The organism is Cellulomonas humilata (genome assembly GCF_013359775.1).
In the GTDB taxonomy this organism is placed as follows: Bacteria; Actinomycetota; Actinomycetes; order Actinomycetales; family Cellulomonadaceae; genus Cellulomonas; species Cellulomonas humilata.
Genome location: NZ_JABMCI010000034.1, coordinates 1 through 49856, shown reverse-complemented (window position 1 = coordinate 49856; position 49856 = coordinate 1). Strand labels below are relative to the sequence as shown.

At 72.6% G+C, this 49856-nt stretch carries 39 protein-coding genes, 1 tRNA gene and 2 pseudogenes; 26 read left to right on the top strand and 16 right to left on the bottom strand.

Translation table 11 applies throughout. From position 1 onward, the window contains the following. The 8 genes and pseudogenes from HP550_RS00830 to HP550_RS00795 form a co-directional block, all read left to right on the top strand. Positions 1-1606 (top strand): annotated as a pseudogene (locus HP550_RS00830) (hypothetical protein); the annotation flags it as partial. Between the two features lie 22 nt (positions 1607-1628). Further along, complete coding sequence (locus HP550_RS00825; protein ID WP_175345703.1) at positions 1629-2081, top strand: phage tail protein; 453 nt, start codon at positions 1629-1631, stop codon at positions 2079-2081. A gap of 6 nt (positions 2082-2087) precedes the next feature. Further along, a complete protein-coding gene (locus HP550_RS00820; protein WP_175345702.1) occupies positions 2088-2948 on the top strand; it encodes a CIS tube protein in 861 nt (286 codons plus the stop codon). Continuing rightward, complete coding sequence (locus tag HP550_RS00815) at positions 2935-4770, top strand: VgrG-related protein (RefSeq protein WP_175345701.1); 1836 nt, start codon at positions 2935-2937, stop codon at positions 4768-4770. The genes HP550_RS00820 and HP550_RS00815 overlap by 14 nt, the downstream gene beginning before the upstream one ends. Positions 4771-4794: 24 nt before the next feature. Beyond that, complete coding sequence (locus HP550_RS00810; RefSeq protein ID WP_175345700.1) at positions 4795-5214, top strand: GPW/gp25 family protein; 420 nt, start codon at positions 4795-4797, stop codon at positions 5212-5214. A 1-nt stretch (position 5215) separates the two neighbouring features. After that, a complete protein-coding gene (locus HP550_RS00805; RefSeq protein WP_175345699.1) occupies positions 5216-7159 on the top strand; it encodes a putative baseplate assembly protein in 1944 nt (647 codons plus the stop codon). 10 nt (positions 7160-7169) lie between these two features. After that, on the top strand, positions 7170-7700 hold the full coding sequence (locus HP550_RS00800) for a phage tail protein (protein ID WP_210767490.1): 531 nt from the start codon (positions 7170-7172) through the stop codon (positions 7698-7700). After that, positions 7697-8797 carry a zinc ribbon domain-containing protein gene (locus HP550_RS00795; RefSeq protein WP_175345697.1) on the top strand — a complete coding sequence of 367 codons (1101 nt, stop codon included), beginning with the start codon at positions 7697-7699 and terminating at the stop codon, positions 8795-8797. Before HP550_RS00800 ends, HP550_RS00795 begins: the two co-directional genes overlap by 4 nt. Here the strand turns inward: HP550_RS00795 and HP550_RS00790 are convergent. The 3 genes from HP550_RS00790 to HP550_RS00780 form a co-directional block, all read right to left on the bottom strand. Further along, positions 8724-11522, bottom strand: coding sequence for an AfsR/SARP family transcriptional regulator (locus HP550_RS00790; protein WP_175345696.1), 2799 nt, complete (start codon positions 11520-11522; stop codon positions 8724-8726). The genes HP550_RS00795 and HP550_RS00790 overlap by 74 nt on opposite strands. A 137-nt stretch (positions 11523-11659) precedes the next feature. Next, complete coding sequence (locus tag HP550_RS00785; protein WP_175345695.1) at positions 11660-13900, bottom strand: DUF4214 domain-containing protein; 2241 nt, start codon at positions 13898-13900, stop codon at positions 11660-11662. A 206-nt stretch (positions 13901-14106) separates the two neighbouring features. Beyond that, positions 14107-15096: a substrate-binding domain-containing protein gene (locus tag HP550_RS00780; RefSeq protein ID WP_175345694.1), complete on the bottom strand. Its 990-nt coding sequence runs from the start codon at positions 15094-15096 to the stop codon at positions 14107-14109. Between the two features lie 76 nt (positions 15097-15172). Between HP550_RS00780 and HP550_RS00775 the strand changes: the two genes are divergently transcribed. Genes HP550_RS00775 through HP550_RS00715 form a run of 13 tightly spaced genes read left to right on the top strand, consistent with a single transcriptional unit; the run spans position 15173 to position 28186 of the window. Then, on the top strand, positions 15173-15754 hold the full coding sequence (locus HP550_RS00775; protein ID WP_175345693.1) for a TRAP transporter small permease subunit: 582 nt from the start codon (positions 15173-15175) through the stop codon (positions 15752-15754). Beyond that, positions 15751-17025 carry a TRAP transporter large permease gene (locus HP550_RS00770; protein WP_175345692.1) on the top strand — a complete coding sequence of 425 codons (1275 nt, stop codon included), beginning with the start codon at positions 15751-15753 and terminating at the stop codon, positions 17023-17025. The genes HP550_RS00775 and HP550_RS00770 overlap by 4 nt, the downstream gene beginning before the upstream one ends. Continuing rightward, positions 17022-17945, top strand: a complete 924-nt coding sequence (locus HP550_RS00765; RefSeq protein WP_175345691.1) for a shikimate dehydrogenase — start codon at positions 17022-17024, stop codon at positions 17943-17945. The genes HP550_RS00770 and HP550_RS00765 overlap by 4 nt, the downstream gene beginning before the upstream one ends. 13 nt (positions 17946-17958) lie before the next feature. Then, positions 17959-18993: a DctP family TRAP transporter solute-binding subunit gene (locus HP550_RS00760; protein ID WP_175345690.1), complete on the top strand. Its 1035-nt coding sequence runs from the start codon at positions 17959-17961 to the stop codon at positions 18991-18993. Further along, positions 18990-20018, top strand: coding sequence for a phosphotriesterase family protein (locus tag HP550_RS00755; RefSeq protein ID WP_175345689.1), 1029 nt, complete (start codon positions 18990-18992; stop codon positions 20016-20018). Before HP550_RS00760 ends, HP550_RS00755 begins: the two co-directional genes overlap by 4 nt. Then, the gene (locus HP550_RS00750; protein ID WP_425484404.1) at positions 20018-21832 is read left to right on the top strand and encodes a sugar phosphate isomerase/epimerase and 4-hydroxyphenylpyruvate domain-containing protein; all 1815 of its coding nucleotides are present in this window, start codon (positions 20018-20020) and stop codon (positions 21830-21832) included. Before HP550_RS00755 ends, HP550_RS00750 begins: the two co-directional genes overlap by 1 nt. Positions 21833-21837: 5 nt before the next feature. After that, positions 21838-22596, top strand: a complete 759-nt coding sequence (gene pcaH / locus HP550_RS00745) for a protocatechuate 3,4-dioxygenase subunit beta (RefSeq protein WP_175345688.1) — start codon at positions 21838-21840, stop codon at positions 22594-22596. Further along, positions 22589-23176, top strand: a complete 588-nt coding sequence (gene pcaG / locus HP550_RS00740; protein ID WP_175345687.1) for a protocatechuate 3,4-dioxygenase subunit alpha — start codon at positions 22589-22591, stop codon at positions 23174-23176. The genes pcaH and pcaG overlap by 8 nt, the downstream gene beginning before the upstream one ends. Then, the gene (locus tag HP550_RS00735) at positions 23173-24366 is read left to right on the top strand and encodes a lyase family protein (RefSeq protein WP_175345686.1); all 1194 of its coding nucleotides are present in this window, start codon (positions 23173-23175) and stop codon (positions 24364-24366) included. The genes pcaG and HP550_RS00735 overlap by 4 nt, the downstream gene beginning before the upstream one ends. Beyond that, positions 24366-25571, top strand: coding sequence for a bifunctional 3-oxoadipate enol-lactonase/4-carboxymuconolactone decarboxylase PcaDC (pcaDC, locus tag HP550_RS22035; protein ID WP_175345685.1), 1206 nt, complete (start codon positions 24366-24368; stop codon positions 25569-25571). The genes HP550_RS00735 and pcaDC overlap by 1 nt, the downstream gene beginning before the upstream one ends. Then, positions 25546-26328, top strand: coding sequence for a CoA transferase subunit A (locus HP550_RS00725; RefSeq protein ID WP_175345684.1), 783 nt, complete (start codon positions 25546-25548; stop codon positions 26326-26328). Before pcaDC ends, HP550_RS00725 begins: the two co-directional genes overlap by 26 nt. After that, positions 26328-26975, top strand: coding sequence for a 3-oxoacid CoA-transferase subunit B (locus HP550_RS00720; protein WP_175345683.1), 648 nt, complete (start codon positions 26328-26330; stop codon positions 26973-26975). The genes HP550_RS00725 and HP550_RS00720 overlap by 1 nt, the downstream gene beginning before the upstream one ends. After that, positions 26972-28186: an acetyl-CoA C-acetyltransferase gene (locus HP550_RS00715; protein WP_175345682.1), complete on the top strand. Its 1215-nt coding sequence runs from the start codon at positions 26972-26974 to the stop codon at positions 28184-28186. Before HP550_RS00720 ends, HP550_RS00715 begins: the two co-directional genes overlap by 4 nt. A gap of 99 nt (positions 28187-28285) precedes the next feature. Here the strand turns inward: HP550_RS00715 and HP550_RS00710 are convergent, their stop codons facing one another. The 4 genes from HP550_RS00710 to HP550_RS00695 all read right to left on the bottom strand — a co-directional run bounded on the left by HP550_RS00710 (position 28286) and on the right by HP550_RS00695 (position 33656). Then, the gene (locus tag HP550_RS00710) at positions 28286-29554 is read right to left on the bottom strand and encodes a M15 family metallopeptidase (RefSeq protein ID WP_175345681.1); all 1269 of its coding nucleotides are present in this window, start codon (positions 29552-29554) and stop codon (positions 28286-28288) included. 285 nt (positions 29555-29839) lie between these two features. After that, positions 29840-30358: a peptide-methionine (S)-S-oxide reductase MsrA gene (msrA, locus tag HP550_RS00705; RefSeq protein ID WP_175345680.1), complete on the bottom strand. Its 519-nt coding sequence runs from the start codon at positions 30356-30358 to the stop codon at positions 29840-29842. A 167-nt stretch (positions 30359-30525) separates the two neighbouring features. After that, positions 30526-32448: a glycosyl hydrolase 53 family protein gene (locus tag HP550_RS00700; RefSeq protein ID WP_175345679.1), complete on the bottom strand. Its 1923-nt coding sequence runs from the start codon at positions 32446-32448 to the stop codon at positions 30526-30528. 167 nt (positions 32449-32615) lie between these two features. Next, positions 32616-33656, bottom strand: coding sequence for a LacI family DNA-binding transcriptional regulator (locus tag HP550_RS00695; protein ID WP_175345678.1), 1041 nt, complete (start codon positions 33654-33656; stop codon positions 32616-32618). A 189-nt stretch (positions 33657-33845) separates the two neighbouring features. Between HP550_RS00695 and HP550_RS00690 the strand changes: the two genes are divergently transcribed. Beyond that, positions 33846-35918 (top strand): beta-galactosidase, encoded by a 2073-nt coding sequence (locus HP550_RS00690; RefSeq protein WP_343047883.1) that lies wholly within the window; start codon positions 33846-33848, stop codon positions 35916-35918. Positions 35919-35958: 40 nt separating this feature from the next. On the opposite strand, the gene lacZ is transcribed toward HP550_RS00690, so the two are convergent. The 4 genes from lacZ to HP550_RS00670 all read right to left on the bottom strand — a co-directional run bounded on the left by lacZ (position 35959) and on the right by HP550_RS00670 (position 42147). Further along, the gene (gene lacZ, locus HP550_RS00685) at positions 35959-38964 is read right to left on the bottom strand and encodes a beta-galactosidase, LacZ type (RefSeq protein WP_175345677.1); all 3006 of its coding nucleotides are present in this window, start codon (positions 38962-38964) and stop codon (positions 35959-35961) included. Then, positions 38961-39773, bottom strand: coding sequence for a carbohydrate ABC transporter permease (locus HP550_RS00680; RefSeq protein WP_343047881.1), 813 nt, complete (start codon positions 39771-39773; stop codon positions 38961-38963). The genes lacZ and HP550_RS00680 overlap by 4 nt, the downstream gene beginning before the upstream one ends. After that, positions 39766-40740, bottom strand: a complete 975-nt coding sequence (locus HP550_RS00675; protein WP_343047880.1) for a carbohydrate ABC transporter permease — start codon at positions 40738-40740, stop codon at positions 39766-39768. Before HP550_RS00675 ends, HP550_RS00680 begins: the two co-directional genes overlap by 8 nt. Positions 40741-40827: 87 nt before the next feature. Next, a complete protein-coding gene (locus HP550_RS00670; protein WP_175345676.1) occupies positions 40828-42147 on the bottom strand; it encodes an ABC transporter substrate-binding protein in 1320 nt (439 codons plus the stop codon). A 351-nt stretch (positions 42148-42498) separates the two neighbouring features. Between HP550_RS00670 and HP550_RS00665 the strand changes: the two genes are divergently transcribed. Genes HP550_RS00665 through HP550_RS00655 form a run of 3 tightly spaced genes read left to right on the top strand, consistent with a single transcriptional unit; the run spans position 42499 to position 45987 of the window. Then, on the top strand, positions 42499-43530 hold the full coding sequence (locus HP550_RS00665; protein ID WP_175345675.1) for a LacI family DNA-binding transcriptional regulator: 1032 nt from the start codon (positions 42499-42501) through the stop codon (positions 43528-43530). A 52-nt stretch (positions 43531-43582) separates the two neighbouring features. After that, a complete protein-coding gene (locus tag HP550_RS00660) occupies positions 43583-44569 on the top strand; it encodes a phosphotransferase family protein (protein WP_175345674.1) in 987 nt (328 codons plus the stop codon). Then, entirely contained in the window at positions 44566-45987 is a 1422-nt protein-coding gene (locus tag HP550_RS00655) for an MATE family efflux transporter (RefSeq protein WP_175345673.1), read from the top strand. The genes HP550_RS00660 and HP550_RS00655 overlap by 4 nt, the downstream gene beginning before the upstream one ends. Here the strand turns inward: HP550_RS00655 and HP550_RS00650 are convergent. After that, on the bottom strand, positions 45910-46746 hold the full coding sequence (locus tag HP550_RS00650) for a glycosyltransferase family 2 protein (protein ID WP_343047879.1): 837 nt from the start codon (positions 46744-46746) through the stop codon (positions 45910-45912). The genes HP550_RS00655 and HP550_RS00650 overlap by 78 nt on opposite strands. A 404-nt stretch (positions 46747-47150) precedes the next feature. Between HP550_RS00650 and HP550_RS00645 the strand changes: the two genes are divergently transcribed. Beyond that, on the top strand, positions 47151-47684 hold the full coding sequence (locus tag HP550_RS00645; RefSeq protein WP_175345671.1) for a hypothetical protein: 534 nt from the start codon (positions 47151-47153) through the stop codon (positions 47682-47684). A 560-nt stretch (positions 47685-48244) separates the two neighbouring features. Here HP550_RS00645 and HP550_RS00640 read toward each other — a convergent pair. The 4 genes and pseudogenes from HP550_RS00640 to HP550_RS00625 form a co-directional block, all read right to left on the bottom strand. Then, positions 48245-48317, bottom strand: a tRNA-Ala gene (locus tag HP550_RS00640). Positions 48318-48388: 71 nt separating this feature from the next. Next, entirely contained in the window at positions 48389-49087 is a 699-nt protein-coding gene (locus HP550_RS00635) for a histidine phosphatase family protein (RefSeq protein ID WP_175345670.1), read from the bottom strand. Continuing rightward, the gene (rsfS, locus tag HP550_RS00630; protein WP_175345669.1) at positions 49084-49473 is read right to left on the bottom strand and encodes a ribosome silencing factor; all 390 of its coding nucleotides are present in this window, start codon (positions 49471-49473) and stop codon (positions 49084-49086) included. Before rsfS ends, HP550_RS00635 begins: the two co-directional genes overlap by 4 nt. Before the next feature lie 19 nt (positions 49474-49492). Beyond that, positions 49493-49856 (bottom strand): annotated as a pseudogene (locus HP550_RS00625) (hypothetical protein); the annotation flags it as partial.

The following is a 49856-nucleotide window of genomic DNA, read 5'->3' as shown; positions in this document are numbered from 1 at the left end:
CCCACCCGCGACGGTCCAGCGCCGCATCGGGCTCGGCGCACCGCTGCGGGCGAGCGAGGCGGCGAGCGTCGCTCCGCCCGCCACGGTGTCGCCCGCCCGCGAGCGCCCGGCGCAGGGTGCGCCCGAGCCGGCTGTCGCACCGCGGCTCGAGGTCGGGGTCGACCTGCCTCTCGTGCAGCGCTCGGCCGACCCGTCCGGCACCGCACCGACCGAGCCGTCGCCGCCCGCTGCCGAGCCCCCGGTCCAGCCGGCCGAGCCGCTCGACCAGCCCGCCGCCGCGACGGCGCCACACGCGCCGGACCCGACGCCGACCCCGACCACCGGCCCGCTCGGCGACCTGCTGACGGCGCTCCCGGTCACCGGCGAGCCGCGGCCCACCGGTGACGCTCCCGCCACGATCCCCTCCCCCGCGTTCGAGCCGCCGGTCGTCGCCCGACAGATCGCTCACCGCACGGGAGAGGACCTGGCCGGCGAGCCACCGGCGACGACAGGTGCACCGGTCCGGCCCGCTGCGGACCCGCACCCGGGCGGCCCCGGCGCGAGCCCCACGGCCGCTCCATTGGTGCAGCGCGCGAGCATCGACCCACCCACGGTCGGCGGAACGATCCCGACCGTCGCGCCACCGGTCCGAGGTGGCGGCGCACCGGTCCGCGCGACGAGCCCGACGACGGGGCTTCCCGTCCGGCCCGTGAGCAGCCCGCCGCCGCCCGCCGGCGCTGCCGCCCCGGAGACCGCGCCACTGCTCCAACGCTCGAGCGTGCCGCCGACGATCAGCCCGCCGAGCCCGACGACCGGGCCTGCCGTCGAGCGCTCCGGCGCTCCGACACCCGAGCTGCCAGACGCCCCCGGGCCGGGGCTGCCGGTCGTCGCTCGCGCGGTCGCCGACGGTGCCCCCGACCTCGACGAGGCACCGACCGGGCTCCTCGACGTGCTGCCTCTGCCCAGCGATCCGGCCCCCACGACGAGCGGCCCGTCGCGCCCGGGCACGCCGGTCGTCCAGCGCGCCCCCCTGCTCTCGGTCGCCCGCGCTCCGCTGCTCGCCACCTCACCGCGGCCGCCCTCGACGCTCGCTCCCCACGCCGGTCGCCCGGCGCCGGTCTCGCCATCCCGGTCCGCGGTCGTCCAGCGCGCCGACGTCGCACCCGTGCCCGCACCCGTGTCGCTGCATGCGCTCGCCACGCCGGCCCCGTCCTCCGCCGCGATGCCACGCACCCCGGACAGCCGGCTGGCCGTGACGCCCCCGGCGAGTCCCGCGGCCGCCGGACCGATGCCGGTACAGCCCCTGCCCGTACAGCGCGTCGACGCCGTCGTCGCGATGCCGGCCCACCCCGTCCAGAGGGCGGCGGGGCCGTCGGCGGGCGAGACCGACGCGCTCCCGGAGGAGGCCGTGCAGACCCTCACGGAACCGCCGACGGTCCAGGCCGTCACTCCCCCGGAGCCGGCGTCGGAACCGGGCCCGCGCGGCGGATCCCCCTCGCCGTTCGCGGCGGCGTCGGCCGCCGACCTCGACGAGCTCGCCCGGCGCCTGACGCCGCCGCTGCTGCGTCGCGTGCGAGGACAGCTGCTGGTCGACCGCGAGCGCCGCGGCGTGCGCGTGGACCTGTGACCGGGACGACGGGAGGCCGACCATGGCGGACGTGAAGGTGCTGGAGGACGTCGACACCGCCGTCGGCGTGTCCTACCTGGTGAAGGTCGACGGCGAGAGCCTCGGCAGCTTCAGCTCGTGCGAGGGGCTGGGGGTGGAGGTCGTGCTCGAGAGCCGCGAGGAGGGCGGGTTCAACACCGGCATCTGGCAGCTCCCCACGCGGCTGAAGTACCCCAACGTGAAGCTGTCGCGGCCGCTCGGCGAGGGCACCGGCGACGTCGCGCGCTGGCTCGCCAAGGTGAGCCAGGGGCTCGTTGCGACGACGGCCACCATCACCGCCCAGTCGACGTCCGGGCAGGAGATCGTGACGTGGAACCTGCAGGGGGTGGTTCCGGTGCGCTGGACCGGTCCGTCGCTGACGTCCGAGAACGCCAAGGTGGCCACCGAGACGCTGGAGCTCGCGCACCACGGCTTCCACGACGGCGCGGGGTGGTGAGCGACCATGAGCGGCACCCCCACCGGGCTCGACGCCGGCGCTGCCACGGCCGCGAGCGGCTCGCAGGGCTCGCTGAAGAAGGCGATGCTCGAGCTGCACGAACCCTCGAAGGACGGCTCCCTGGACAAGCCGGGCGACCTGATCGGGACGGTCGACTTCCAGTTCAACCCGAAGGAGCTCACCCTCAGCAAGTCGGCCAAGTGGACGCGGCCGACGACGAAGGGCAGCACGAAGGCCAGCCCGCCGCAGTACCAGGGGCCGCAGCCGTCCAAGATGACGCTCGAGATGTTCCTGGACGCGTCGGTGTTCTTCGCGCCGGGACGCACGCAGGACGACTACGTGGTGAAGACGGTCGAGCAGCTCTTCCGGTGCTGCGTGCCGACCGACGCGTCGCACGGGCAGAAGAAGGACTCGCCGCCGTGGGTCCAGCTGCGGTGGGGCGGGGTCACGGGCTTCCTGGCGTACATCGAGAGCGTGCAGGCGAAGTACACGCTCTTCACCCCCGCCGGCCTGCCCGTGCGCGCGGTGTGCACCGTGGTGCTCCAGGAGCTCGCGGGTGAGCCGCCCGGCACCAACCCGACGTCCGGCGGCCGGGTGCCGTACCGCGAGCACGTCGTCGTGCATGGCGACTCGCTGGCCGGGATCGCGTACGCGGAGTACGGCGACGCGTCCCTGTGGCGGGCCGTCGCCGACGTGAACAAGGTCGACGACCCGTCCCGCCTGCGGCCGGGGCAGCGCCTGCTGCTGCCGACCGCCGAGGAGCTCGTGCGACCCGCGTCCCCGTCGGCGCGCAGCCGGCTCCCGGTCCCGGGCCTCCCTGTGCCGGCGCCCGCACGCGGTCGGGAGGTGGCCGGTGCCCCACGGTGAGGAGCACAGCGCGTCCCTGCTGGTCGAGGTGGAGGGCTCGCCGCTGCCGGTCGACGTAATGGCGTTGCTGGTCAGCGGGTCGGTGGACAGCAGCCGGAACGTGCCGGACATGTTCGTGCTGCGCTTCAGCGACGAGCACGCGATCGTCCTGGCCAAGGGAAAGCTCACGATCGGCGCCAAGGTCCGGCTGCGCGTGCAGAACAGCGGCCCCGGCGGACCGGCACCGCTGCTGGACGGCGAGGTCACAGCGCTCGAGGCGGAGCTCGACGCGGACGGCTTCCACACCGTGGTGCGGGGCCTGGACCGGTCGCACCGGCTGTTCCGCGGCCGTCGCATCGAGGCGTACCAGAACATGACCGCCGACGAGATCGCCCGCAAGGTGGCCAAGCGCGCCGGCCTGAAGGAGGGCACGTGCAACACGGGCGGCGGCGTGCTCGAGCACACGGTGCAGGAGAACGTGAACGACTGGGACTTCCTCGGGTCGCTGGCCGCGCAGCGCGGGGCCGTGGTCCGCGTGGTCGAGGGAGCCCTGGACTTCACGCGTCCGGCGCAGGCGTCCACCGCACCGGCCGGCGGCGACGGGGCGCGTACCAACCCGCTGGTGCTGGAGAAGGGCGTCAACGTGCAGTGGCTGCGCTCGACCGTCACGGCCGCCGGCCAGGTTCCGGAGGTCGAGGTGCGGGGCTGGGACGTCGCGCAGAAGAAGGCGGTCGTGGCCGTCGCGCCGGCGGCCACCGCGACCGTGACGCTGGCCGACGCCGACCCCGCCACGTTGGCGAGCTCCTTCTCCAGCCCCGGCTACGTGCAGCCGGCACCGTCGGTGGCCGACCAGGGACAGTGCGACGCACGGGCGAAGGCCCTCGCCGACCGGATCGCCGCCGGGTTCGCCGAGCTGGAGGGCGCGGCGCACGGCAACCCCGCCATGCGGGCCGGGGAGCCGGTCACGCTGCGCGGGATGGGCAGCCCGTTCGACGGTCGGTACACCCTGAGCGCGGTGCGGCACGAGTTCACCGCGGACACCGGGTACGTCACGTCGTTCACCGTGGCGGGGGCGTCCGAGCGGTCCCTCTACGGCTCGGTCGTCGGGGCGGGACATCCTGCCGCCACGCCCGGGGTGCTCAGCGCGGTGGTCACCGACATCAAGGACCCCCAGAACCTCGGTCGGGTGAAGGTCAAGCTCCCCGTGCACTCCGACCAGTACGAGAGCGGGTGGGCGCGGACCCTGGCCCCGGGGGCGGGCGCCGGACGCGGCACCGCCCTGCTGCCGGAGGTCGGCGACGAGGTGCTCGTCGCGTTCGGCAACGGGGAGATGGGGCACCCGTTCGTCCTCGGCGGGCTCTACAACGGCAAGGACACCCCCGAGCCCGACCAGGTCAACGCCAACGACGGCAAGGTGCAGCGCCGCGTGTTCGTCTCCCGCACGGGGATGCGCGTCGAGCACCTGGAGAAGCCCGACGGGGAGGAGCTGGTGCTGAGCACCAACGGCGGAGCGCAGAAGGTGCGGCTCGTGCAGAAGCCGGACGCGAGCATCGAGATCATCTCCGAGGGCCCGGTGACGGTGACGGCGAAGAAGAACGTGCAGGTCACCGCGCAGAAGGACATCGAGGTGAGCACCCCGTCCGGCAAGGTCACGGTCAAGGGGACCGACCTGGTGCTGGAGGGCACGTCGTCGATCGCGCTGAAGGCCCCGAAGGTCACCGTCAACGGCACCGCGAGCGCCGAGGTGTCGGCGCCGAACGTCAAGGTGTCGGCGACGGCGACCGCGGAGCTCTCCGCGAGTGCGACGACGACCATCCGCGGCGCGATCGTCAAGATCAACTGAACGACGGCGGGAAGGAGCGGCGACGTGGGACAGGAGTTCGTCGGGGCCGGCTGGGCGTTCCCGGTGCGCACGGACGCGACCGGGCGCATCGCCCTGTCCCGCGAGGGGCGCGAGATCGAGGAGAGCATCCGGCTGATCCTCGCGACGTCACCGGGCGAGCGCCCCATGCGGCCCGAGTTCGGCTGCGCGGTGCACGACTACGTGTTCGCGCCCGCCGACGCCTCCACCGCGGGGGCGGTCGCGTACGCGGTGCGCGTCGCGCTCGACCGCTGGGAGCCGCGCATCGAGCTGCGGGACGTCACGGTGCGGTACGACGAGGTGGAGCACGGGGTGCTGTACATCGACGTGCACTACGCGCTGCGGGGGACGAACGACCCGCGCAACCTCGTCTTCCCGTTCTACACGATCCCCGACGAGCGCCCCGCGACGAGCATCGGAGCCTGACGTGCTGCCCACACCGAACCTCGACGACCGCCGCTTCCAGGACCTCGTCGACGACGCGAAGCGCATGGTGCAGCGCCGCTGCCCCGAGTGGACCGACCACAACGTGTCCGACCCCGGCGTGACCCTCATCGAGACGGTCGCGTTCATGACCGACGAGCTGTTCTACCGCCTGAACCGGGTGCCCGACCGGCTGTACGTGGCCTTCCTCGAGCTGCTCGGCGTCCGGCTGCACCCCGCGGCCGCCGCGACCGCGGACGTCACGATGTGGCTGTCCGCCCCGCAGGAGGAGACGGTCGTCGTGCCGGAGGGGACCGAGGTGGCGACGGCGCACTCGGAGCGCGACGAGGCCGTGGTCTTCACCACCACCGTGGAGCTGCACGTCCCCCCGCGGCACCTCGCGCACCTGCTCACGCAGCGGCCGGGCGGCGAGCCGGTGGGGCACGACGAGCAGCTGGGCTTCCGTCAGCCGTTTCCCGTGTTCGCCGACCAGCCGCAGCTCGGCGACGTGCTGCTGCTCGGTCTCGACGACAGCGCCCCGTCGTGCGTGGTCGTCCTGCGGTTCGACTCCGACGTGCAGGGCGTCGGCGTCGACCCGCGGCACCCGCCGCTCGTCTGGGAGGCGTGGGACGGCCACGGCTGGGTGGCGTGCGAGGTGGACAGCGACGGCACGGGCGGGCTGAACCGCCCAGGCGACGTCGTGCTGCACGTGCCGGCGTCGCACACGGCGTCGGTGCTGGGTGACCGGCGCGCAGGCTGGCTGCGCTGCCGCGTGGTGCCCCCCGACGACGACTACTCGCCCTACAGCGCGTCGCCGACCGTCCGGGAGGCGAGCGCGTTCACGATCGGCGGCACGGTGGCCGCCGTGCACGCCGATACGGTGACCGACGAGGTGATCGGGCTGTCCGAGGGCGTGCACGGGCAGGTGTTCCCGCTCGAGCACCGGCCGGTGGTGGCAGGCCCTCCGCTCACGCTCGAGGTCGCTGCCGGGTCCGGGTGGGACACCTGGACCGAGGTCGACTCGTTCGCGGGGCACGACGAGCAGGACCAGGTGCTCGTGGTCGACCGCGCCGCGGGTGAGGTCCAGCTGGCGCCCGCCGTCCGGGAGCCGGACGGCACGCTGCGCGCGTACGGCGCCGTACCTCCGAAAGGCGCCCCGCTGCGCGTGCCGCGCTACCGGACCGGAGGCGGTCCGGGCGGCAACGTCGCGGCGGGCACCGTGCAGGTGCTCCGCGGGACCGTGCCCTTCGTCGACCGGGTCTCCAACCGCCGCCCGGCGTCCGGCGGCGTCGCGGCGGAGACCATCGAGGAGGCCAAGGAGCGCGGGCCGCTCGCGCTCCGCGTCCGGGACAGGGCCGTCACCGCCGAGGACTACGAGGAGCTCGCGCGTGCGGCCGTGACCGGCGTCGCGCGTGTGCGGTGCGTCGCGGCGGGCGACGGCGCGGACGCGGGCGGCGTGCGCGTGCTGGTCGTGCCCGCCGCGGTTGCCGACGCCGACGGCGCCCTCCGTTTCGAGGAGCTCGTGCCGGACCCCGCCCAGCTCGCCGCGATCGCGGAGCACCTCGACGACCGCCGCCCCGTCGGTGCGCGCGTGAGCGTCGAGCCGCCGTTCTACCAGGGCGTGACCGTCGTGGCGCGCATCACCCCACGTCCACGGGCATCGGTGCCGCTGCTCCAGGCCGAGGCCGTCCGCGCGCTCAACCGCTACTTCGACCCCCTCCGCGGGGGTCCCGACGGCGTCGGGTGGCCGTTCGGTCGGCCGGTCCAGGCCGGCGAGGTCTACGCGGTGCTCCAACGGCTGCCCGGCACCGAGCTCGTCGAGGACGTCAAGCTCTTCGCGGCCGACCCGCTGACCGGCCGCCGCGGCGAGCCCCTCCAGCGCATCGACCTCGACGCGCACGCGCTCGTCTTCTCGTTCCGCCACCAGGTCCGGGTCCTGGAGCCCTGACGTGCGCGGCATGGTCGAGGGCCTGACGTCACCGGTACCGGTGAGCTCCCGGCTGCCCGCCGTGCTCCAGGAGGACGACCTGCTGCACCGGTTCACGGGCGCGTTCGACGATGCCCTCGCGCCCGTCTACCTCACGCTCGACGCGCTGGCCTGCTACGTCGACCCGCACCTGGCACCCGCCGACTTCCTCGAGTGGCTGTGCGGCTGGGTCGGGATCGAGCCGGACGACACGTGGACGACCGAACGGCGCCGCGAGATCGTCGCGCACGCCGCGTCCGTGCACCGCTGGCGAGGCACGGCACGCGGGGTCGCGGAGGCCGTGCGGCTGGTCGTCGAGGGCGACGTGCAGGTGCGCGACAACGGCGGCTGCTCGTGGTCGGCGGCTCCCCTCGGCCCGATCCCGGGGTCGGCCGAGCCCGCGCTCCAGGTGCGGGTGTCCGCGCGTGGCGAGGTCGACCGGCGGCGCGTCGAGCGCGTCATCCGCGCGGTCTGTGCGGCGCACGTCCCGTTCACCCTCGAGGTCGTCCAGGAGGAGCCGTGATCGTCTGCCCGCAGTGCGGCAGTGCCAGCAAGGCCGACGAGCAGTTCTGCGGCGTGTGCGGCGCGTACCTCGTGTGGGACGCCGGTGCGCCGGAGGTGTCGCCGGGAGCCGAGGCCGCACCCCCCGAGGAACCGGCGACCGAGCCCCCGCCCACCGCGCTCCCGAACGAGACCGCGCCCCCGGCGCGCCGCGAGGCCGGACCGCAGGACGCACCCGTCGCCGCCGCAGCGCTGCTCGCGACACCGCCTCCCGCACCCCCGGAGGCCCGGTCGCAGCAACCCGCCGCCGTCCGCCCCGGTGTGCCGAAGCCGGCACCCACGCCACGACCGGCCGCGCTCGACGAGCCTGAGCCCTCCCCGGGCGACCTGGTGTGCGGGACCTGCGGCGCCGGCAACGCCGCCAGCCGCAAGTTCTGCCGGCGCTGCGGAGCGAGCCTCGCCGACGCACGCGTCCAGGCGCGCCGGTCGTGGTGGAGCAGGCTGTGGCGGCCCGAGCCGAAGCACGGCCCGGTGGCCGGCTACCGCCCGACGCTGCGCCGGCGACGCTTCCCGACGCGCCCGGTGGTCGCGGTGGTCGTCCTCGGCGCACTCGTCGGCCTCGGGCTCGCCTTCCGGCCCGAGATCGAGCGCGCCCGGATCACCGTGGTCGACCGGGTGCAGGGCAACGTCGCCGTGAACCCGACCGACGTCGTCGCGTCGAGCGCGCGCGCCGACCGCCCGGCGTCGCAGGCCCGCGACGGTGCCACGAACCTCGCCTGGAGCCCGGCGGACCCCGGCGACGGCGTGGGCCAGTACCTCGACCTGCCGTTCGCGCAGCCGTTCCGGCTCACCCGCGTGATCGTCCACGCGGGTGCGTCGACCGTCGAGAAGGAGTACCTGACGGGCTCGAGCCCGCAGGTGCTGACTCTGACGGCGATCACCGCCGCCGGCACGCAGCAGGTGGTCGAGATCCCCCTCGCCGACCGGGTGGGGCTCCAGAGCGCCGCCGTCGGCATCGACGACGTCGTCGGTGTGCGCCTGACGATCAGCTCCACGTACCGGGCGACACCGGAGACGTACGTGGCGATCGCCGAGGTGGAGTTCCGCGGCCGGACGTGACCTCGGCGGACGGCGCGAGGGCAGGGGTGGCCGGGAGGGTCGGGATGCCGAGCGCGTCGAGCATCGCGCGGTAGCCGGACGTCGCGCGGTGCGCCGCGGCCGCGTCCCCCGATGCCGTGTAGGCGGCCACGAGCAGGCGCCAGGCGTGGTCGCGGCACTCGTCGAGCTCGATGCTGCGCGCCGCCGCCGCGATCGCCTGCTCCGGTCGTCCGCGGTCGAGCTCCAGCTGCGCCAGGTCGGCGGCTGCGTCGGCCACCATCAGGCGGAGGCGCGCGCGCGGCGCGACCACCCACTCGGCCGGCCCGTCCTCCGGGAGCAGGTCCCCGCCGTAGAGGTCCAGCACCCGCCCCAGCTCGTCCGCGGCGGCATCGCTGTCCCCCGTCGCGCGCCGCCGCGCCGAGCCACGGACGGCGCGCTCCAGCTCGTCGACGTCGCACCGGGACCCCGGCCGGAGCACCAGGGTGTACGCCTCGCCGTCGCGGACGACCAGTCGGCTGGAGCGCGTGGGCACCCGCGGCTCGAGCGCCCGGCGCACCGCCGAGATGCTGACGTGCAGGTTGTGCATCGCCGCCCGCGGGTCGAGCTCCGACCACAGCGCCTCGGCCAGCTGCTCGCGGTGCACGGGTCGGCCGGCGTGCAGGGCGAGCATGCGCAGCGCGCTGCGCGCCCGGGGCCGCACCCCGGACAGGTCCACCGCCGAGCCGTCGACGGCCACCCGGAACTCCCCCAGGCAGCGGACGTGCAGCTCCGGCGCCCGGTCCTCCGCCTCGGCCGGGCCGGGACCGACACGACGACCCACGGGCGTCGGCACGGCCGGCACGCGCGCGGGGGGTGCCGGCCGGACCGGCACCCGCCCGCCGCACAGCCCGACGGCCCGGACCGGCCGCATGTCCACCCCCGTCTCGAGCCCGGACGACTCGGCCAGAGCGGCCAGCTCGCCACCGTCCTCGGGGTCGGTGGCCGCCAGCGCGGCGTACGCGTAGGCGAGGGCACCGGGGACGCCGGCCGCGCGGGCGACGGCCTCCGCCACGCGTGCGTCCTGCCCCGCGTCCGGGAGCTGCTGCGCGGCCGCCGTGACCGCGTAGCAGGCGCGGGCCCACGCCGCGGGCACCGCCGCGTCGAGCGCCTGCCACCGCCGCACCAGCTCCTCCCAGGCGTCCGGCTCGGCCGCGCCCAGCGAGAGGCCGGCGAGCGCCGACCACGTCAGGACCAGCGCAGACCCCCAGGGGTCGTGGTCCGCCTGCCGGTCGGCGGCGAACGCGCGGGACTGCGCGCGAGCGGCACCCGTGCCGTCGAGCCCGACGATGAGACCGTGCGCCAACCGGGCCAGCCAGGTCAGGCCCTGCCGGTCGGCCTCCCCCTGCACCCGGTCGATCGTGCGCAGGACCGCACCCAGACGGCCGCCGGCCAGCGCGGCCTCGGCGAGCGCGGCACCGAGCACCAGCGGCCGCGGCCCGTCCGGGTCCGCGGCGGCCCGCCGCAGCGGTGCCGCAGCCTCGTGCTGCCGTCCCGCGAGCAGCAGGCACAGGCCCTCCGCGAGCGCACCGCCGGTCCCCCCGAGCCGATGGGCCCGCTCGGCCTGCGCTGCCGGGTCGCGGCGGAGGGCGGCACGGACCAGCCCGACCCACTCGTGCCCGTCCACCGGGACCTCGATCCCGTCGAACTCGGCCCACGTCGCGGCGCGTCCGGCGTCGGTGCGCGGCGGCGGCTCGTCGGCGAGGACGGCCTGCGCGCGGTCGTGCCAGATCCGCGCGGAGGCACCCAGGTGCTCGGCGTGCGCCGCCCGCAGGTGCTGGTGCAGCACGCGCGGCAACCGGTAGTGCACACCGTCCTCGGTGCTCGCCAGCGACCACGTGCACTCCAGCTCGCGCAGCAGCCCGGTTGCCTGCGGCGCGCCGTCGGCCCCGCTGATCTCCCTGGTCAGGGCGTCGCAGCGGTCGGCGGTGAGCTCGTCGAACACAGAGCCCCAGTGCAGCAGCTGCACCAGCGGTCGATCCAGCTCCGCGAGCACCTCACCGACGAGGTAGTCGCGCGCGTAGTGCGGGTCGCCCCGCATGGACCGGACGGCCCGGCGGCGGTCGGCCGGGAGCAGGCCGTCGGTCGCCCGCTGGAACAGGTGGACCGCGGCAGCCCACCCCTCCGTCTCGTGGGTGAGCGTCTCCACGTCGTCCGTCGTCAGCGGGTGCCCGTACACGTCGCGGAACAGCCGGTCCACCTCCCACGTGCGCATCCGCAGGTCCGCCCCGGTGACGACGACGGGCGGGTCGATCTCGGAACGGGCGAGCGTGAACGTGGGCTGGCGTCGCGTTCCCATCACGACGTGGACGGTGGGTGCCGACGTGAGCAACAGCTGCTCCAGCTCGGCAGCGGCACCGGCGCCCAGGAGCTCGTGCACGTCGTCGAGCACCAGCAGGGTCGGCCCGGCGCAGGCCCTCAGCACCCCGCTGACCTCGGTCGGCGTGAGAGTCACCGCGCGCGAGCCCGACCGCACCGAGATCCCCGCGCGCGTGCAGCGCGCCCACACCACAGGCAGCCCGCACGAGGCAGCCCACTGGGCCAGCACCGTCGTCTTCCCCGACCCGCGGGGTCCGACGACGATGCCCGTCCCCGCCTCCAGCACGTCGTCGAGCGCGCTCATGAGCGCGCGACGAACGACGCCCCGCCGCGCAGCCGGCACACCCGACTCGATCACGGCAGCGGCGACGGCCTGCATCCCCTGCGCCATCGCAGCCTCCGGCCCCCCCTGGGCGGTGCCCGGCATGCCGACCGAGCACCACCCACGATCCTCGCAGCACGGCACCCTGTTCGACGAGGGAATGACCGGGCGAAACGGCGCACATCGGACAGTCGCGCCGGGGACCGTCACACCTTTGCGCGGTACTCCGCACTCGCGACGATGGACGCGATGATCTCCTCGTCGCGCGCTCCCTGCTGGATCGCGCTGACCCACGTCTGCCGGCCGGTGGGGTCGATGCCCCGCCGCAGGAGCGTCCCGTAGTACCCGTCGACGACGCTCGTCAGGTGCTCGTCGGAGTACAGGAACCCACGGGCGACCGACTCCCGGCTGGTGCCGGCGTTGAGCCGTCCCTGCCAGAACGCGATCTCGCTCGCGGCGGGGGCGCGGCCCAGCACCTTCGTGTACAGCCGGACGATCCACCCCGTGTCCGTGCCGCCGCCACGGGCGTAGTACTCGGGCGACGAGATGAAGCCGGCCTGCATCTGCTCGATGTGCAGACCGGAGCGCATGGCGGACAGCCAGTCGGCGGCGCCCGCCGGATCGGGCCCACGGTCGAGGTACGTCGCGTACGCCTCGGCGATCATCCGCCCGCGGTACTCGTCGGAGTACGTGATCCCGTTCGCCACCTGACCGTAGGGCGTCCCCGTCCGCAGGCTCGCCGACCAGCTGGTGAGTCCCACCGCGTCGGGGGTTCGCCCGAAGAGGTCGCTGTAGACCTTCGTGACGTAGGCCTGGACCGGGTCCACCGCCGGGGCGGGCGGCGCCGGGGCGGGCGGCGCCGGGGCGACGACCGGGGCGCACTGCCCGGCGTACGGCGGGATCCTCCAGACGATCGTGACGACGTTCCCGTCCTCGGTCGTCGTCGCGCCCAGGCGCGAGGGGTCGTACTGGTAGCCGTCCCGGACGACGACCTTCACGATCAGGTCACCCGCGGCCAGGTCGTGGACGCCGGTCACCGGGTGACCACCCTGCGTCAAGGTCACCGACTCGATGCCGTCGCGCGACTGCTGCTCCTGCTCCTGCGGTGTGCCGGGCGCTCCGAGGATCGAGTCGTACCCCCACCCGAACTCGGCACCCACGAGCTGACCGCCCACGCACGTGATCGGTCCGCCTCCGTACCCCAGAGCGACCAGCAGCGGAGCCGGGTCGTCGGCGTTCAGGTTCCAGCCGGAGATGCCCACGAGCTCGCCGCGCGCGGTGCGGGCCCACGCGAACAGCGTGTGGGAGCCCCCTTCCACGTCGGGCAGCACGACGGAGGCGTGGCGGGGGTCGGTGCCCTTCAGCTCGGTCACCGGAGCGTCGTCCAGCTGGTAGGTCCAGTGCGCGATGTCGGCGTTCTCGGCCTCGAAGCCGAGCTCCCAGCCGTTCTCGCGCGGGCCGCCGCCGGAGTCGAGGATCGAGACCCCGATCCACGGCGTCCCGACAGCGATGCTCCAGGTCTTGACGCCGACGAGGGCGCCCCGGTCGTCACGGGCCTGGACGACGACGGTGTGGTCGCCGTCGGCGAGCGCCAGCTTCAGCACCGCCTCGCGCAGCGCGCTGCCGGGGAACACCGTCGCCGGGCCGCCGTCGAGCCGGTAGGACCACTGCGCCACGTCCGAGTGCAGCGCCGTGTAGCCGAGCTCGTAGTGGTGCTCGTCGGGCCAGGTGGAGTACCACGAGTGCAGCACCTCGGCGCCGGCGGGAGGCACCTCCGTGTCGAGGTCCCAGGCCCCGATCCCGACCAGCGCTCCCGCGTCGTCCCACGCGCGGACAGTGACGGTGTGGTCCCCGGCAGGAGGCGACGTCAGACGCACGGTCGCGTGCCGGGCGTCGGTCGCTGCGAACTCCACGCTGCGGCCGTCGTCGATCTGATAGGTCCACCGCGCGACGTCCGAGTGGTTGGCGCCGAACCCGATCTCCACGGCGCCGTCGTAGAAGCCGCCTCCGGAGTCCAGGTGCTCGACGAAGCCCGCCGGGGTCGCGACGGTGACGACCAGCGTCACGGTGCCGAGCAGGGCGCCGCCCGCGTTCCGCGCCCAGACGGTCGCGTCGTAGGTCCCGTCGCTCGGGCGGCCAAGGTAGCCGGTCATGTGCCGGGCGTCGGTCCCCAGGACGGCCTTCACCGGCTCGCCCTCGAGCTGGTAGGTCCAGTGCGCGACGTCGGCACTGTTCGAGGTCGCGGTGAGCCAGTAGCCCGAGCCGTCGACGTTCCAGCCCGCCGACAGGGTCCCGACGGGGACGACGAGCCCGACGGCGCTGTGGGCCGTGGTGGGGGCCGTCGCACCGGCCGAGGTCGGCACGGCGCCGACGAGCGCGACCGCGCCGGCGGCGACGAGCGCCGCGGCTCGCAGGCCGAGTCGTGACGGCAGGGTGAGCGCGGGCACGGATCCTCCGAGGAACGTGGGTGACTTGCCTGAAACATCGGTGTCTGCGACGCCCGGCTTGAGCCGAAAAGCGCCGCGGTTCCGCTATTCCCGGCGCTCGCGTGCCGCGCGCACTGCTTCCCGAAGGAATGCCCGAGAGCTCGAACCGCGTGGCCCCTCCGGCGTCCCCCTGCACCCCTAGCAGGTCGACGTGGTGCCGGCGCTCGTCAAGCGACAGGTCCGGTGGACTCGCGCAGTCGCAGCTCGGTCGGCAGGACCACGCGGACCGGTGGCCCGTCGGCCGTTCCCCGCACCGCGGCCTTGAGCAGGATCTCGACCGCGGCCCGCCCCACGTCGGCGTGTGCGCCGCCCAGGGTCGTCAGGCGCGGGGTGCAGAGGTCGGCGGCGAAGATGTCGTCGAAGCCGACGACGGAGACGTCCGCCGGAACCCGGACCATGCGCTGCTGCAGGCGCTGCACCACACCGATCGCGAGCAGGTCGTTGTGCGCCACGAAGGCGGTCGCGCCCGTCACCAGAGCCGCATCGGCCGCGAGGCCGCCCTGTGCCACCTTGGGTGTGAACGGGCCGACCCGGTCGGCACGCATGCCGGCCTCGTCCGCGGCCGTGCGCAGCGCCGACCACCGGGTGCTGGCCATCCAGGAGCTGCGGGGGCCGGCCAGGTAGACGAGGTGACGGTGCCCGAGCGAGTCCAGGTGCTGCACGATCTGCCGGCAGCCGTCCACGTGGTCCAGCAGCGCGCACGGCAGACCGGGCAGCTCGCGGCTGACCAGCACCACCGGCCGTTGCGCGGCCAGGTGGGCCAGGTTCTCGTCCGGGAGCCTGCTGGCGGCCAGCACGAAGCCGTCCACCGACGGGAGGAGGCGCTGGATCTGCTCGAGCTCGATGCGGGCGGACTCCTCCGCGTTGACCAGCACGAGGGTGTGCTCGGAGGCCTTGGCCCGCATCTCCGCCCCGCGGATCAGCTCGAAGTAGTGCGGGTTGGTGATGTCGGAGACGACCATCGCCACGGTGGAGTGGTGGTCGGAGAGCAGGGCGCGGGCGTGGGGGTTGGGCCGGTAGCCCAGCTGCTCGGCGACGGCCAGCACGTGCTCGCGCGTCGCCGCGCCGACCCGTGACGGCGTGGAGAACGCCCGGGACACGGTGGACGTCGCCACCCCCGCCGCACTGGCGACGTCATAGATCGTCGGGCCTCGCACGCAGCCAGCCAACCCATCTCGGCAACTTTTGACAACCCCTTGCCCTGGTTGTCACGGGCTCAATAGCGTCCCGGCTGTGACGAACATCACATCCCAGCCGGGAGGCCGGCTGCACGCGTTCTTCGCCGACCCTCCCCGGCCGGTGGCCCGCACGGTCCACGCGCTCACCGTCATCGAGCTCGCCATCGGCGTGCTCGCCATGCTGCTGATCTTCGTCCTGGTCCTGGTGCAGGCCGCGCAGCGCTACCTGCCGGTGCAGGGGTGGCCGTGGACCGGCGAGCTGGCCCGGTTCTCCCTGGTCTGGCTCACCTTCGTGACCGCCGGCGTCCTCGTCAGCAGCGACTCGCACATCGCCATCGAGACGATCGACGCGGTCCGCAACCCCACCGTCCGCCGCGTGGTCCGGGTGGTCGCCTGCCTGACGGTCGCGGCGATCGGCGCCCTGCTCACCGCCGAGGCGTGGGAGCTGATGCACACCCAGGGCATCCTGCGCTCGCCCGCGATGGGGATGCCCATGTCGTGGCTGTACGCGATCTCGATCGTGGGCTTCGTCAGCACCACCCTGCGCGCGACTGTCGCGGCAGCGCGGTTCGCGGTGCTCGGCGTCCCCGACCCGGACGAGCTGGACGCCACGCTTCCCGGGGTGGCGAGCACATGAGCCTGCTCGTGCTCTGCGTGCTCATCACCGTGCTCCTGCTGGCGCGGGTGCCGGTCGCGTTCGCGTTCATCGGACCGTCGCTGCTGTACCTGCTGACCACCGGGCAGTCGCTCGGGCTGTCGCTGCGGCTGGTCGCCCAGTCGACGGCCAGCTTCCCCCTGCTCGCGGTGCCCCTCTTCATCCTGCTGGGCTGCCTGGCCAGCCACGCGGGGATCGCGGACCGCCTGTACGCGTTCGCGCTCGCGCTGCTCGGCCGGGTCCGCGGGAGCCTCGGTTACGTCAGCGTCGGGGTGAGCGTCGGCTTCTCCTGGATCAGCGGCTCGGCGGTCGCGGACGCTGCGGCGCTGGGCAAGATCCAGATCCCGGCGATGCTGCGCGAGGGGTACTCCAAGCGGTTCGCGCTCGGTGTGTCGGGGGCGTCCGCGCTGATCGCCCCCGTGATGCCGCCGAGCATCCCCGCGGTGATCTTCGCGGGCCTGGCGGCCGTGTCGACCGGTGCGATGTTCGCCGCATCCGTGGTGCCGGCGCTGCTGATGGCGCTCGGGCTGTGCGTGGTCGTGTTCTTCTGGGTGCGCCGCGACCCGAACATCCGCGTCACCCGGTTCGACCGCGGCGACCTGGGACGGTCTGGTCGGCGCGTGCTCGGGGTCCTGGTCGCGCCCGCCCTCATCCTCGGTGGCATCCTCAGCGGCTGGTTCACGCCGACCGAGGCGGCCGCGGTGGGTGCGGCGTACATCGGCCTGCTCGGCTTCGCGTACCGCACGCTGCACTGGAGGGATCTGCCGAAGGTCCTGGTCGAGGCGGTGCTCACCTCGGGCGCGATCCTGCTCATCGTGGCCTCGGCCAACCTGCTGGGCTACATCTTCGCCCGCGAGCGCGTGCCGCAGGCGATCTCCGGGTGGGTGCTCGGGATCACGACCGACCCGACCGTCTTCCTGCTGCTGGTCCTGGCGCTCTCGCTCGTCCTGGGCACCGCGCTCGACGCGATCGCGGTGCTCACCCTCACCGTGCCGATCCTCATGCCGATCGCCGCGCAGTACGACGTCGACCCCATCGCCCTGGGCGTGCTGATGATCCTGTCGCAGATGATCGGGCTGCTCACGCCGCCGGTCGGCACGGTCATCTTCGTCCTGCAGGCGATCGCGAAGGCCCGCATGTCGGAGGTGTTCTGGGGCTCGCTGCCGTTCATGGTGCCGCTGCTGCTGCTGTGCGTCGCGATCATCCTGTGGCCGGACGCGATCCTCTACCTGCCGCAGAGGCTCGGGCTGTGAACGCGCGGCGCTCGATCCTCGCCGGGCTCCTGGGCCGGGGCGTCGGCCCGTCGCTCACGCCGGAGCTGCACGAGCGCGAGGCCGCGCGCCAAGGTCTGCGATACGTCTACAAGACCGTCGACCTGGACGACGGCCAGCTCGACCCCCGCCACCTGCGTGAGCTGCTCAGGTCCGCGGTGGAGCTCGGCTTCGACGGGCTGAACGTCACCCACCCGATCAAGCAGGCGATGGTCCCGCTGGTGGATCGGGTGTCGTCGGAGGTGGCCGCCATCGGGGCGCTGAACACGGTCGTCGTCTCCGACGGGCTGACGACCGGGCACAACAGCGACGTCACCGGGTTCACCGCCGCCTTCCTGGACGGCCTGCCCGACGCGGATCTCGGTGAGGTGCTGCTGCTCGGCGCGGGCGGTGCGGGTACCGCGGTCGCGCACGCACTGGCTGCTCTGGGCGTGCGGCGGCTGTCGGTCGCCGACCCGGACGTCGAACGCGTGCGAGCCCTGGTGCGCTCGCTCGACCGGACCCCGCACCAGGTGCAGGTCGACGGCGTGGCCCCGCACGACGTGCCAGCAGCCCTCGCGCACGTGGCGGGCCTGGTGAACGCCAGCCCGATCGGGATGACCGGGCACCCGGGCGCCCCGGTGGACACCTCCGCGCTGCCGCCCGGGCTGTGGGTCGCGGACATCGTCTACCGCCCGCTGTTCACCGCTCTGCTGCGGGACGCGCACGCCCGCGGCTGCCGGACCCTGTCCGGGGCCGGGATGGCCGTGCACCAGGCGGCCGACACGTTCGAGCTCATCACCGGGCGACCGGCGCACCGAGCGGACATGTTCGGCGACTTCGACGAGCTGGTCGCCGCCGAGACCGGCGGTGATCGTCACACCCCCGAGGCCCCGGCTCCGGGATCCCCCACAAGGAAGTGAGGTCGAGATACCCATGCGATGGAACCCGAAGGTCGCCCTCGTCGCAGGGGCGGTCATCACGCTCACCGCGCTGACTGCGTGCAGCGGCGACGACGATCCCGCCGCGGAACCCAGCGAGCCTGGAGCCACCGCCGAGGAGGTCACGCTGCAGCTGGCGCACAGCTACGCCGAGACCCAGCCGCAGCACCGTTGCGGCGCCCAGGTCATCGCCGACGAGGTCGCCGCAGCCGACGTCGGCCTGACGGTCGAGATCTTCCCCGGCAGCCAGCTGGGTGGGGACGCCGACCGCATCGCGTCCGTCGTCTCCGGCGACATCGACATGGACATCCAGGGCGCGTCCGCCCTGGGTGCCGTGTACACCCCGATCAGCGTGCTGGACGCGACGTACGCGTTCGACGACAGCGACCACCTGGCCCGGTTCTTCTCGGACGAGGCGTCCGACGAGCTCCTCGGCGGGTTCGAGGAGGAGACAGGCGTCCACACCCTCGGCGCGTGGTCCGCAGGCATGCGGCAGTTCACCGCGAACAAGCCGATCCGCAGCCCCCAGGACCTCGAGGGGCTCAGGATGCGGTTCCCCGCCTCGCCGCAGTTCCTGATGAACGCCGAGGCACTCGGTGCGGCAGCGACCGAGGTGGCGTACGAGGAGCTCTTCCTGGCACTGCAGCAGGGCACCGTGGACGGCCAGGAGAACCCGATCGTGAACATCGACGCGAGCAACCTGGAGGAGGTGCAGGACTTCATCAGCATGTCGTCGCACCAGGCCAACTCCAACCTCGTGATCATCGGCGGCGACGCATGGGGCGGCTTGTCCGCCGAGCAGCAGGAGGCGCTGCAGGCCGCCGTCGACACGGCCATGGAGCAGGTGCCCGGCTGCGTGGACGAGGACGAGCAGGCGAAGCTCGCGGAGTGGCAGGAGACCGGTGCCATGGAGGTCGTCGACGACGTGGACGTCGACGCCTTCCGCACCCAGGCCGACGCCTACCTGCGGGAGAACTTCACGCCGGAGCAGCTCACCGTCTACGAGGCCATCCGGGCCACGTCCGAATGACGACCGTCGGGGAGGTTCACACGTTCCGCGGACCGGTCTCGACGGCCGACCTCGGGACGACGTTGCTGCACGAGCACGTGTTCGTCCGCGACCACGAGCTCGAGGTGAACCTCCCCGACCCCGAGTGGGACCCGGCGGCGATGGTTGCCGCCGCGGTCGACGGGCTGCGCCGGGCGCACGCGCTCGGCGTCCGCTCCGTCGTCGACCTCACCGTGCCCGGCCTCGGTCGGGACGTCGCCCTCGTCGCACAGGTGGCCGCCCGGTCCCCCGTGCACCTGCTGGCCAGCACGGGCTGGTACGCGCCGAGCGCGCTGCCGGTGACGTTCGGGGTTCGCGGTCCTGGCCTCCTGATCGACGGCCCGGACCCGCTCGACGCGCTCTTCGTCCGGGACATCGAGCAGGGCATCGCCGGCACCGGCGTGCGGGCCGCGATGCTCAAGATCGTGCTCGACCGCGCGGGAGCGACGCCCGACGTGCTCCGGGTGCTCGCCGCCGCAGCCGCAGCCCACAGGCGGACCGGCGTCCCGGTCACCGTGCACACCGACCCCGCGACACACCGCGGCCGCGAGGCCCTCGAGCTGCTGGGCCGGCACGGCGTCGACCCGAGCCGGGTGATCCTGGGGCACAGCGGTGACAGCGAGGACGTCGACGAGCTGCGTGCCCTGCTGGACAGCGGCGCCACGATCGGCATGGACCGGTTCGGCATGGAGCACGTCCTCCCGGACGACCGCCGTGTGCGCACCGTGCTTGCCCTGCTCCGGCTCGGCTACGCCGACCGGATGGTGCTCTCGCAGGACGCCGCGTTCTACAGCCGCGTCACCCCACCGTCCTGGCGGCGGGCGCACGCACCCCACTGGCACCTCGAGAACCTGCCGCGGCGCGTGCTGCCGATGCTCCGGGCCGGCGGGGCGACCGAGGAGGACCTGCACCAGATGCTGGTCGCCAACCCCGCCAGGCTGCTCGCCACCGCGCCGGTCGCAGCCGGCGCGCGCACCGGCCCGGCCGCACGTGAGGAGGAGCGGTGATGCTGCGGACCTCGATCGCCACGGTCTGCCTCAGCGGCACCCTGACCGAGAAGCTGCACGCCTGCGCCGAGGCCGGGTTCGACGGCGTCGAGCTGTTCGAGCCCGACCTCCTGGCGTCCCCGACCAGCCCTGAGGAGGTCGGCGCACTGGCCCGTCGGCTCGGCCTGAGTCTCGACCTCTATCAGCCGTTCCGGGACGCCGAGGGCGTCACCGAGCCCGAGCTCGCGGCGGTGCTGCATCGCGCCCGTGCCAAGTTCCGGCTGATGCAGCGGCTCGGCGTCGACACCGTGCTCGTCTGCTCCAACGTGGGCACCGCGACGGTGGACGACGACGCGGTGTCCGCCGACCAGCTGCGTCGGCTCGGCGACGAGGCACAGGCCCACGGCGTGCGGATCGCCTTCGAGGCGCTCGCGTGGGGACGGTACGTGGACGACTACCGGCGCGCCTGGCGGATCGTGGAGCGGGCCGACCACCCCGCCGTGGGCGTCTGCCTGGACAGCTTCCACATCCTGTCGCGCGGCCACGACCCCGCCGAGATCGCACAGATCCCGGCGGAGAAGATCTTCTTCCTGCAGCTCGCGGACGCTCCGGCCCTGACCATGGACGTGCTGTCCTGGAGCCGGCACCACCGGCTGTTCCCCGGAGAGGGCTCGTTCGACCTGGCGGCGTTCCTCGCGCACGTGCTCGACGCCGGGTACACCGGCCCCGTCTCGCTGGAGGTCTTCAACGACACCTTCCGGCAGACCGACGTGCAGCGCACCGCCCGGCAGGCGAAGCGCTCCCTGACCTGGCTCGAGGACCAGGTCGCGCGGCGCCCGCTGCGGTCCCGGCGTCCCGACGGCCCGAGCCGGCTGCCGGACGTCGGGCAGCCCGTCGCGTTCGACTTCGTCGAGGTGAAGGCGGAGGACGCCGGCGAGGTGGACGAGGTGCTGCGGATGCTCGGCTTCACCTTCCGCGGCCACCACCGGAGCAAGCCGGTGCGGCTCTGGACCCAGGGCGCGGCACGGGTGCTGTGCAACGAGCACCTGGCCCGCGAGTGGGCGCCCACGCTGGCCGCGATCGGCATGGAGGTGCCCGACCCGGAGGCCTCGGTGCGCCGCGCCCGCCTGCTCGGAGCGCCCTCGGTGTTCCGACGCACCCGCGCCGGCGAGCAGGACCTGGTGGCGTTCCGCGCCCCGGAGGGCACGGAGATCTTCTTCGCCGAACCCTCGCTCGCCGAGCCGACCTGGGTGCCGGAGTTCGACGGCGGCGAGGAACCGGGCGGAGCGCCCGCGCTCACGATCGACCACGTGAACCTCGCCCACCCGTGGCAGACCTTCGAGGAGTCCGTGCTCTTCCACACCAGCGTGCTCGCCCTGCGCTCGCAGGGCACCCAAGAGGTCGCCGCCCCGACCGGGTTGGTGCGCAGCCGCGTGATGCGGTCGGACGACGGCGCGGTCCGGCTCGCGCTCAACGTGGCTCCCGTGCTGGACCGCGGACTGCCCCAGCACGTCGCGTTCCGGAGCCCCGACGTGGTCGCAGCCGCGCGGGCCGCCCGGGCACGCGGTCTGCACCCGCTGCCGATCCCTGCCAACTACTACGACGACCTGGCAGCCCGGTTCGACCTGCCCGCGGCGGTGCTCGACGAGATGCGCGAGCTCGGCGTGCTGTACGACCGGGACGAGTCCGGGGGCGAGTTCCGGCACTTCTACACGCGCACGGTCGGCGCCGTGTTCTTCGAGCTCGTGCAGCGCGACGGCGGGTACGACGGGTACGGCGCGGCCGGTGCCCCGGTCCGCCTCGCCGCCCAGCACCTCGCGTCCGCCGGGAGGTGAGCGGGATGACCGACCTCACCCAGGAGACGATCTCCGCGGAGATCGCGGACCGGCACCAGCGGGAGCAGGGAAGCGGTGCCGTGCACCCGCGTCGCGACTTCCCTCCGTACCGGTCGACCGTCCTGCGCCACCCGACGCACGAGCTGGTGCGTGCCGACCCCGAGGAGATCGAGCTGGTCTCCCCCGCGTTCGGGCACACCGACGTGGCGGCCCACGAGTCGGACCTCACCATCCAGCACGCGGGTGAGCCGCTCGGCGAGCGCATCATCGTCACCGGCCGCGTCCTGGACGGCGACGGGCGCCCGGTCGGGGGTCAGCTCATCGAGGTCTGGCAGGCCAACGCCGGCGGCCGGTACGCGCACAAGCGCGACCAGCACCCCGCGCCGCTCGACCCCAACTTCACCGGCGTCGGCCGGTGCATCACCGGCGAGGACGGCTCGTACCGACTGACGACGATCAAGCCCGGCCCGTACCCGTGGCGCAACCACCGCAATGCCTGGCGCCCCGCGCACATCCACTTCTCGTTCTTCGGCACGGCGTTCACGCAGCGGCTCGTCACGCAGATGTACTTCCCGGGCGACCCGCTGTTCGGGCTCGACCCGATCTACCAGTCGATCACCGACCCCGCAGCCCGCGCCCGGCTCGTCGCGACGTACGACCACGAGGTGAGCGAGCCTGAGTGGGCGCTCGGGTACCGCTGGGACGTCGTCCTGACCGGCCCGGGCGCCACCTGGACGGAGCCGGAGGATCCGGACCATGCCTGAGCAGACCCCCGGCCAGACGGTCGGCCCGTTCTTCGGGTACGCCCTGCCCTTCGACGGCGGTCCGGAGGTCCGGGCACCGTGGCAGCCCGACGCGGTCCGGCTGCACGGGGTCGTGCTCGACGGCGCGGGCTCCCCCGTCCCCGACGCCATGATCGAGGTCTGGGGCGCCGACGGGGACGGGCGCCCCTCCACGGAGCGCGGCTCGTTGGCCCGGGACCCGAACGGGTTCACCGGCTTCGGGAGATCAGCGACGAGCGCGGACGGGCACTACGCGTTCAGCACGGTGAAACCTGGTGTCGGCCGGAGCGGTGTCGGCCGGAGCGGTGTCGGCCGGAGCGGTTCCGCGCCGTACGTCGTGCTGGCCGTCTTCGCCCGCGGCCTGCTGCACCACCTGCTCACCCGGGCGTACTTCGGCGACGAGCCCGACGCCAACGCGACCGACCCCCTGCTGCGGCGCCTCGACCCGGACCGGCGCGGCACGCTCGTCGCCACCGTAGACGGTCCGCGCTCGTACCGCCTGGACCTGCGGCTCCAGGGGCCCGGCGAGACCGTGTTCCTCGACTACGGGACCGCGCAGTGACGCCCGGCGACTGGGGTCTGCTCCAGCCCGTGACCGCCGGCACCCGGGAGACGGCGGGTGACGACCAGGTGCTCGCCGCCATGGTGCAGGTCGAGGCCGCGCTGCTGCGCGCCTGGGCCCGGGTGGACGGTACCGACGACGATGCGGCCGCTCTCGCGCTCGACGCTGTCGCCGCGAACCCGTCCGACCTCGACCGGGACACGCTCGTGGCCGGCGTGGCACGCGATGGCGCCGGCGTCGCGGCATTGCTCGAGCTGCTGCAGGATCACCTCGAGCAGCGCGAGATCCCCGCTGCCCGGCTGCACACCGGCGCCACCAGTCAGGACGTCCTCGACTCCGCGCTCATGCAGGTCGCGCGCACCACCTTCGAGCATCTCCGCGCGCGGCTCGTCACGGTGGGAGCGGCCCTCGCCGTGCTCGCCGACGCCGACCGCGACGCCCCGCGCGTCGGACGCACCCTGGGCCGGAACGCCGCGCCGACGACGCTCGGGGTGCAGGTCGCCGGATGGCTGGACGGCATCAGCTCGGCCGTCGCCACCGTGGACCGGACACGGTTCCCGGTCCAGCTCGGCGGCGCAGTCGGCACCGGCGAGCAGGCCGATCGCGCCGCAGACCGACCCGGCGCCATCACCGTCCTCCGGTCCGCACTCGCCGAGGAGCTGGGCCTCGACGACCCCGGCCGCTCGTGGCACACCGACCGCAGCCCCGTCCTCTCGGTCGCCACCGCGGCAGCCACGGTGACAGCCGCCCTGGGTCGGATCGGTCGTGACCTGCTCACGGGCTCCCGTGAGGGCGTCGACGAGGTCGCTCTGGCGGGCGGCGGTGCGTCGTCGGCGATGCCGCACAAGCGCAACCCGGTCGATCCCATCGTCATGAGTGCCGCGGCCCTCCAGGCTCCGGGCCTGCTGTCCACGGTCACCCGCACGGCGGTCTCGTCCGACGAGCGTCCCGCCGGCGAGTGGCACGCGGAGTGGTCGCCGCTGCGTGACCTCGTGCGGCTCGCGGGCGGCTCGGCCGACGCGGCGGCGCGCACGGTCGCCGGGCTGACGCTGGACCGCGAGTCGGCCGCCCGGAACCTGCGGGTCGCCGGCGTGGGACCGGCTGACGACGTCACCCTCGCGGCATGCGGCGCGGTGGTGGACGCCGCGATCGCCCGCTTCCGGAGCACGCTCGACGGCGGGCCGACCTGATGAGCGTCCCCCGGTTGCGCGGCTCGTTCGCCCCGGCGACCGCCCCGGCCGCCCACCAGGACCTGCTGGTCCTGCTGCCGTCGCTCGGCACCACGACAGAGCTGTGGGACGGGGTCGTCGCGCACCTGCGGGACGACGCGTCGACCGCAGCGCTCCGCGTCCTGCGGGTCGATCTGCCCGGGCACGGCGCGAGCCCGGCGACGCGGGACCCGTTCACCGTGACCGAGCTCGGCGCGGCGGTGCTTCACGTCGTCGACGAGGCCGGGGGCGGGTCGTTCCACGTCGCCGGCGTCTCGCTCGGCGGAGCCGTCGCGCTCGAGCTCGCCGTGGTCCAGCCTGCCCGGCTGCTGAGCCTCACCCTGTGCTGCAGCGGTGCCCGCATCGGCACAGCCGACGGCTGGGTGCAGCGCGCGGCCGCGGTGCGCGCCACCGGGACCGCGTCCCTGGTCGCGGCGAGCGCGCATCGGTGGTTCGCCCCCGGCTTCCTCGAGCGCGACGGCCGCGCGGGGTCCGACACGCTCGACGCGCTCAGGCACGTCGACGACGAGTCGTACGCGCGCTGCGCGGAAGCGCTCGTGGACTTCGACCGGACCGGGTCGGTCTCCTCCGTCGCGGTCCCGACCCTGCTGGTCAGCGGCGAGCACGACGAGGTGACGACGCCCGCCTCGATGCAGCAGCTCGCCGAGGAGCTCGCGCGCGCGACGCACGCCACGGTCGCGTCGACCTCCCACCTGGCTGTCCTCGAGGCACCGGCGACGGTGGCCGCGCTGCTGCGGGACCACCTGAGCGGCTCCGGCGCGGACGACGACGTGCACGCCCGCGGGATGTCCGTGCGGCGCGCGGTCCTGGGCGACGAGCACGTGGACGCGGCGATCGCGGCGAGCACACCGCAGACGGCCGCGTTCCAGGACCTCGTCACCCGGTACGCGTGGGGAGAGGTCTGGAGCCGGCCCGGCCTGTCGCGCCGCGAGCGGTCGATCGCGACCCTCGCGCTCCTGGTCGCCGGCGGCCACGAGGCGGAGCTGCGGATGCACGTGCGGGCGGCGCTGCGCAACGGCCTCGAACCCGAGGAGATCACGGAGGTCATCCTGCACACCGCCCTCTACGCCGGACTGCCCTCGGCGAACGCCGCGATGACCGTCGCCCGCGACGCCTTCGCCGACGCCGAAGGAGGACCCGATGGACAAGACCGTCGCGACGGCTGACGCGGCCGTCGCCGACATCCGCTCGGGTTCCTCGCTCGCCGTCGGCGGCTTCGGGTTGTCGGGGGTGCCCATCGCCCTCGTCCGGGCCCTCCTCGCCCGCGGCGTCGACGACCTCGAGGTGGTGTCCAACAACTGCGGCGTCGACGGCTGGGGTCTGGGCGAGCTGCTCGCGGCGGGCCGCATCCGCAGGGTCGTGGCCAGCTACATCGGCGAGAACAAGGAGTTCGCCCGGCAGTACCTGAGCGGCGAGGTCGAGGTCGAGCTCACGCCGCAGGGCACGCTCGCCGAGCGGCTGCGCGCCGGCGGGGTCGGGATCCCCGCGTTCTACACGCCGGCCGGCGCGGGCACGGCAGTCTCCGACGGCGGGATGCCGCTGCGGTACGCCCCGGACGGCTCGGTCGCGCTGGCCAGCGCGCCCAAGGAGCTGCGGCGGTTCACGGCGTTCGGCCGGAGTCGCGAGTACGTCCTCGAGGAGGCCATCAGGACCGACTACGGGCTGGTGCGGGCGGCGGTCGGCGACCGGTACGGCAACCTCCGGTTCGAGAAGGCCGCCCGCAACTTCAACCCGCTCGCGGGCATGGCGGGCCGCCTGACCATCGCCGAGGTCGACGAGCTGGTCGAGCCGGGCGAGCTCGGGCCGGACGACATCCACCTGCCCGGCATCTACGTCGACCGGGTCGTCCTGCTCACCCCCGAGCAGTCCGCGGACCTCCCGATCGAGAAGACCACCGTCCGCGCGCGCCGCGAGGAGTCCTGATGCCGCTCACGCGCGACCAGCTGGCCGCCCGCGCTGCCCGCGAGCTCGAGGACGGGTCCTACGTGAACCTCGGCATCGGCCTGCCCACCCTGATCCCCAACCACCTGCCGCCCGGCGTCGAGGTCGTCCTGCACTCCGAGAACGGGATCCTCGGCGTCGGGCCGTACCCGTGGGAGGGCGAGGCGGACCCGAAGCTGATCAACGCGGGCAAGGAGACCGTCACGGTCCTGCCCGGCGCCGCGTACTTCGACTCGGCCGCCAGCTTCGGCATGATCCGCGGCGGCCGCGTCACGCACGCCGTCCTCGGCGCGATGCAGGTGTCGGCCGGCGGGGACATCGCCAACTGGGCCGTGCCCGGCACGCTGGTCAAGGGCATGGGCGGGGCGATGGACCTGGTCAACGGCGCCGCGCACGTCCTGGTCGTCATGGAGCACGTTGCCAAGGACGGGTCGGCCAAGATCGTCGAGCAGTGCACCCTGCCCCTGACCGGGCGGGCATGCGTCGACCGCATCGTCACCGACCTCGCCGTCCTGGACGTGACCGACGACGGCCTGCTGCTGGTCGAGCTCGCGCCGGACGTCACGGTGGAGCAGGTGCGGGCAGCCACCGCGGCTCCGTTCGCCGTGGCCCTCGCGGACCGGCCATGACCGAGCTCCGCGAGGTCGTCCTGTGCTCCCCGCTGCGCACTCCGGTCGGACGCCTGGGCGGGGCGCTCGCGCCGCTGACCGCTCGCGACCTCGCCACCACCGTGCTGCGCGCGCTCGTCGAGCGGACGCACCTGGACGTCTCCGCCGTCGACTCCGTCATCGGCGCGCAGGGCTACCCGACGATGGAGTCCCCCGCCTTCGGCCGCGTCGCCGCCCTGGACGCGGGCTTCCCCGTCACCACCACGGGCTACCAGCTCGACCGGCGCTGCGGCTCCGGGCTGCAGGCCGTGCTCAACGCCGCCATGGAGGTGCAGACGGGTGTCGCGGACGTCGTCGTCGCCCTCGGCGCCGAGTCCATGTCGAACGCCCCGCTCTACACCGAGCAGGGCCGGCGCGGTCTGCCGCCCGGCGGGCTCCTGCTGCACGACGCGCTCGCCCGCGGCCGCGCGACGGTCGGCGGTGCCGCCTACCCGACGCCTGAGGGGAACGTCGGCACGGCCGATGCCCTGCGCGCCGAGTACGGCATCAGCCGCGGGGACCAGGACGCCCTCGCGCTCCGCTCCCACCAGCGCGCCGTCGCCGCACAGCGCGCGGGGGCGTTCGACGCCGAGATCGTCCCGGTCACCGTGCCGGGGAGACGGGGACCGGTGGTCGTCGAGCGCGACGAGCATCCCCGTGCCGACACCACGCTCGACGCCCTCGCGGCACTCCGGCCCGTCCTCGTCGCCTCCGACCCCGACGCCACGGTGACCGCCGGCAACTCCAGCGGGCAGAACGACGCCGCGGCGGCCTGCATCGTCACGACCCCCGAGCACGCGCGCCGCCTCGGCCTCACGCCGGCCCTGCGTCTGCGCTCCTGGGCGGTCGCCGGCGTCGACCCCCGGCGCTTCGGGATCGCCCCCGTCCCCGCGACCCTGCTCGCGCTCGACCGCGCCGGTGCGACCCTCGCCGACCTCGACGTCGTCGAGCTGAACGAGGCCTTCGCCGTCCAGGTCCTCGCGTGCCTCGCCGACTGGCGCGTCGACCCCGACGACCCCCGCGTCAACCCCCGCGGCAGCGGCATCTCGCTCGGCCACCCGATCGGCGCGACCGGGCTCCGCATGCTCGCGACCCTCGCCCACGAGCTGCCAGGGCTCGACGGCACGCTCGGCGTCGAGACCATGTGCATCGGGGGCGGCCAGGCCCTCGCCGCCGTCCTCGAACGCGCCTGACCCGCAGGGAGCCGCGGGCCGGTCGTCCGCACTGCTCGCGTGCCGGCGCCGAGCGTGACGGCTTCCGGAGCGTGGACGCCCGCGGCGCCTACAGCCGCGTCACGGAGCGGGTGGCTCCGTGGAAGCGGTCGGGCTGCTGCTCGGCGTCGGGGCCGGCGTGGCGCTCGGGGTCGGCGCCGGCTCAGCCGGCGCGACGGCGGGCTGCTCGACGACGGGCGGCGCGGGTGCGGTCGGGGGCGGCGTGGTGGGCGCCGGGACGCCCACGGTGATCGGCACGGAGGTGCCGGTGCCGGCGTCGTCCGACGTGCCGAACTCCCAGTGCCAGGGCTCGTGGGGTCCGCGGCCGCCCTCGTCCATGTAGGTCGGGTGGTGCCAGCCGTAGGCCATCGCGTTGGCCTTGAGCCAGAGGTACTGCGTGGACCGGTAGCCGTTGGCCTGGTCGAGGTCGATCGCCAGACCCCAGCCGTGGTTGGACGTGCCGGGCACCGCGGCCATGGTCCCCTTGGCCGCACGGGTGCTGACCTGCTCCTCGAGCGTGCGGTAGGAGCCCGTGATCCTCAGGTCGTGGCCGAAGTCCGCCCGGTAGGCCGCGTTCAGCCGCGCCAGCGCCTCCGCAGCGTCGCAGCGCAGGTGCTGGCTCGGCGCGAACGCGACCGCGCAGAGCACCTTCAGCGGGATGTTCCCGTTGGTGTAGCCGTCGGTCGACCGGGCCTGCTCCGCCACCTTGGCGACCGCCGCCTTGGCGTCCTCGTCCCCCGTCACGGCGATCTGCTGGGCTGCGACCGTGATGCCGGCGGCTGCGTCCCGGGCCTGGACCGCGGACGTGGCGGCCGCGACGACGTCCCGGACCTCGGCGGCGGCGTGGGTGGCCCCGACGGCCGCGTCCAGCAGCGCGACCTGCGGGTCCGCGGAGACCAGCAGGCGTGTCATCGCGACGTTCTGCGCCGCCTGGTCGCCGAGGTCGAGCGCGACCAGCAGGACGTCGGTCTCGACGTCCTCGACCACGCGCGCCGCCGTGGCGACGTCACCCGAGGCCACCAGCTGGCGCGCACCCAGGACCCGGTCGGGCAGCTGCTCGGCGGTCAGCCCCGACGTGACGGGCGCGGCCGTGGCGTCGGCCAGGTCGGGACGGAACAGTGTCCGCGAGGCGGCCTTCGTGGCGTCGACCAGCGGATAGCCGACAAGCGTGACGATCGCCGCCTCCATCGCCGCCACGCGGTCGTCGAGCCGCGTCAGCGCCTGCGTGTACGCCGGTCCCGTCGGCTCCCGGGAGAACGAGCCCTCGCCGCCGGCCGCCGCCCCCGCGACGTCGGCGGAGTGGGAGGTGTCGATGGGCGGCGCAGCCAGGACGGCCGTCAAGACCACCATCGACGCGAGGATCACGACCGACTCCCACGGTCGCCGCCCCTGCCGCGGGCGCGCCGAATGACGACCCTCGGTCGTCCGTCGTGGTCCGAGCACTGGCATGTCCTCCGCGGTGCGTCGTCCGACGATCCCACCGCGACACCGCGTTCGTCGACCCGCCAGACGGGGGCAACTCGGGCCGACCACACCCGCACGGCGACCGGCGGGCTCTCACCCAGCCATGGATCGCCGCAGGGACCTCGCCGGCACCGTGCGCACGGCTCGTCGGATCTGCGCGCGACTCGGGCGCTACCCGACCCGCTGCTCGTCGCGGTGCGGGAGCCGCCAGCCCGGGCGCACGTAGTGGCAGGTGTATCCGTGCGGGAGCTTCTCCAGGTAGTCCTGGTGCTCCTCCTCGGCCTCCCAGAACTCACCGGCCGGCTCGACCTCGGTGACCACCTTTCCGGGCCAGAGCCCGGACGCATCGACGTCCGCGATCGTGTCGAGCGCGACCCGACGCTGCTCCTCGGAGCTGAAGAAGATCGCCGACCGGTAGCTGCGGCCGACGTCGTTGCCCTGCTGGTTCATCGTCGACGGGTCGTGGATCTGGAAGAAGAACTCCAGCAGGTCCCGGTAGGAGATCTGCTCGGGATCGAAGGCGATCTCCACGGCCTCGGCGTGGTCGCCGTGGTTGCGGTAGGTGGCGTTCGGGGTGTCGCCGCCGGAGTACCCGACGCGCGTGGAGATCACCCCCGGGCGGCGGCGCAGCAGCTGTTGCGCACCCCAGAAGCAGCCCCCGGCGAGGATCGCCGTCTCCGTCGTAGCCATCTGCGGTCTCCTTCGTGGGGACGGCTGCAGCCGTCGGGCGATCTTGACCCCGCAGCGCGCTGGGGCGCAACTGATGCGGTGCACGTGCCTGTCGCCCACAGTGGCATGCACGACGCCGGCGGTGGCCCGCGAAGGGCCACCGCCGGTGGTGCGTCAGGCGCGAGCGCTCAGAGCGCTCTCCGGACGACGTCGACGACCGCGGTCACCGGACCGTGCTCCGCCGTCGTTCCGCTGACGACGACCTGTCCGGGGCGGGACGGGGATCGGGCGGGGACCGCGTCCCAGGTCACGGGCACCGCGTGGAGCGCGCCGTCGGAGTCGAGGACGTCGACGGTGGCCGGCAGCCTGATCGGGCTCGACGTGCGGACGGTCCGGTAGACGGTGTCGGCGACCACGAACTCGGCATCGCTGGCCTCGTAGACCTCGATCGTCTCGTGGAACGTGAGCACCGGCCACGCGCTGCTCGACCAGTCGATCATCTCCTGCCAGTTCGCAGGCTCCCAGACCAGGACGCCGGCGCCGCGGTTGTCGGGCAGGTCGTTGGCGATCCGGAAGACCTCCTGGAGGAAGAGGCCGGCACCCTCCGCCGTCTTGGGGTAGGGCGAGTTCGGCACCGGCAGGCCGTCCCAGTCGTTCGACTGGTGCGACGTCTCGGCGATCTCCATGGCGTAGCCGGGGTGCGCCGCGGCCACCTGGTGCAGGTTCGCCTCGTAGTGCTCGGGCGTCCCGTGCCAGTCGGGGTAGTAGGAGTGCGCGATGACGTCGATGTCCTGGCCCTTGGCGTTCAGCCGGGTGAGGAACTGGTCCCAGAACTCGAGCGTCTTGTCGACCTTCCCGTTGTCGATGATCACGTGCGTCTCCACCGGGATGTCCACGCCGTGGGCGGCGGCGACGGCCCGGACGGCCGCGATGCCCGACGCCTGGAGGGTGGTGAACCGGTCCCACGCGGCGTCGTAGGCGGCCTGCTCGGCTGGGTCGTCCGAGCCCCAGTAGTCCCAGAGCAGGGCGCCGCCCGGCTGCGAGACGAACGACGGGTCCTGGTTGAAGTAGCACGTGCCGCACCACGCCGCGTCGTCGAACCACGGCAGCGGACGTTCGCTCCCCCACATGAACCCGTTGATGAGCTCGTTGCCCACCGCGACCTTCTCGGGAGTCGTGCCCTGGGCGACGAGCGCGTCGACGGACGCGTAGGTGTAGTCGTAGACCGCCTGGGTGAGCTCCTCGAAGGGCAGCTCGCGCCACGCGGTGGGCTTCGCCTGCTTGCTCGGATCGGCCCACGAGTCGGCGTAGTGCAGGTCGACGCCCAGGCCCATGCCCTGCTCGACGACGTCGCGCGCCACGTCGAGGGTGCGCTCCGGGCTCTGGTACGCGGGGTCGAGGTACTCCCCCGTCCGCTCGTCGCGCGGGTCGTTGAAGACGCGCAGGCGGATGTACTCCATGCCGGCGTCGGCCGCCGCCTCGAGGATCGGCACCGGTGCGGCGCCCTCGTCCACGACGTAGGTCAGTCCCTGCGCGTCGTTCTGGTCGGCGTACGAGATGTCCGCGCCCAGCACGACGTCGTCGCGCAGGTAGTTCCACACGGACAGCTCGCTGATGCCGGCGACCGCGCCCGGGGACACGTCGGTGATCGTGACGCGCAGGAACGCGATCCCCGCGTGCGCGACGAGGTGCTCCTCGCCGCGACCCGCCTGCTTGTTCTTCTTGCGGTCGACGAGGGTTTGCCAGGTGCCACCGTCCGGGGAGGCCTCGACCACGTACCGGTAGGTGCCGTGCGCGTCGGGGAAGACGAGGCCGACCTTCCGGATGTTGTCGTACGCGCCGCCGAGGTCGAGGACGAGCGAGTGCCGACCCTTGCCGCGGGCCGTCCACGCGGTCGTCAGGTCGCCGTCGACGGCGAGTCCCGCACGAGCCTGCGCCGCGGTGGCGCTCACCGTGACCCAGGGCTTCGCGGCGAGGTTGCTGCGGACGGGTGCGAAGTGGACCGTGCCGTCAGGATCCTCAGCCGCGGCGGGGCCCGCGCCGCTGAGGACGAGGGCGCCCGCCGCGAGGAGGGCGAGCGTGGAGGATCGGCGTCGTCTGGTGGGCTGCATGGGACGTCCTTGTCTCATCGGAGTGTGCACGTGCACAGCACTCAGCCACCGTATGAGCGCGCGAAAGCACCCGTCAAGATGGCGCGTATGTCCGGTCCGCGGTGGGAGCGTGCACAGGGGTCCGTGCAGGGGTGGCTCGGACCGGGCGGTCCGCGAGATCCGGCTCGTCAGGAAGGGGTAGAGGCAACCCATCCCGTGCTGGCACGCACGACGAGCGAGGTCGGCAGCGTGACGGCGGCCGGCTCCCCGCCCTCGACCAGCTCGATCAGCAGGCGCACCATCTCCCCGGCGATCCGCTCGAGCGGCTGCCGCATGGTGGTGAGCGGCGGGTCGAGCGTCGCCGCGAGCCCGGAGTCGTCGAAGCCTCCGACCGCGACGTCCTGCGGGACGCGCCTGCCGGCCTCACGGAGCACCTGCAGGGCGCCCGCGGCCATGAGGTCGGACGCCACGAAGACCGCGTCGATGTCGGGTCGGCGCTCGAGGAGGGTGCGCATGCCCGCCGCGCCGCCGTCGCGCGAGTAGTCGCCGTGGGTCACCAGCGACTCGTCGTAGAGCGACCCGAGCTCGTCGCGGTAGCCCTCGAGCCGGAGCCTGCCCCCGGGGGTGTCCAGGGGTCCGGTGATCGTTCCGATCCTGGTGCGGCCGATGTCGAGCAGGTGCCGGGTCATCCGCCGCCCGCCGCCGAGGTCGTCGGCGGAGACGGAGCCGAGGCTGCCCTCGAAGCCGAGCGGGATGCCGCAGGAGATCATCGGGATGCCCTGCCGCACCAGCACGTCGAGCAGGGGGTTGCCGCTGTGCGACGAGATCGCGAGGACGCCGTCGACGTGCCCGGCACCGACGTAGGCCGAGACCTGCTTCTGCTCCTCGGGGGTGCCCGCGACCATGAGCAGGAGCGGCATGCCGCGTGCGGCGAGCGCCTGGGCGGCCCCCCGCAGGAGGATCGAGAAGTTCGGGTCCTCGAACAGCAGGTGCTGGGGTTCGGTGAGCAGGAACGCCACCGAGTTCGACCGTCCGGTGACCAGGCTGCGCGCGTGCTGGTTGGCGGAGTAGCCGGTGGTCCGGATCGCCTCCTCGACGGCCGCGAGCGCGTCCGGGGACACCCAGTGCCCACCGTTGATGACGCGCGAGACCGTGCCTCGAGACACGCCGGCCGCAGCCGCGACGTCACGGATCGTCGGGCGTTTGCGCGGCGCGGGCGTCGGTCCCATCGCACGAGACTCTAGGGGAACGGCGTCCCAAACCACGCCATGACCTCGCAGGCAACGAGATCGACCTTCCCGCACCGCCGCAGGGCGAGGAACGGCAGCGGCAGGGGATGATCGAGCTCGGTCGAGGTAGCGTCGCGCAGGCCGAGATCGACCTGCGCGCTCGGACCGAGGCTCGGAGGCCGGACACACGTGGACGAGATCCTGTATGGCGCCGCCTACTACGACGAGTACATGCCGACCGACCGCATCGACACCGACGTCGCGATGCTGCAGGCGGCGAACCTCAACGTGGTCCGGATCGCCGAGTCGACCTGGAGCACGGTGGAGCCGCAGCCCGGCGTGTTCGACTTCACGCACGTCGACCGGGCGCTCGACGCCATGGAGGCCGCCGGCATCCACGTCATCGTCGGGACCCCCACCTACGCGGTGCCGGCGTGGCTCGTGACGTCGCACCCGGACGTGCTCGCCGAGACGAGCACGGGCCAGGGACGCTACGGGGCGCGCCAGATCATGAACATCACCCACCCGGCCTACCTCTTCCACTCCGAGCGGGTCATCCGCGCGCTCCTGGAGCACACCGCGCACCGCAGTGCCGTCATCGGCTTCCAGCTCGACAACGAGACGAAGTACTACGACGTCGCCTCGGCGGACGTGCAACGCACGTTCGTCACGCACCTCCGCGCGACGTTCGACGACGACGTCGACGCGATGAACCGTGCTTTCGGCCTGGACTACTGGTCCAACCGTGTCGACGCCTGGGAGGACTTCCCGGACGTGCGCGGCACCATCAACGGCTCCCTGGCCGCCTCGTTCGACAGGTTCCGTCGCTCCCTCGTGGAGGAGTTCCTCGCCTGGCAGGCCGCGATCGTGCGCGAGTACGCGCGGGACGACCAGTTCCTCACCCAGAACTTCGACTTCGACTGGGGGCCGGGCTGGTCCTACGGGCTGCAGCCGGCCGTCGACCACTTCCGCGCGGCGGCGTGCGTAGACATCGCCGGCGTGGACATCTACCACCCCACGCAGTCCGCGCTCACCGGCAAGGAGATCGCGTTCGGTGGGGACATGACCCGCTCGATCAAGGGCGGCGCGAACTACCTCGTGCTGGAGACCCAGGCCCAAGGGCAGCCGGCCTGGCTGCCCTATCCGGGCCAGCTGCGGCTGCAGGCCTACAGCCACCTCGCGAGCGGCGCCGACGCCGTCATGTACTGGCACTGGCACTCCATCCACAACTCCTTCGAGACGTACTGGCGCGGGCTGCTCAGCCACGACCTCCAGGCGAACCCCACCTACGACGAGGCCGCCGTCATCGGTGCTGAGCTCCGGCGGGTGGGGCGGTCGCTGGTGCACCTGCGCAAGTCCAACCGGGTCGCGGTCATGGTCAGCAACGAGGCCCTGACGGCGCTGACGTGGTTCAGCGTCGAGACCGGGTTCCCCGCCTTCCGCGGCCCCTCGATCGGCTACAACGACGTGCTCCGCTGGGTGTACGACGCCCTGTTCGAGCTGAACGTCGAGTGCGACTTCGTCTCCGCCGACACCGAGGACCTCGGCCGGTACGCGATGGTCGTCGTCCCGGCGCTGTACTCGGCGCCCGAGTCGACGCTGCAGCGGCTGGGCGCGTTCGTCGGCGACGGCGGCCACCTGGTCTCGACGTTCAAGTCGTTCGTCGCCGACGAGCACGTCACGGTCTGGCACGACCAGCAGCCCCACTCGCTCACGGAGGTTCTCGGGCTCACGTACAACCAGTTCACCGTCCCGGTCGACGTGCGCCTCACCCTGCACGGCGACCTGGCAGCCACCCCCGGCGCCGCCGCGCTGAGCCCCGACGAGCGCTCCGCACTGCGCTTCATGGAGCTCCTGCAGCCCGACGGCGCGGAGGTGCTCGCGTCGTACGACCATCCCGCGTGGGGCGGTCAGGCGGCCGTGACCCGGCACCGCGCGGGGGCCGGTACGGCGATCCACCTCGGCACCATGACCGGTCCCGCCCTGGTCCGCGAGGTGCTCGCCCTGGCGGTACGCGACGCGGGCCTGTGGGACTGGCCGCAGGAGCTCGCCGGAACCGTCACCGTTCGCCGGGGCGTGAACTCCGCCGGAGCGCCGCTGACCTACCTCCTGAACTACTCCGACAGCCCGGTGCAGGTCACGAGCCCCGTCACGGCCCGGTGCGTCCTCGACGGTGTCAGCGTCGAGGACGGCACCGACCTCACCATCGGCGCCTGGGACCTCACCATCCTCGAGGAGGTGCGCCGACTCGCAGCACGCTGATGCGGTCCGACGCCGTTCACGGCGCTGTCCCGGGCCGGACCTACAGGAGCCCGCGGAAGGCGAACCGGAACGTCAGCTCGGTGTCCGTGGGCAGTCGGTACTCGGCATGGGTCTGCGCACCCCAGGAGTCGTCGCCGCCGACCCCGCGCCGCTGGAGAGCCGGCCGCAGGACGGTCTGGTAGATCGGCGGCAGCTCGGTGTGGTGCGCGGCGTTCTCGACCTCGAACGGCGTCCACGGCAGGGCCGAGAGCTCCATGCCCTGGTCCGACTCCAGCCGCAGGCCCGCCCCTCGCTCGTCGGTGACGGTCGCCCAGCGGACGCCCGTCCGGCTGCCCGCCTCCTGCGGACGCAGGTAGGGCGTGAGCGCGGTACGCACGTCGGCCTCCCACACACCCAGCCGAGCGCCCGCTCGGCGGTCGACATAGGACTCCTCGGGCCCGTCCCCGTACCAGCGCAGGCGGTGGAACGCGTCGTCGGTCGCCAGGAGGAGACCGAGCTCCGGCATGTCCGGCAACCCCGCCCCGGGTCGCACCGTGAGGGTCACCTCGACGCGACCGTCACCGTCCACGAGGTAGGAGAGCTCGCACTCCCCCGCCGGTGCGGTGGGCAGCTCGTACCGGAAGCTCACGCGCACGCCGTCGTCGGTCTGCTCGACCGCGGGCTGGTCGGGGCCGCGGACGGCCGTCGCATACCGGCTGGCGAGAAGCCACGCCCCGTCCTGCGCAGGGGCGCCCCACCCGCGCTCGTTGGAGGTGGGTGCGTGCCAGAAGCTGGGCTGGGGCATCGAGCGCAGCAGCTCGCGGCCTCCGTCGTGCGTCAGCCCGTAGCGGTACGAGACCAGCCCGCCGTACAGCCGGGAGAACAACACGGTGAAGTGCCGCCCCCGCACCCCCACGTTGTGGATGCCGTCGATGACCTCCGGCACCGGGGCCCGGCGGGCCGGTACGGCGCCCCGGACGAGCGCCACGGTCTGCTCGTGCGCCACCTCGTGCCCGGCCGACGCCCAGCGCGTCGTCCGACGCAGTCGGAAGGACACGTCGACGGTGTACTCCCCGGGTGCGGTCGGCACCGTGAGCGGGAGCGCGTAGACCTGCGAGGCACCGGGGGCGACGTCGGTCTCGAGCACCTCCTCCTGGAGCACCCGGCCCTCTCGGGCGAGGGTGACCACGCACTCGTGCGCCGACGACGGGGTCGCGAGGTGACGGTTCTCGACCGTGACCTTGTCGTCGCCCACCGAGAGCCGGTAGCCCTGGTAGAGGTAGCGCACCTCCTGGGCGATCGGCTTGAGGGTGCGATCGGCGAAGACGATGCCGTTGCCGCTGAAGTCCGAGTCGTGCGGCGCGTCACCGAAGTCACCGCCGTAGCCGAAGAACTCGCGCCCAGCGGGGTCGGTGCGCCGGAGCGCCTGGTCCGCGAAGTCCCAGATGAAGCCGCCCTGGAACAGCGGCTCGCGGTAGGCCAGGTCGACGTACTTGTGGACCGCCCCGAACGAGTTGCCCATCGAGTGCGCGTACTCGCACAGCAGGTAGGGCTTGTCGCGGTGCGTCGCGAGGAACTCCTCGATCTCGCTGGCCGGCGCGTACATCCGGGAGACGACGTCGGTCGTCTGCGGGTAGCGCGGGTCCCAGTGGACGCCCTCGTAGTGCACCGGCCGGGAGTCTTCGCGACGGAAGTACTCCGCGACCTCCAGGATGGTGGTGCCACCGAACGACTCGTTGCCGCACGACCACATGACCACGCTCGCGTGGTTCTTGTCCCGCTCCAGCATGCTCGCGGCGCGGTCGAGCAGGGTGGGCAGCCACTCGGGGCGGTCCCCCGGCAGCGCCTCCTCGATCCCCGCCCCACCGAACCTCACGCGGTCCCACATCCCGTGCGACTCGAGATTCATCTCGTCGATGACGTACAGGCCGTACTCGTCGCACAGCTCGTAGAAGTAGGAGTTGTTCGGGTAGTGGCTGGTGCGTACGGCATTGATGTTCAGCCGCTTCATGAGCCGGATGTCGACCTCGGTCTGCTCGCGGGTCATCACGCGACCCTGGAGGCCGAAGTCGTGCCGGTTGACCCCGTTGAAGACCACGCGCGAACCGTTGACCTTCAGCACGCCGTCCTCGATGCCGAACCGGCGCACACCCACCCGCACAGGGACGTGCTCGGTCAGGCGGCCCGACGCGTCGTGCACGTCGAGCGTGAGGTCGTACAGGTGAGGGTCCTCCGCGCTCCACAGCCGCGGGCTCTCGATGCGGAGCACGAGCTCGTCGTCGCCGGTGAGCTGTCCGGCACCGGCGATCCGGGCGTCCACGTGGCCGTCGCCGGCCAGGACCACGCGCACGCGCACCGTCGCCTCGGAGAGATCGTCGGCGACGTCGGTCACCACCCGGACGTCCTCGACGTGCACGGCCGGCCGGCGGTACAGGACGACGTCCCGGAACAGACCGGAGAACCGGAAGAAGTCCTGGTCCTCGATCCACGACCCGGCGCTCCACCGGACCACCTGGGCCACGATGACGTTCTCACCGTCGACCAGAGCGTCGGTCAGGTCGAACTCCGACGGGGTGAAGGAGTCCGTCCCGTAGCCCACGTAGGTGCCGTTGAGCCACAGGGCGACGGCGCTCTCCGCACCGTGGAAGCTCACGCTCAGCCGCTCACCGGGCTCGAGCGGGTGCTCGAGGGTGAACGTCCGACGATACGTCGCCACGGGGTTGTACCGCTGGGGAACCTGCCCCGGCTCGACCTGCTCGTAGCCGTCCCACGGGTACTGCACGTTGGTGTACTGCGGGCGGTCGTAGCCGAGCAGCTGGATGTGAGCCGGCACCGGCACGTCGTCCCAGCCGGAGTCGTCGACGTCCACGCGCTCGAAGCCGGGGACGACGAGGGCGGGGCTCTTCGCGTAGTGCAGCTTCCACAGCCCGTTCAGCGACTGCTCGAAGGAGCTCGTCCCGGTCGCCGCCTCCTGCGCGGAGGCGAACCACCGGTGGTCGGAGTGCGCGTCGAGCCGGTTCTCCAGGACGTACTCGGGGTCGGCGATGCGGTTGAGGTCGAAGGTCACTTGATGGCCCCCGTGACGCCCTCGGCAAAGTGGCGCTGCAGCGCGAGGAAGACGACCATCGTCGGCACCGACACGATGAACACGGCGAGCATGAGGCTCCCGTAGTCGGTGACGTACCCGGCGCGCATGTTCGACAGCAGCATCGGCAGGGTCTGGTACGCGTTGTCGACGAGGATCACCTTCGGCCACAGGAAGTTGTTCCACGAGAACAGGAAGGTGATGACACCCGCGGCCGCAAGGGTGGGCTTCATCGTCGGCAGGTAGATCCGCGCGAAGATGCTCACCTCGCCCAGCCCGTCGAGGCGCGCCGCCTCGATGATCTCGTGCGGGAACGACCGCGAGGCCTGCCGGAACAGCAGGATCAGGAACGGCGTCGCGATCAGGGGCACGATGACCGCGAACGTCGAGTTCACCATCCCCAGCTGCGCGAAGAGCCGGAACAACGGGATCATCGTCGCCGCGAACGGGATCATGATCGCCAGCAGCAGGATGGCCATGACGGCGTCCTTCGCCCGCGAGTGGTAGATCTCGAACGCGTACCCGGCGATCGAGCACAGGATCAGGGCGAGCACGGTCGTCGCGATGGCGTTGACCGACGAGTGGTAGAGCGCCGACCCCAACGGCTGGGAGTCGACGAGCGTCTGGAAGTTCTCGAGAAGGTGGCTACCCGGCAGCAGCTTGGACGCCACCACCTCGTTGCTCGTGTTCGTCGCCGAGACGGCCATGAAGTAGAGCGGGAAGACCGACAGGAAGACGGCGAGGGACAGGAACGCGTATGCGGGGATCCGGCGAAGCTGTGTCTTAGTCACGCTTGTCGCCCACCTTCATCTGAATGGCGGCCAGGATGGCCACGATGATCAAGATCGCGTAGGAGATGGCAGCGGCGTACCCGAAGTTCGGGCTGTTGCGGAACGACACGTTGTACAGGTAGTGCGACACCGTCATCGTCGTGTTTCCGGGCCCACCGTTGGTGAGGTTGAACGACTCGTCGAACATCTGCAACGTTCCGTTGGTCGACAGGATCGCGCAGAGCAGGATGATCGGCTTGAGCTGCGGCATGGTCACGTACCAGAAGGTCTTGAACCCGTTCGCACCGTCGACGCGGGCAGCCTCCAGGGTCGACCTGTCGATGTTCTGCAGCGCGGCCAGGAAGAAGATCATGTTGTAGCCGGTCCACCGCCACAGCAGGCCGAGGATGATCACCATCCGGGCGGTGCCGGTCTGGCCGAGCCAGTTGACGTTGGCGTCGAGCAGTCCGAACTTGATGAGCAGGTCGTTGGCGAGGCCGTCCGTCGCGAAGATCTGCCGGAACACCAGCGCGTACGACACGAGGCCGACGGCGCACGGCAGGAAGATCGCTGTCCGCCAGAACCCCTTCCACCGCAGCCACGGTGCGTTGAGCAGGTTCGCCAGCACCATGGCGATGGTGAGCATGATCGGTACCTGGATGATCAGGTAGATGAACGTCGTGCTCAACGTCAGCCGGAACGTCTCGTCCTCGAACAGCCGCTGGTAGTTCAACCACAGCGGCTCTGCCCAGGTCAGCCGGGTGCCGCGTCCCGTCTGCAGCGACAGGAACAGCGCCTGGATCATCGGCCAGAAGTTGACCAGCACGATGAGGGCTGCCGCGGGGATGATGAACGACCACCCGGTCAGGCTGCGGCGGCGCGCGATCGCCGACAGGGGTACCCGCTTCGAACTACCTGGGGACTCCTTCGTCCCTGGGGGTGGTGCGCTGGATGCGCGGTCCTCGGTTGGTGCGGTGGGAGCGGACACGATCAGCTCACCTCATCTTCGCCGGTGACGGACTGGGCGGGGTAGCGGGCGGCGGAGCCGTGGAGGCCTCCGCCGCCCGCACTGAGATCACCCCATGGCGAACTCGACCGTGCTCTGCGCCTCCTCGAGCGCGGAGGCCGGGTCCGCGCCGTTGAGGATGTTGGTGATGGCGACGCTCACGGCGTCACGCCCCTCGTAGTAGTAGGCGCCCGTGTTGTTGCTGGGCACCTCTGCCGCGAACGTCAGGACGTCGGCGTAGATCGGCTGCCCGCCGAAGAACTCCTGCGGCTCGCTGTAGACGTCCGACTCACCGGCGGGGAGCCAGTTGGCGAGCGCACCGGAGGCCGGGAGGATCGTGTCGTAGAACTCGGTCGAGCCCGCGAACGTCGCGTTGAGGAAGTCGGTGGCGAGCGCCTCGTTGCCGTTCGGGGTGATCGCCCAGGACGACCCACCGTTCGCCGTGTAGTTCGTCGCACCGTCGACGCCGTCGAGCTTCGGGACGTTGGTGACGGCCCACTTGCCGGACTGGTCGGCGGCCGACTGGATGGATCCGGAGATCCAGATGCCGTTGACGATGCCGGCCGTGTTCGAGTTGACGATCGTGTTGATGTACTCGTCCCACGAGTTGACCTCGACGAAGACGCCCGCGTCGACGAGCTGCCCGTACATGTCGATGGCGGCCAGCAGCGCGTCGTTGTCGGTGATGGTCGGGTTGCCCTCGTCGTCGAACAGGCTCGCGCCGGCGCTCTGCAGCATCATCATGATCGTGTCGGCCGAGCCGGCCTGGCCGGTGAGCATCGGCTTGCCCGTCTTGGCCAGCACGTCCTTGCCGAGGGTGAGGAACTGGTCCCACGTGATGTCGGTGAAGTCGTCGACCGTGTAGCCGGCCTGCTCGAGGAGGTCCGTCCGGTACGCGCCGATCGCGGTCCCGTTGTCGAACGGCACCCCGTAGTTGACGTCGTCGTACGTGGAGTACGACACCACGGACTCGGGGAACTCGCTGAAGTCCACGTCGGAGTCCGCGAAGTCGGCGAAGATGTCCGGGTAGTTGATGACGTTCTTCTGGAACGCGTTGTTCTGCATGAGGAAGATGTCGGGCAGCTGGTCGGTCTCGCCGGACTGGGCGAGCGTGGTCAGCTTGGTCTGCACGTCCTCCCACGGCGTCTCGACGATCTCGAGCGTGAAGTCCGGGTGGTCCGCCTGGTAGACCTTCTCGGCCTCCTCGAGCGCGTAGATGTTGAAGGCCGGGTCCCAGGCCCAGACCGTCAAGGAGTTGTCGCCGGTACCACCGCTCGCGCCAGTCGTCTCGTCCTCGCCCGAGCCGCCACCTCCGCCACTGCAAGCGGCGAGAGCGAGGCTCAGCGACATGACGGCGCCCAGCGCCCCGAGCGTGCGTGTCTTCTTCATCGGGTGATCCCTTCGTGCTGTTGGTCGTCCCGTGGACCGTCGCCGGCTCTCGCCGAGCCGCCGGCTCCCGCTCGTCCTCCGCGACGTCGCGGCGGGTGGGCGGGACAGGTCGACTGTGCTGTGTGGAGGTCGTGCGCCGTGCTGAGGTCAGGCGGTCTACCAGCTCTGCGCCGTGGAGTCTGGTCCACATCGACCACGAGCGACATCTGTGTCGCTCGACCCTGTTCGGCGTTTGGTGACGTCACCATAGCAGCGCGAATCGACTCGTTAGGCGACGCTTTGGTAACGGTCTGCTGTGCAAGTTCGGCACATGGTGACGTCACCATCGTGAATCCCCACTAGCATCTCGCCATGACAACCGCGTCAGCACCTGGCCGTCGTCGCTCAGGTCCTTCTATCGGCGACGTCGCGCGTCTTGCCGGGGTCTCACCCCAGACGGTCTCGCGCGTCTCGACCGGTGCCGACTCGGTCCGACCGAGCACCCGCGCGAAGGTCGTGCACGCGATGGACCAGCTCGGGTACTCGCCGAACCGGGCGGCCCAGGCGCTGCGGAACGGCACCTTCGGCGCCATCGGGGTGCTCTCGACCGGCTTCCAGCGCACCGGCGAAGCCCTTACCGTCGAGGCCCTGGTCGAAGCCGCCGCGCTCGAGGACTACTCGGTCACGCTCCTCCACGTGCGCAACCCCGCTCGGGAGAGCTGGGACAACGCAGCGCACCGCATCTCGCACCAGGCCATCGACGGCCTCGTCATCATGCGGGCCGAGCAGGCGTCGCCGGCGACGCTGGCGCTGCCCGCGGGCATGCCCGTGGCGGTGTCCTTCTCCAAGTTCGCGGGCCACTACCCCACCGTCACCGCCGACCAGGTCCAGGGCAGCGAGGATGCCATGCGCCACCTGCTCGGCCTGGGACACCGCACCGTGCACCACCTCGCTGGGCCGCGGGACTCGGAGCACGCCCTCGTACGCAGCGCCACCTGGCGCCGCTGTCTCCTGGAAGCCGGAATACGTCCACCCGAGCCGGTGTACGGAGACTGGAGCGCGCACGACGGCTACGAGGCAGGGCTTCGGCTCGCAGCCGACCCCGACGTCACCGCCGTGTTCTGCGCCAACGACGAGATGGCGCTCGGCCTGGTGCGGGCGCTGCACGAGGCCGGTCGCCGCGTGCCCGACGACGTGTCCGTGGTGGGCTTCGACGACATCGCCGTCGCCGGCTGGACCTCACCGCCCCTGACGACCGTCCGGCAGGACTTCCATGCCATCGGCCGCGCCCTCATCACCCTCGTCGTCGGTCAGCTCCGGTCGAGGTCCGTCCCACCGCCGGCCCTGACGGTCGTGCCCACGGAGCTCGTCGTCCGGGCGAGCACCGGACCCCCTCCACGCTGAACCCGAACGTTGAGGCGCCTGGAACGCCCCGCCGCACGACGATGAGGACTCGATGGAGAGCATCACGAAGAACCGCCAGACGCCCGCGACGCTGCGTGCGATGGTCGAGCGTGCCTACGGCGCCGAGCAGGTGCCCACCGGCGAGCCGGACACCTGGCTCGAGGAGCTGGGGCACGGCTGGTTCAACGTCGCCTACCGGATCCTGCTGCGCGACGGCCGGGCCGTGGTCGTGAAGATCGCGCCGCCGCGGGGCGTGCCCGTGATGCCCGCCGAGCGCGGCGCGATGCGCATCGAGCTCGACGCGCTGGCGCTGATCGCGGCACGCACCGACGTCCCGGTCCCGCAGGTCGACCACGCCGACCTGAGCCACGAGCTCGTCGACGCCGACTACTTCTTCATGCCGTTCGTCGACGCCGAGAACTTCGGCATCATCACCGACGGCCTGGGCACCGAGCGGCGCGCCGCGTACAACGAGGCTCTCGGCGCTGCCAACCGCGAGCTGAACTCGATCCGCGGGAGCTGGTTCGGACCGCTCGCCGGCCCGGGTGACCCGTCGTGGCGGGTCGTGTTCACCGGCCTCGTCGAGGACGTCCTTGCCGCCGGGGAGGCACGGAGCGTCGACATCGGCCGGGACTACGACGAGATCCGCAAGGTCGTCGCCCTGCACGCAGACGTCCTCGACGAGGTCATCGAGCCGAGGTTCGTCGAGTGGGACCTCTGGGACTCCAACGTCATGGTGCGCGACGGCAGGATCGTCACGATCATCGACCACGAACGAGCCCTGTACGGGGACCCGCTGATGGAGGCCGGTTTCGCCGGCACCTATCTGTCCGACTTCGGCGACCCGACCGCGTTCATGCGCGGCTACGGCCAGGAGCAGCTCACCCCGAGGGAGCAGACCCGCCGAGGCCTGTACTGCCTGCACCTGGTCGTCATCATGGCGATCGAGACCGTGTACCGCGGACACACGACACCCACCCAGTACGACTGGGCACGCAAGCAGATCGACACGATGATGCGCCTGCTCACCGAGCCGTGAGCACCCGCACGCTCGATGCCGCCGCCCTGGGCGAACGGCCCGTCGGGCGCCTGCTGTGGCACGCCTGCACCCAGACCACCATCGCGGTCGGGGTCTATGGGATCTACGCGCTGACCAACGCCTGGTTCGTCGCCCGCGGCGTCGGGACGACCGCGATGGCGGCGGTCAACCTCGTCGCGCCGCTGCTCCTGGCGCTGGGCGCGGTCTCGACCGCCCTCGGCGTCGGAGCAGCCTCGGTCGTCTCCCGGCACCTCGGTGCCGGCGACACGAGCACAGCGGCACGCGCGGCCGGGAACGCCTTCGTCGTGTTCTGGGCCGCCGCCGTCACGACGACGGTGATCGGGCTGACCGGGCTCGAGCCGCTCCTGCGGCTGCTCGGCGCCCACGGCGAGACCCTGGGCTACGCACGCGAGTACGCCCAGATCATCCTGGCCGGCGCGATCGTCTCGACCGGGTTCTCCAGCCTCGTCCGTGCCGAGGGTCGGATGCGGTTCGCCACGATGCTCTGGGTGGTCCCCGTCGCCGTCCAGATCACCCTCGATCCGCTGCTCATCTTCGGCCTGGACCTGGGCGTCCGTGGAGCCGCCCTGGGGACCGTCGGCGGCCAGGCCGTCTCCGCCGCCATGAGCATGTGGTTCTTCTTCGCCCAGCGGCACCGGCCCTACCGCGTCCGCAGGTCCGACCTGCGTCCCCACCTCCCGACGGTCCGCACCCTCGTGGGCATCGGCGCCCCCTCGTTCCTCGCCGGCTTCGGCGCCACCCTGCTCGTCGTGGTCGTCAACACCTCGCTGTCCCGGGTGGCCGCCGCCACCACGGCGCTCTCCGCGCTCGCCGCGTTCGCGATCTGCTCCCGCATCCAGACCTTCGTCGCGATGCCGCAGCTCGGCATCAGCCAGGGGATGCAGCCGATCGTCGGGTACAACGCCGGTCGCCGGCTCACCGCACGCGTGCGACGCGCCCGGACCCTGTCGCTGCGCGCCACCCTCGTCTACAGCACCGTCGCCGCGGGCTCCGTCGCGCTGCTCGCCGAGCCCATCACTGCCGCGTTCGTCGACGACGCCGCCGTCCGCTCCGAGTCCGCCGACGCTCTGCGCATCCTGGCGATCGGGTTCGCCGCCGCCGGCGTCACACCACTGGTCTCCGCGTACTTCCAGGCCCTGGGCAGACCACGACCGTCCTACGTCATCTCCGTCGGAACCCTCCTTCTCGTCAAGATCCCGCTCGTGCTCGCCCTCGGCCACACCGGCCCCACCGGCACCTGGACCGGACTGGCCGCGGGCGAGCTCGTCTCCGCGGGCATCGCGCTCCTGGTCCTGCGCCGACTCGACGTCCCCGCGGGGTCAGCCGCGGCGGACGGCGATCCGGACGGCCGCGGCCATGCCGCCGTCGCCGTACGTGACCTCCCCGACCGGCAGTGAGCGGTCCGCAGACACGAGGTCCTCCCACCGTCCGGCGGCGTCCATGGCGCGGGCCTCGAGCGCCAGGAGCACCTCCCGCACGTGCCGCTCGAAGACCGCGTGGTGCTTGTCGACGAGCCGGCCATAGAGCTCGAGCCGGTGGTCCATGGAGCGGACGTTCGCGGAGGCGGGCGCCGTCCGGTACTCGATGAGCGGCTCGGGTACGACGGTGACGTGCCCGCCGTCGCCCACGAGTGACAGGAAGAAGTCCCAGTCCTCGAACCCGCTGCGCATGTCCTCGTCGTAGCCGCCGCACGCACGCCAGGCGTCGCGGCGGACCACCGCGGTCGCAGGGCAGGCGTTGCGGTGCAGGAAGTCGACCGCCGACCCTCCGCCGGGCCGCACGACCGCGTCGATCACGCCGTGCGCATGCAGCCACGACGAGGCGGCACGTGCGCCGGGGTCGCCCTCCAGTGCCGCGACCGTCCGCTCGAGGAACGTCGGCGCGAGGCGGTCGTCGCCGTCCAGCACGGCCACGAGGTCGGTCGCCGCAGCGGCGATCCCCGCGTTCCGGGCCGCGCCGACCCCACGGTTGGACTGACGCAGCACCCTGACACGAGCGTCCCCCTGCAGCCGCTCGATGACGTCAACCGACTCGTCGTCGGTCGAGCCGTCGTCGACCACGATGACGGCATCCGGGACGCGGGTCTGGCGCAGGACCGACTCGACCGCTTCGGCGACCAGTTCGCCCTGGTCGAACGCGGTCACGATCACGCTCACGCTCAGCACGCCTCATGCTGGCACGACCGACCGCCGGCGAGCACCGACGTGCTCGTGGATCCACCGCCTCGGTGCACCCGTTCGGCGATATTCGAGCCCGTGGGCGCGCAAGGTGTCCATGTTCTGTCCATCGCGACCCGCCCGACCGGTCGGAACGCTCGCGAGCTGCCACGAATGGGCAGCCGCACGGGGCCACCTCGTCAGCCCCGTCCATCTCCGCCCTGAGCCCCGCTGGCGCGGAAACTCGGGCCGCAAGAGGTACGAGTTCTCCCTCGAGGACCACTGAGCCCTCCGCCGCTGCTCGGCAAGCTAGAGGGGGACGTTCCTTGCGCTGCGCGGTCGACCCCTTGTAGATGTAGTGCCTGAGCGCGCCCGTGCGCGCGCCCGCCCAGGGGTGGTCAGAGATGACAGGCGCGATCTTCGGACTCATCGGCGTCGTCGTCGGGGCAATGCTCAATCTTGTGGTCCTGACGTTGCGCGAGCGCTCCACGACCAAGTCGGCCGCTCGAGCGGCCGCACGCCTCGTCGGGACAGAGCTCCTCACGTTCGCGACGGTCATCAGGGCCACACGCTCGCGCGATCCAGCCGACCTGCCACAGGTCAAGCTCCTGGACACCACTGCATGGACCGCCTACCGGGAGGTTCTGGCTCGCGTCCTCCCGGACCAGTCGTGGACCCTCGTTGCCCTCGCATATGCGCACGTCGACGGAGTGCTGTCCCTGCTCGTCTTCGAGCCCGACGGGACTCTCGCGGACTGGCGGGTGAGCGAGCTCCGTCGCGAGCTGCCGCGAGTGTTCGACGCCGTCAGCGCAGCGATCGGCGAGCTCGGCGAGCTCGGCGCACCAAGCCGGCCGCCGGAGACGCTGGACGACGACGGAGCGTTCGACGAGCCGTGGGGAACCGGAGGCGACGAGGGACCATTCCCGGTCTACGCCTGAGTTCCGAGAACGTCGAACGGCACGGGCTCACTCTGATGGAACTCAAGCCAGTCGAGCTCGTCTGGGCACGAGACGCTCGAGACATTGATCCCGTCGGACGAACACCAAGGCCGGGAAGCGCGAGTGTCCCATCGAACGTTCCGATCGCGGTCCCCGATCGACCCCGGCTCACGTGCCTGCGCTTGGTGCGTGTCACTCGCCGGCGGCGGCTCCCAGTCGCGCGAGCCACGCCGCGATCTCGGCGCGGCCGAAGCGCGGCCACAGCCCGACCCGAAAGCCGCGCGGCTCGCGGGCCCGGGGAGCGCAGGTCGTACAGCGCCGGGGGGCTGACCTACAGGTAGGCGGCGAGCTCAGACGGGGTCATCGCCGGCTCGGTGGCCGACGTCACATTGGTCTCCATGCCAGCAGGTGTGCGGAGCATGGCCCAACACGCGGCAGGAGGCCCGAGAGTCGACCCTGACAGGTCGAGTCCGGACCGATAAGTGTCCATTAAGTGTCCAGTGGCCACGTCAGGCTCCTGTGTTCAGGATCCTGGCGTGGCCTCTGACCAGCACTTTCGGTGGAGCTGAGGGGATTCGAACCCCTGACCCCCTGCATGCCATGCAGGTGCGCTACCAGCTGCGCCACAGCCCCGCGACCCCCCGAGGGGGATCACTCACGCCCGGAGGCGCTCGGAGAGTTTAGAACGAACGCGGGCCCAAACGCTAATCGGGGTCCCGGGTCTCGGCATCCGCCTCGGACTCGTGCGTGGTGTCCGGTCCCGCGTTCCAGTCGGTCGACGCGTCGGTAGGGCCGAGGTTGTAGCCGACCATCCGCCACGCAGGCAGGAAGTCGCCGCGGGTGGCGACGAGCTCGGTCCAGTGCGCGTTGAGCATGCCGGCGAACCCGTGCCAGTCGGTCGGCATACCGAGCAGGTCCCCGACGGCGCAGCTGATGGCGGAGCCGTGCGAGACGACGACCAGCGTGTCCTGCGGGCCGAGCGCGTCGGCGTGCTCGAGGATCCCCTCCCGGGCGCGCTGAGCGACTTCCGCACGGGTCTCCGCGCCGACGCCCTCGGGCTGCCCACCGGCGCGCCAGACGGCGAACTCGTCGGCCCAGTCGCGCTTCAGGTCCTCGCCCGTGAGGCCCTCCCAGAGCCCGAACGCGCGCTCGCGCAGCCGGACGTCCACGGCGACGACGAGCCCGGCCGCCCGCCCCAAGAAGCCCGCAGTCTCGTGCGCGCGACTCAGATCGGACGCGACGATGACCGTCGGCTCGTGCCGTGTCAGCAGGCGCGCGGCGGCCGTGCGGGCCTGCCAGCGGCCGACGGCGTCCAGCGGGATGTCGACCTGACCCTGCAGTCGCGCCTCGGAGTTGTACGCGGTCCGGCCGTGCCGGACCAGGAGCAGGCGCCCCGCCGTCACGCGTCGGCGCCCTCGTCGGTCCCCCGCGCGTCGGCGGGGAGATCGATCACGGGGCAGTCCTTCCACAGCCGCTCGAGGGCGTAGTACACCCGGTCCTCCGCGTGCTGGACGTGCACCACGACGTCGCCGAAGTCGACGAGCACCCAGCGCCCGGCGGCCTTGCCCTCGCGCCGGATCGGCTTGGCGCCGAGCTTGTACAGCGCCTCCTCGACGGCGTCGACGATGGCGCCGACCTGCCGCTCGTTGGTGCCGGAGGCGATGAGGAAGACGTCGGTGAGCACCAGCTGCTCGCTGACGTCCAGCGCGATGATCTCCTCGGCCTTGATGTCGGACGCGGCACGAGCGGCCGCCAGGGCCAGCTCGATCGCTCGTTCGGTCGCAGCCACAGGTCTCCTAGGTTCGGGGTCAGACAGGTCCGGCCGAGAGGCCGGTCGTGGAGTGGGTGACGGAGACCGCGGCGGTGGAGCCGGGGTCGTCGTCCGTCGTGTTGCCGAGCAGGAGCACGATCAGGAAGCCCAGGACGAACGCCACGAGCGCGAGCACGATGAGGTGCAGCCACGTGTACGGGTGCCGGGGGCGCTCTTCGTCGTCCTCGTCGTCGTCGTAGTCGTCGTCGTCGTCCCGCGCGGCACCGTCACGCACGGGGTCCGGTCGACCGCCGAGCGGCGCGGCGAACACGGGTGCCGCAGGCTCGCCGCCGGCCCGGGGCGCCGGGACGGTGCCGGACGACAGCCCCGTGGGCGCCCACGCGCCGGGCGCTGCCTCGGGT

Coding starts and splice junctions, on each gene's coding strand:
- HP550_RS00825 (WP_175345703.1), top strand. CDS start 1,629: ATGGCGGACGTGAAGGTGCTGGAGGACGTCGACACCGCCGTCGGCGTG.
- HP550_RS00820 (WP_175345702.1), top strand. CDS start 2,088: ATGAGCGGCACCCCCACCGGGCTCGACGCCGGCGCTGCCACGGCCGCG.
- HP550_RS00800 (WP_210767490.1), top strand. CDS start 7,170: ATGGTCGAGGGCCTGACGTCACCGGTACCGGTGAGCTCCCGGCTGCCC.
- HP550_RS00790 (WP_175345696.1), bottom strand. CDS start 11,522: ATGGCGCAGGGGATGCAGGCCGTCGCCGCTGCCGTGATCGAGTCGGGT.
- HP550_RS00770 (WP_175345692.1), top strand. CDS start 15,751: ATGAGCCTGCTCGTGCTCTGCGTGCTCATCACCGTGCTCCTGCTGGCG.
- HP550_RS00760 (WP_175345690.1), top strand. CDS start 17,959: ATGCGATGGAACCCGAAGGTCGCCCTCGTCGCAGGGGCGGTCATCACG.
- HP550_RS00755 (WP_175345689.1), top strand. CDS start 18,990: ATGACGACCGTCGGGGAGGTTCACACGTTCCGCGGACCGGTCTCGACG.
- HP550_RS00750 (WP_425484404.1), top strand. CDS start 20,018: ATGCTGCGGACCTCGATCGCCACGGTCTGCCTCAGCGGCACCCTGACC.
- pcaH (WP_175345688.1), top strand. CDS start 21,838: ATGACCGACCTCACCCAGGAGACGATCTCCGCGGAGATCGCGGACCGG.
- pcaG (WP_175345687.1), top strand. CDS start 22,589: ATGCCTGAGCAGACCCCCGGCCAGACGGTCGGCCCGTTCTTCGGGTAC.
- pcaDC (WP_175345685.1), top strand. CDS start 24,366: ATGAGCGTCCCCCGGTTGCGCGGCTCGTTCGCCCCGGCGACCGCCCCG.
- HP550_RS00725 (WP_175345684.1), top strand. CDS start 25,546: ATGGACAAGACCGTCGCGACGGCTGACGCGGCCGTCGCCGACATCCGC.
- HP550_RS00720 (WP_175345683.1), top strand. CDS start 26,328: ATGCCGCTCACGCGCGACCAGCTGGCCGCCCGCGCTGCCCGCGAGCTC.
- HP550_RS00715 (WP_175345682.1), top strand. CDS start 26,972: ATGACCGAGCTCCGCGAGGTCGTCCTGTGCTCCCCGCTGCGCACTCCG.
- HP550_RS00710 (WP_175345681.1), bottom strand. CDS start 29,554: ATGGTGGTCTTGACGGCCGTCCTGGCTGCGCCGCCCATCGACACCTCC.
- msrA (WP_175345680.1), bottom strand. CDS start 30,358: ATGGCTACGACGGAGACGGCGATCCTCGCCGGGGGCTGCTTCTGGGGT.
- HP550_RS00700 (WP_175345679.1), bottom strand. CDS start 32,448: ATGCAGCCCACCAGACGACGCCGATCCTCCACGCTCGCCCTCCTCGCG.
- HP550_RS00695 (WP_175345678.1), bottom strand. CDS start 33,656: ATGGGACCGACGCCCGCGCCGCGCAAACGCCCGACGATCCGTGACGTC.
- HP550_RS00670 (WP_175345676.1), bottom strand. CDS start 42,147: ATGAAGAAGACACGCACGCTCGGGGCGCTGGGCGCCGTCATGTCGCTG.
- HP550_RS00665 (WP_175345675.1), top strand. CDS start 42,499: ATGACAACCGCGTCAGCACCTGGCCGTCGTCGCTCAGGTCCTTCTATC.
- HP550_RS00660 (WP_175345674.1), top strand. CDS start 43,583: ATGGAGAGCATCACGAAGAACCGCCAGACGCCCGCGACGCTGCGTGCG.
- HP550_RS00645 (WP_175345671.1), top strand. CDS start 47,151: ATGACAGGCGCGATCTTCGGACTCATCGGCGTCGTCGTCGGGGCAATG.